The following is a 55,671-nucleotide window of genomic DNA, read 5'->3' on the forward strand; positions in this document are numbered from 1 at the left end:
GGGTCGCGGTCGAGCGCGTCGCCGAGGCGCGCACCAACCTGGGCGAGGCCGCCGACGTCGTGCCCGGCCTGGACGCGCACGTGACCGAGCACCCCTGGCGCGAGGAGGGCTGGCGGCTGCTCGCGCTGGCGCTGTACCGGTCGGGCCGGCAGGCCGACGCGCTGGCGGTGCTCCGCCGGGCCCGCGCCATGCTGGCCGGCGAGCTCGGCGTCGACCCAGGGCCGCGGCTCGCGGGACTCGAGGCGCAGGTGCTGCGGCATGACCCGGGCACGGGCGGCGCGCCCGGTTCCGACGACGTCTGGCGCGACACGACGTCGGCCTACGAGCGGGTGGTCGCCGTTGGCGCGCGCACCCGGCTGGAGTCCACCACCACGCTGCTGCGGACCCTGGCGATGACCGGCGGCGAGGGACTGGCCGCCGCCCGTGCGCAGCGCGTGGCTGCCGTCGGCGCCGCGGAGCAGCTCGGCGACCCGGACCTCACCGCGCGCGTGATCGGCGCGTTCGACGTGCCGGGTGCCTGGACCCGGTCCGACGATCCCGCCCTGGCCGCCCAGGTGGTCGCCGCCGCCGAGCGGACTCTCGCCGCGCTGCCCGACGACGCGCCCGACGCCGTCCGGGCCAAGCTCCTGGCGACGGTGGCCGTCGAGTCACGAGGCCTGGGCGGGGCCCGCGGACCGCAGGCCGCGCACGAGGCGGAGGCGCTCGGCCGGCGGTCCGGCGACCCGGCGGTCCTCGCGTTCGCGCTGGCCGGGCGGTACCTGACCCGGTTCGAGCACCCGGGCCTGGCACGGGAGCGAGACGCGATCGGCGCCGAGCTCGTGTCGCTCGCCGCGCGGCACGGGCTGGCGACGTTCGAGATCCTGGGGCACCTGGTGCGGGTGCAGGCCCTGTCCGCCCTCGGCCGGTGGTCCGAGGCGCAGCGGCACGCGGACAGCGCAGGGGCGCTCGGCCTGCGGCACGAGCGGCCGCTGGTGGGCGTGTTCACGGCATGGTTCGGGGCACTGCGGGCGGCCGCCTCGGGGATGCCGGCCGGGGACGAGCCGGCGATCGGCGCAGCGGGCTCCGAATCCACGGCGGACGACGACGCGGTCTCCGCCGCGGATGCCGAGCGCGGATACCGGGCGGCCGCCGCGACGCTCGACGGCGCGGGCATGCCCGGCCTCACCGAGGGCCTGCTGCCGCTGGCGATCCTCGCGCTCCGGGTCTGGCGCGGGCTCCCGGCGGACGGCGGGACGGCTGCGACCGACGCCGGTGCAGCACCCGACACCGGCCCCGCCGCGCCGGCCGACGTCGACCCGTCGTTCCCCGGGGAGGAGGCCGGGGCCGCACCGACGCTGGAGGACGCCGACTGGGGCCCCTACGAGCCCTGGGCCCACCCGCACCTGCTCCTGGCCCGCGCCGCTGGCGACGGCAGGGCGAGCGCCGCAGCAGTCACCGCGGCTGCCAAGGCAGTCCGTCGGATCCCGGACCCGCCGCCGGGCCTCCTGGCCGAGGTCCTCTGGATCCTCGCCGGCCGCGCCGCCGTCGCGGTGGGCGACCGGCGCATGGCCGAACGTGCCCGAGCGGCCCTGGCCCCGGCCGCCGACGAGATCGCGGCGGGCAGCGGCTTCCTGACGGCAGGCCCGGTTCAGGAGCACCTGAGTGCCCTGGAAACGTTCCTCGCCGGCTGACCGCGGACGAATCTACCGACCATCGGTCCCACTCCTCTTCGAGGCCTAAGTTTCTTCGCTTTCAGGCACGTCAAAGCGAAGAAACTTAGACCTCGAAGGGGAATCGGCCGACGGCGGAACGCGCCCCCGCGAGGCACCACCCGTGCCGCAGCGCTGACGAGGGTGCACCCGCCGGCGGTGCAGCTGCGCACCCTGCCTCAGGCCGGCCCTGCCTCAGGCCGGCCCTCGCTCACACCGGCGAGCGCCACGCGCCCTCCGGCAGGGGCGGCGGGCCCGTGGCCTCGTTGGGCGAGCACAGCGGCAGGCGGTCGCCGAAGTACCGCAGGATCACCGCGCCGATGACGCCGGCCAGCAGCGACCCGAGCAGGATGCCCACCTTGGCCTCGTTGATCAGCGCCTCGTCGTCGAACGCGAGCTCGCTGACGAAGAGTGCGATGGTGAAGCCGATGCCGCAGAGGAAGGCGCCCCCGGCGAGATGCCCGTACCGCACCTGGCCGGGCAGAGTGCCCAGCCCGCTCACCAGGGCAACCATCGCACCCGCGAAGACGCCGATCCCCTTGCCGAGCACCAGGCCCACCAGGACGCCGAGCGTGACGGGGCTCGACACGGCGGCGCTGATCGACTCGCCGGACAGCACCACACCTGCGTTCGCGAGCCCGAACACCGGCACCACGACGTACGAGCTCAGCGGGTGCAGCGCGTCGAGCAGCCGGTCGCTCGTCGGGACCGCCGACCGCGCGGCGCTGACCGCGAGCCGGGACCGGGCCGGGTCGAGCTCCTCCATCAGGGCGCGTCCGTAGACCCGGAAGTACCAGCGCGCCTCGTCGTCGTGCCCACGGCGCGCCGTCGGCACGGCGAGGCCCACCACCACGCCGGCAAGGGTGGGGTGCAGCCCCGACTCCAGGACGACGACCCACAGGACCGCGCCCACCAGCAGGTACGGCGCGATCTGCCAGATGCCGATCCAGCGCATCGCGAACAGGACGACGGCGAGCACCGCCGCCAGCACGAGCGCACCGACCATGAGCGCGTCGGAGTAGAAGATGCCGAGCAGGGCGATGGCGCCGATGTCGTCGAAGATCGCCAGGGTGAGCAGGAAGATGCGCAGCTGGTCGGGGCAGCGCGGCCCGACCAGGGCGAGCACCCCGATGACGAACGCCGTGTCCGTGGACATCGGCAGGCCCCAGCCGGCGGCGTCGGGCCCGGACGGGTTGATCAGCAGGTACATGCCGATCGGCACGGCGAGCCCGCCGATCGCCCCGAACAGCGGCACGGACGCGGCGCGAAAGCTGCGCAGCTCGCCGACCGTGAGCTCCCGGTTGACCTCGACGCCGACGACCAGGAAGAAGACGGCCATGAGGAAGTCGTTGACCCAGTGGTGCAGCGACAGGTGCAGCTCCCACGTACCGACCGTGAGGTTGACCGGCGTCTCCCACACGGCCTCGTACGAGCCTCCCGCCACGTTCGCCCACACGAGCGCGATCGCCGATGCCGCGAGCAGGAGCGTCGCTCCCCCGCCCTCGGTCGCGAAGTAGCTGCGCAGTCCCGGCGAGAGGCGGGGATACGGGATGACGACCCTGGGCCTGGGCCCTGGTCGGGTGGGTACTCCCGTAGGGATCCGGTCTGCCACGGGTCAAGGATAGAAGACGCCGCCGGTGTCAGCCGATCCCCCGCGTGGCCGCCAGCGTCCCCAGCAACGCCAGCCCTTCCGCGGACGGCGAACCGGCCGGCGCGTGGTAGACGACGAGCTGCTGCCCGGTGGAGCCCCGCACGTCGAACGCGTGCACCCGCAGCTCCAGGGAACCCACCTCGGGATGCCGGAACCGCTTCACGTCCAGCCGCTTGCCCCGGGCGTCGTTGCGCTCCCACATCGCCACGAAGTCCGGGCTCTTGACCCGCAGCTCGTCCACGACGCCCCGGATCCGGGGGTCCCCGGGCATGAGCCCGTCGGCCAGCCGGAGCCCGGCCACGGTGTTCTCCGCGACGAGGTGCCAGTCCGGGTAGAAGGTCCGTGCGCGGGGGTCGAGGAAGGTCGCACGGGTCAGGTTCCGCGAGAACGGGAACCCGGCGAAGAGCGCCTCGGCGAGCGGGTTGGTCGCGAGCACGGCCGAACACGAGCGCGGGGCTGCCGGTCCACGAGAGCATGAGCTCCAGGAGGGCGTCGTCCGCCTCCTCGACCGGCGCAGGCGGCACCGGCCGGGGGCTCAGGCCGGCGAGGCGGTAGAGGTGCTGCCGGCCGTCGTCGTCCAGCCGGAGCACCTCGCCCAGGGCATCGAGCACCTGCGGTGACGGGCTCGTCTCGCGCCCCTGCTCCAGGCGCACGTAGTAGTCCACGCTCACCCCGGTCAGCATGGCCACCTCCTCCCGGCGCAGTCCGGCCACCCGGCGCCGGCCGTGGACCGGCAGGCCGAGGGCCTCGGGCAGGAGCCGGTCGCGCCGGCCGCGCAGGTAGTCGCCGAGCGGGGAGGAGGTCATGCCCAGACGGTACGACGGCCGCCGGCGTCCATCCAGGGTGTGCCGCACCCAGGAGGACGGCGCCCTTCCGGCCCGACGCGCGGCGACCGAGCCTGGAGCCATGACGACACCGACAGACACCCCCAAGACCGTCCTCGTCACCGGCGCCAGCAGCGGTATCGGCGAGGCCACCGCCGTCCGCCTCGCGGCGGAGGGCCACGACGTCGTTCTCGGCGCCCGGCGCACGGACCGCCTCGACGCGGTCGCGGAGAAGATCCGGGCGGACGGCGGCCGGGCCACCGCCCTGCGCCTGGACGTGACCGACGCCGCGGCCGTGCGCGCGGCCGTCGACGCGATCGTCCAGGACCACGGCCGCATCGACGTCATCGTGAACAACGCCGGCGTCATGCCGCTGTCCCGGCTCGACGCGCTCCTGCTGGACGAGTGGGACCGCATGATCGACGTCAACGTGCGCGGGCTGCTGCACGGCATCGCCGCGGTGCTGCCGCACTTCCGGCGGCAGGGCGGCGGGCACGTCGTGACCGTCGCGTCGATCGGGGCGCACGAGGTGTACCCGACGTCGGCGGTGTACTCGGCCACGAAGTTCGCGGCCTGGGCGATCACCGAAGGCCTGCGCATGGAGTCCGACCCGAGCATCCGGGCCACCACGATCACGCCCGGGACGGTCGAGAGCGAGCTCGCCGAGCACATCTCCGACCCGGACGCGCAGACCTACATGAGGTCGTTCCGCCGCAACCTCATCCCGGCGGACGCGATCGCCCGGGCGATCTCGTTCGCCATGGCCCAGCCCGCGGACGTCGACGTGAACGAGATCATCGTGCGCCCGGCGGCCCAGCGCTAGGGCCCCGGTCAGGGGGCCGAGTGCATGCCCCGGTAGTTCGCGCGGAACAGCCGCTCGCCCGCCGCGCGCAGCAGCACGTTGCGCGCGGCCGGGGCCAGGCCGCGCGTCCGGTCGCGGCGGCGGGTCTGCTCCTGGACCCGCTCGACGCGCGGCCGCCGGCGCTCCTCGTACTCCCGCAGGGCGTCGGGGACCGAGGTGGTCCGGCTCAGGACGTCGGCGAGCACCAGGGCGTCCTCGACGACCATCGCCGCGCCCTGCGCCATGCTGGGCGTCGTGGCGTGGGCCGCGTCGCCGACCAGCAGCACCGGCCCCCGGCTCCACGCCGCGAGCGACACCTCCTCGATCGGTCCGCTGTGCGCCACGGTGGCCGCGGCGACCAGGTCGGGAACGGGCGTCGCGAACCGCGAGACGAGCCCTGCCAGCCCGGCGTCGGCGTCGGCGGCGCCCACGTCCGCGTAGTGGTAGACCAGGTCGGGGCCGATCGGGAAGGTCAGGAAGGAGGCACCACGGCCGAGCCTGACCGACCACACGGCCTCCGTGCCCCCGCGCGGGGCGAGCAGACGCCAGGCGTGCAGCCCCGACGGCCGGAGCCCGGCGTCCCCGAACACCAGCCGGCGCACCGTCGAGTGCGCGCCGTCGGCCCCGATCACGAGGTCGTAGCGTCCGGTGGCGCCGTCGTCGAAGGTGACGTCCACGCCCGGCCCGTCCGGGACCACGGTGAGCGGGCTGGTCCCCCACCGGATCTTGGCGTCCGGCACGCCGTCGAGCAGGGCCGCATGGAGCGCGGCGCGGTGGGTGGCGACCGTCGGTCCGATGCCCTGCCACAGGCTCTCCGTGCTCACCCGGTACAGCACCCGGCCGCGGTGGTCCGCGACTCGTTGCTCGCCGATCCGCACGGCCGAGTCCAGGACGGCGTCCTCCAGGCCGAGCAGCCGCAGCCCGCGGACGGCGTTGGCGGGCAGGAAGATGCCCGCCCCACCCGTCGCCGGGGCAGCGGCCCGCTCGACCACCTCGACGTCAGCGCCCGACCCGCGCAGGGCGCGGACGACGGCGAGGCCGGCGACGCCCGCGCCGACGACGAGGATCCGCCGGTCGGCGAGAGCCTGTCGGCGCGCGCTCACGCGGCGGCCCGCGGCGTGCCGAGCAGGGGCTCCAGCGTCGTGTCGAGCGTGGTCTCCAGGTAGGAGAGCCGCCCTGTGGCCCGCAGCATCACCACACCACCCTGGACGGCGGTGAGGATGCTCCGGGCGGTGTCACGCACGGGCAGGTCGGGCCGCACGGCCCCGTTCACGATCATGGCCTGGACGCCGGCCATCAGTGCTCCTTCCCAGCGGTCGTAGAGGCCGTTGACGATGTTGCGGGCCTCGGAGGAAGAGGTGCCCAGCTCGGAGGTCAGCGACCCCATGGGGCACCGCTCGCCGAGCTCGACGTAGTGCCGCAGGACGCCGCCACGCCACTCGCGCCAGCTCTCCGCCGTCGACAGGTCGTCGAGGTGAGGGCGCTGTGCCTCGATGACCTGTTCCGCCTCGTACCTCGTCACCGCGACCAGCAGCCCGGCGCGGCCGTCCGGGAAGTAGTGGAAGAGCTGGCTCTTGCTCGTCGACGTCGCCCGCAGCACCTGGTCGAGGTTGGTCTCCGCCGCGCCCTGCTCCCGCATCAGCAGCGCGGCACCCGAGACCAGCCGCTGCCGCGTGGCGGCACCCCGGGCCGTCGTCCGCATGGTCATGTCCTCAGGCTAGTGGGATGGGGAAAAGCTGGACGCCACGGTCCAACCGCGGGGGGCAGGACCGTGGCGTCCGTGCTCAGCGGAGCGGGCGGAACGTCGCGCGGATGTCCTCGATGACCGCCTCGGGGTTCTCCCACGGCGTGAAGTGCCCGCCGTGCTCGTGCGCGTTGAGGTAGGTCGGGTTGTACCAGGGCTTCTCGGCGGGGTCGTCGAGGAACGCCTGGACCCGCTGCGCGGTGCTCACCCCGGGCGGGTTCTCGTTGCCGAGGAACGTGAGCCCGGTGGGTGCCTCGATGATCGGGGTGCGGTCGTGCGACGGCGTCCACGGGTACCGGTTGGCGTTGACGTACGAACGGATCGAGCTGGTGATCGAGTTCGTGACCCACCAGATCGTCGCGTTCGTGATCAGGTGCTCCCGCGGGAACACGCTCTCGACGTCGCCGTTCGACTCGCTCCACTTGGTCCACCGGCGCAGGATCCAGGACAGCATCCCGACGGGCGAGTCGGCGAGCCCGTAGGCGAGGTTCTGGTTGTCGAGGATGTGCACCGCGACGTGCGACGCGTACCGGTCCTGGAAGGTGAGGATGCCGTCCCTGATCTCGTCGGACGCACCGGTCGGGACCATCGCGCCACCCGTCAGGTCCCACGGCCGCTCGCCCTGGAACAGGTCCAGGTGGATCGCGTGGCCGAGCCAGATGCCGTACAGGTCGTTGGCGTACTTGTGGCCGAGCTGGCTCGTGACCAGGGCGCCGTAGTCGGCGCCGGCCGCGGCGTACCTCTCGTGACCGAGGTGCTCGGTCATCAGCTTGTGCCAGAGCTCCGCCATCTTCCAGAAGTTCATGTCCGGGCGGCCCGCCGGCGTCGAGAACCCGAAGCCCGCCAGGGAGGGGACGATGACGTCGAACGCGTCGGCCGGGTCGCCGCCGTGCGCCGCCGGGTCGGTCAGCGGCCCGATCACCTTGGACCACTCGCGGTAGCTCCAGGGCCAGCCGTGGCTCATGACCAGCGGGATCGGCGCCGGCCCCACGCCGTCCTGCTTCACGAAGTGGATCGGCGTGCCGTCGACCGTGACGCGGTACTGGTTCGCCTCGTTCAGCGCGCGCTCGGCCGCCCGCCAGTCGTACTGGTCGATCCAGTAGGCGACGAGCTCCTTCATGTAGGCCTGGCTGGTGCCGTAGTAGCCGTCGTTCTCGTCGATGTCGGCGGGCCAGCGGGTGTTGCGCAGTCGGTCCTTGAGGTCATCGATCGTCTCCTGGGGGATCGAGACGGTGAACCGGTGCTGCTCGAGGTCGGTGTTCACGGTGGCGGTGTTCTCGGTGGCGGACACGGTGGCGCTCCTTCGGGGGTCGGGTACGGGCGAGCTCGTCATGCGAACTCCAGCCGGGTGCGGGTCTGGGTGCGGGTGGCGATGCGCCACTCGCCGCCGACCCTGCGGTAGGTGACGTGGTAGTGGCCCCAGCCGCGCATGGTGCGGAACGGCGGCAGGGTGTCCCCGGGGGCGGACTCGGGGATCGCGCCGTCACCGCGGAAGATGAGGTCGGACATCGCCCAGACCGCCGAGGCGGTGTCGGCGGACTCGACGTCGATCTCGTGCGTGAACAGCTGGTGCAGGGGCTGCACGTCGCCGGAGTTGTGGGCGTCGAGCTGCTCCGCGATGTCGGCGGGACCCTCCATGTGGACGATCTCGTTGCCGTCCACGTCGAGGGAGCGGAACCAGCCGTGGTCGGTGAACAGCCCGGCGAGGTCCTGCCAGCGCTTCTGGTCGGCGTACCGGGCATAGCGGGCCTCGACGCGGCGGATGTCCTCGATGGCGTTCAGGGTGTCCAGGTCTCTCATGGGTCTGCCCTTCCGCTGCCGGGTCAGAGGCCCAGGAGGCGCTTGGCCTCCAGGGGGTTGGTGTAGTCCCGCCAGGCGGCGATCTTCCCGTCGCGGATCTCGTAGACCGCGAGGTTCCTGATCGGCGCGAGCGACCCGCCCGCCAGGGCGAGGCCGTGCACCTGCTCGGCGATCACGACGTCGCCGTCGACGGCCTGGTGGAGGGTCTCGAACCGGACGTCGGCGAAGTTACGGAACACGCCCGCCCACATCGCGACGAGATCGGCCCGGCCGTGGACGACGGGGTCGCCGTAGTTCTCGAAGACGACGTCGTCGGCGAAGTAGGAGCCGAGCAGGGCGGCGTCCTGCTTCTCGAAGGTGTCGACGAACTCACGCACGAGGGCGTCGTTTCGTGCTTCCCGCTCCGTACCGGTGGTGATGCTGGTGCTGCTGGACATGGGGGCTTCTCTCCTTGACTGGACTGTGCGGTCCACTGTGCGCGCCATAAATTGGACCCACAAGTCCAAAACTTGCCACCCGCCGCCCCGTAGCCCTGTCCGAGACGTGTTCGAGGCCTGAGTTTCTTCGCTTTGACGTGAGTCAAAGCGAAGAAACTCAGGCCTCGAAGGGGAGAGGTCAACCAGCAGCCGTCACGGCCCCGTCGTCAGGTACGTCACCTGCCGACCGGAGTTCACCGTCTCCCCCGTGTTGTTGATGACTCGCCGGATGGTGCCCACGCCGCCGAGCGACACGGTGACCATGTTGTGGAACCGCACGCCCGACCGGACCGGCACCTCGAAGGCCCGCGCGTTCGCCACCGCCGGGTTGACGTTGAAGAACGCGTAGCTGCCGAGCCCCCAGGCCTGGTGGTCGGTCACGGCGTCGCCCACCTTGTACGCCGCCCAGCCCTCCGTGGAGCCGTTCATGTACGCGGCCTGGTTCGGCGGGTCGTACGGCATCTCGTTCTGGTAGAAGTACGTGCGCCCGCGCTCGCCGTTCCAGATGGTCTGGTACTGCTGGTAGTGCTCCACGAACAGGCCGTACATCGTCACGTCGTCGCCGTTGACGATCAGGCCGTTGCGGCCGGTGTTGACGGTCCAGCCCACCGTCCCGCCGTTGCCGTGGTCGGCACGCCAGATCCAGGCGTGGTCGCCGATCACGTCGTCGCTGTTGACCTCCATGCTCACCACGGCCTTGCCCGCGATCGAGCCGCCCACCCGGATGAACACGTCGGACAGCACCGTCGGGTTGGCCGCGTGGTCGGCGGACGAGCCGGCCGGACCCACCTGCAGCAGCACGTTCGAGCCACCGGTCCCGGCGTCGAACATGACGCCCGCCAGGCGCACGCCGTCGACGTCGGCCACGCGCATGGCGTCGATGCCGCCCTGCGGCACGAACGTCGCGAGGCCCAGCCCCAGCACCACGGTGTCGGCGCGGTTGACCTGGAGCGTCTGGTCGATCGGGTAGGTGCCGGGGGTGACCAGCAGGTTCTTGCCGGCGGCGAGGGCCGCGTTCATGCCGGCCGCGGAGTCCCCGGGGCGCACCACGTGGAAGTCGCCGATCGGCAGGGACCGGCCGGCGGGGTTGCCTCCGGCCCAGGTCGTGCCGACGGAGCCGGACCGCACGGCCGGGACGAACACCCGGTAGGAGCCGTTGTCGTCGACGTAGAGGTACGGCTTCTCCGCGACCTTCGGGGTCGCGGCGACGGTCGTGTAGGGCGGGTTCGGGAAGCTGTTCGACGGCGCCCCGGTGCTGCCGACGAACACCTGGTTCCAGTTGGACCCGGTCCAGCTGCCCATCGCGGAGTTGCGGGTCAGGAACTGCTGCTGCGTGCCGGAGTTGATCTGGCCGTCGACCTTCGAGTCGGCGATGAACCCGCCGGACGACCAGCCGCCGTCGGACAGGGCGAGGTTGCCGCGCAGGTGCATGCGCCGGTAGGGCGCCGCCTGGGACACGGACCACCGGTCGTTGCGGTCGGCTGGCGTGACGGACAGGCCCTCGGCGGAACGCCAGAAGTTCTGCGTGGCGTTCTGCGAGCCGTCGGGCCACCAGTCCGCCTCGACGTGCACGTGGCCGTTGATGTTCACGTCGTCGGGCACCAGGCCCAGTCCCGCGACCTGGGTGAAGAAGCCCACGTTCGCGTCGACGTCGTAGGAGCCCGGGTAGAACAGCATGGCGTGGCGCTGGGGGCCGAACTGGTTGGTCTCCTGCGCGTCGAAGACGCTGTTCAGCCTGGCCTGGATCGCGGCGTCGGACATGGAGGTGTCGAAGACCGCCACGTTCGGGCCGAGGTCGGGGTTGGCCGGGTCCGGGAGCACCGCGTCCGGGTCCGGCCCAGGCGCGGAGCCCCCGTTGTGCGTCCACTTCTGGTTGGCGGCGCCGGTGCAGGTCCAGAGCTGCACCTTGGTCCCGTTCGCCGTCGCCCCGCCGGTCACGTCCAGGCACTTGTTCGCGGCCTGGTTGACCAGGTCACCGGCCGCGGTCAGGGTCCAGCGCTGGCTCGCGAGCGAGGAGTAGCAGTCCCAGAGGTGGACGACGGCTCCGTTCGCCGTCGAGCCGTCGGCGACGTCGAGGCACTTGCCGAGCCCGCGCACGGAGCCGTCGTCGGCGAAGGTCCAGGTCTGGTTGGCGTTGTTCGCCGTGCAGTCCCAGATCTGGGGCCGGTTGCCGTTGGCGGTCGACCCCTCGGTCACGTCGAGGCACCGGCCGCTGGCCGACCCGACGATGGTGCCGGTCGAGGCGGCGGTCGCGCCGGGCGACGCGACCACCCCCAGCAGACCGGCGAGCAGGACGGCGCTGAGTGCGCCGACCACCTTCCGAACACGTGACATGGCAGCCTCCGGCAGGGTCTGGCGCCGCGTCGTCGCGGCGGCGCCTCACCCTACCGAGCCACTTACTAACCTGTCAGTAGGTAAAAACCCCTATCAGCGCCGCCGGGGCAGGGGCCTGGGCTCGGCCGGGTCCGCGCCGTCCGCGCCGGGCTCGCCCGCGGACGCCGACCCGGCCGGGGCCATCGCCGCGGCCAGCTCGCTCTCGTCCGCCGTCGCCCGGCAGTACACGCGCTTGCCGCTGCCCTTGCACAGGTCGTGCAGGCCGGCGGCGAAGGCGTGCAGATCCTCGGGCTCCGCCCGGCGGAAGCGCCGCGAGAGGGACCAGTGCTTGACGACGTCGTCCAGCGTGGTGGGTCGCACCATGCCGAACAACGTGACCAGGTGGTTGGACAGCCGGATGAGCAGCCGGGCGCCGTCCGGGCTCTCTGCCACGAGCTGGGCGCTGCGCAGGCCGTCGTCGCCCGTGGGGCCGCCGAGCAGCCGCTCCAGCTGGCCCAGCACGGAGGCGGGATCGACCACGTGGGATCCCACGGCTCCGTCGATCTCTCCGCCGTCGATCGTCAGGGCCGCCGTCTCGTCGTCGGGGGCCGCAAAATACTCGAACCTCATGCGCGCATCTTTCCGCATGTCAGGGGGTGCTCGGTGCCATTCTTCACGCGAACCGGTCCGGGTCCATGAAGCCGACGTCGCTGTAGGTCTCCTCCCCGACCGCGATCTGCGCCAGCAGCTCGCCCACACCCGCGACGTGCTTGAACCCGTGCCCGCTGTCCCCGCCCGCCATGACCAGGCGCGGGTCGCCGCCGGGGCGGCCGACGAGGAACTGCTCGTCCGGCGAGTTGGTGATCATGCACGGGATCGCCTTGACCGGGACCGGGTCCACCTGCGGGAACGCCGCCGCGACCGCCTCGGCCAGGCGGTCGACGTCGCGCCGCGGGTGGATGTACCGGTCCAGCTCGTCGGGGTCGGTGTCGTCGTGCCCGTGGTCGCTGAGCCCGATCTTGATGTGGAAGCCGTCGCCGCTCCCGTGGCCCCACAGGCCGCGTCCGTCGGCGAGCTCGTAGATGAACGACGGGAACGCGGCGAGGTCGAACGGCTGTGAGGCGCCCTCCTTCGGCGCGAACCAGTACAGCGGGGTCCGGCGGGGCCGCAGCGGCAGGCCGGGCAGCAGCTTGGCGTTCCAGGCCCCGGCGGTGACGACCGCCTGCGCGGCCTCGAAGACGGCGGTGGGCGTGGTCACGCGCACGCCACCGTCGACGAGCTCCACCGAGGTCACGCGCGTGCCCGGGTACACCTGGGCGCCCGCCTCGGCCGCGGCCCGGACCTGCGCGCGGACGTTGCGCTCGGGGAAGCACAGCCCGCCCTCGGGGTCGAGCACGGCGACGGTCTGCTCGTCCAGGCCGGCGTACTGCGGGTACCGGCGTACCAGCTCGTCGTGCGACAGGTGGTACACCTCGACGCCGGCCGCCTCGGCCGCCGCCGTCGTGCCCCGGACCGGCAGCGACGCCGGGCTCCCGACGCTCAGGCAGCCGGTCTGCTCCACGTAGCTCTCGCCGTAGCGCTCCCCCAGCCCGGTCCACAGGTCCAGCGACCTGCGGGCCACGGCGGCCAACCCGGGGTGCTCCATGCAGGCGACCCGGAACAGCCGGGTCGCACCGTGCGAGGACCCCAGGTTGTGCCCGATGTCGAAGCGGTCGATCCCGGCCACGGAGACCCCGCGCTCGGCGAGCCGCCAGAGCGCGGCGCTCCCGAACCCGCCCAGCCCGACGACGACGACATCAGTGGTGATGGTGCTCATCCGGCCACGCTAACCCCGCGGTCCCCGGCGCAGCGCCGGGGACCGGCCGCCGAGACGTCACGCGGGGCGGACCCGCAGCGAGTGCATCCCGCCGTCCACCGCGATCGTCGTGCCCGTGGTGGACGCCGCCTGCGGGCTCGCCAGGTACGCGACCGCCTCGGCGACCTCGTCCGCGGAGACCAGGCGACCGTGCGGCTGCCGTGCCTCCAGGGCCGCGCGCTCGGCCGCCGGGTCGTCCGCCCGCGCCAGGAGCCGCCCCACCCAGGGGGTGTCCACGGTGCCGGGGTTCACGGCGTTGACCCGGATGCCCTCGCGCACGTGGTCCGCGGCCATGGCCTGGGTCAGCGCGAGCACGGCGCCCTTGCTGGCGCTGTACAGCGCGCGCTGGGGCAGTCCGGCGGTCGCGGCGATCGAGCACGTGTTGACGATCGCGGCGGCGGGCGAGCGCCGCAGCAGCGGCAGCGCGGCCCGTGTGGTGCGCGCGATGCCGACCACGTTCAGGTCGAGCACCCGCAGCCACTCCTCGTCGGGGTTGTCGGCCACGGTGCCCTGCGCGCCGATGCCCGCGTTGTTGACCAGCACGTCGAGCCGGCCGAGCTCCTTCCCGACGGTGGCCGTCGCGGCCTCGACGGAGGCGGCGTCGGTCACGTCGACCGGCAGGGCGAGTTCGGCGTCGGCCGCGTCGGGGTCGACGTCGAACACCGCGACCCGGGCCCCGCCCGCGCGCAGCCGGCGCACGATCGCGGCGCCGATACCGGAGGACCCGCCCGTCACAACGGCGACGAGGCCGTCGAAGGCGGTCATGCGCGCACCTCCGGCTCCCACGCCACGTACTCCTGGCGCTGGCGGCCCAGGCCCTCGACCTCGACCTCGACGACGTCGCCCGGGCGCAGGTACGGGAACCGGCCCGACAGCGCGACGCCCTCGGGCGTGCCGGTCAGCAGCACGTCGCCGGGCTCCAGGGCCAGGTACTGGCTGAGGGTGTGCACCAGCACGTCGACGCCGAAGATCAGGTCGGCCGTGGACGAGTCCTGGCGCGGCTCGCCGTTGACGAAGGAGCGCAGCCGCAGCCCGGTACCGGCACCGTCCACCTCGTCGGGCGTGACGAGCCACGGGCCGAGCGGCGTGAAGCCGGGGGCGTTCTTGCCCTTGGACCACTGGCCGCCGGACTCCTCGATCTGCCACGCGCGCTCCGACAGGTCGTTGGCCACGGTGTACCCGGCGATCACGTCGCGTGCCTGCTCGGGCGAGTCGAGGTAGCTCGCGCGGCGGCCGATCACCACCGCGAGCTCCACCTCCCAGTCCGTCTTCCGGCTGCCTCGCGGGATGGTGACGACGTCGTCCGGCCCGGCCACGGTGTTCGGCGTCTTGAGGAAGATCACCGGGCGCTCCGGCGGGGCGGAGCCGGACTCCGCGGCGTGCGCCGCGTAGTTCATGCCCACGCAGACGACGGCCGACGGCCGCGCCACCGGGGCACCGAACCGCATGCCGTCCACGTCGACCTCGGCGAGCGTCCCGGCCGCCAGGGCCGCGCGGGTGCGCGCCACGCCGTCGGCGGCGAGGAAGGCGCCGTCGAGGTCCGCCGTGAGCGGGCTCAGGTCCCGCCAGCCGTCGCCGTCGTGCACCACGGGTCGCTCCTGGCCGGGGGTTCCGATCCGGGCGAACTTCATCCTTGCTCCTCTTCGTGCCGGGGTTCTTGGGTAGCGGAAGCGGGCAGGCCGTACACGCGACGCGCCGTGCCGTGCCAGATCGTTTCCTGCGCGGCCGGCGGCAGACCGGCCAGGAGACCCGACAGCGTCTCGACCCACGTGTCATAGCGGGCGGCCAGCAGGCTGACCGGCCAGTCGGAGCCGAACATGAGCCGGCCCGCCCCGAAGGCCGCGAGCGCGTGCTCGACGGCGGGGCGCAGGCCCTCGGCCGACCAGCCGGTCCAGGACGCCTCGGTGACCAGGCCGGACAACTTGGCCGTCACGTTCGGCGAGGCCGCGACGACGTCGATGGCCGCCGCCCAGTCGGCGAGGTCGCCGCCGGTGGTGGGGTCGTCGCCGGCGAGCGGCGGCTTGCCCAGGTGGTCCAGCACGAACGGCACCTCGGGCAGCTCGCGGACCAGCCGCGCGACGGCGGGGAGCTGGTCGTGCCGGGTCACCAGGTCGAGCGCGAGGCCCGTGGCGGCCACCGCCCGCATGCCCCGGCGCAGGTCGGCGCCGTCCAGGTAGGCGGGGTCGTGCTCCGCCTGGACCATCGACCGGACGCCCACCAGGTGGGCGCCGCCCGGCCCGGACCGCAGCCGGGCCAGGGCGTCGGCGACATCGGGGGCCGTCAGGTCCACCCAGCCCACCACGCCCTGGACCACCGGGGTGCGGGCCGCGAGGGCGAGCAGGTCCACGGTCTCGGCCTCGACCTGCACCGACTGGACCACGACGGTGCCCGTCACGCCCTGGCCGGCGAGCGCCTCGGCCAGGTCGTCCGGCGTGAAGTCGGCGTCGATGGCCGCCATGCTCACCGGGTCGATCCAGTCCTGCGGCGTCCGTGAGCGCACCCACAGGTGGTGGTGCGCGTCGATCCTCTGCGTCATGGCTCAGCCCAGGTCGGGTCGGACGGCCTCGGTGATGAGGCGGCGCCGCTCGACGTAGGCGGGCAGGATCGTCACCTCGTCGTCGTCGAACCACTCGAACGGCGCCGTCGAGGCGACCAGCGCGAAGTTGGCCCAGGGCTCGAAGGAGCCCGAGCGCACCACGACCTTGGCGCGTGGGGCCCACTGCTCGATGAGCGCCTCGTGCGTGGTGCCGTGGAAGGTGGCCCCTGAGCCGGTGAAGATGTCCTGCACCTCGCCGTACAGGCGCGGGTGGTGCGTCTTGAGCTCGCCGGCGAAGTGCGCCTCCTCGAAGAACGTGTTCTCCAGCAGCGCCCGCAGCACCGACCGCACGTCGAGCTGCCCGCGCGTCAGCGCGAGGTCCACCCGGTTGGCCCCGGCGGGGATGGGGAAGCCCGCGTCGGTGACCAGCACCACGTCGGTGTGCCCCAGCGTGGCCAGGCTCCCGGCCAGCTGCGGGTGCAGGATCCGTCCAGCTCTCATCGTCGCGCCTCCGTGCTCGTCGTCGTGCTCGTGGTGGTGCTCGTGGTCGTCCCGGTCGTGCGGTCGGCGGCGAGGAACGCGTCGACCGTGGCCCGGTCCTGGTAGGACGGGACGGTCTCCCAGTGCTCGCAGCACAGTGCGGCGACGGTACCGGCGAAGCCCGCGGCGGCGGGCAGGTCGTGGCCCTCGCCGAGGGCCACGGCCAGGGCCGCGTTGAAGCTGTCGCCCCCGCCGTTCGAGTCGACGACGTCCACGCGCACCGGCGGCACCTCGACGCTGCCGTCGGCGGTGACGACCAGCGCGCCGGCCTCGCCGAGCGTGATCACCACGGCGCGCGGGCCGAGGGCCAGCAGGCGCCGGCCCAGCTCGGCGGGCGGCGTGGCGTCGTCGGGCCCGAGGCCGAGGGTCGCCCTGGCCTCGTGCTCGTTCGGCGTCAGCACGTCCACGCAGGTCAGGTCGGTCCCGCGCAGGTCGACCGCGGGCGCGGGGTTCAGGATCGTGGTGACCCCGGCCGCCCGCGCCACGGTGAGCGCGTGCAGGGCGGTGGCCAGCGGTATCTCGAGCTGTGCGAGCGCGACGTGGGCGCCGCCCAGCGCCCCGGCCGCCGCGTCGACGTCGGCCGGGGAGAAGCTGTCGTTCGCCCCCGGGTCGACGACGATGACGTTGCGGCCCGCGGTGTCCTTGACGATGAAGCCGACGCCGGTCGACTCCCCCGGCGCGACGCGCAGCCCGACCGGGTCGACGCCCTCCTGCTCCAGGAGCTCGCGGAACTCCGTGCCGTAGACGTCGTCGCCGACGACGCCGAGGTAGGGCACCGTGGCGCCCAGCCGCGCCGCCTGGACGGCCATGTCGGAGCCTTTGCCACCGAACGTCCCGCGGAAGTCGCGGCCGATCAGGGTCTCGCCGGGCGCGGGGATGCGGTCCGCCGTCATCACCAGCGCCTTGGCGTAGCTGCCGACGACGGCGACCCGGGCCGGGCTCGCGGCACGCGCCGCGTCCCTGGCGTCAGTAGGCATCCGGGTCCCCCACGAGGCCGTCGACGATCGCCGGGCCCGAGCTGGTGCCGACCAGCTCGGCGCCGGCCTCGAACAGCGACCGCATCTTCTCGAGGGTGTTGACCTTGCCGGACACCTTGACCCGGCAGGGCGGCTCGATGTTCTCGGCGAGCAGGCGCACGTCGTGCTCGGTGGCCGCCAGGCCGCCCTTGCCCCAGCCCGAGGACTGCTTGACCCAGTCCACGCCGGCCTCGTAGGCGATCCGGGTGGCCCTCACCTTGAGCTCGTCGGTGTCGAGGAAGCCGAACTCCAGCATCGCCTTGACCTTGACGCCCTCGGCGTGGGCCACGGACACGATCTCGGTGACGTCGCGCGCGTACAGCTCCTCGTCGCCGCCGATCAGCAGCCCGGGGTGCGGCGGGAAGTCGAACTCGTCGACGCCCTCGGCGACCAGGGCGCGCAGGGCGGCCAGGCGCATCTTCAGGGTGTCGTTGGCCATCGGGAAGTTCAGGGTGGAGGCCACGCGCACGCCTGTGCCGGCCAGCACGTCCTTGGCGAGCGAGACCCAGTAGGGCGCGATCATCGCGGCATCGAACCCGTACTCGACGCAGGTCTCGACGTGCCTGACGAGGTCGGCCCGGGTCAGGTCCGGGTTGACGTTCGTGTACTGGATCGCCTGGGCGACCTGCTTGGAGTCGGTGAAGTCGACGGTCATTCGGGTCTCCTTGTGACGGGTGGTGCGCGGGTGCGCGGGGCGGGGCGGTCAGCCCTTGACGGCACCGGCCGAGAGGCCGCCCATGATGTGCCGCTGCATGAGCACGAAGATCAGCAGGATGGGCACCACGGCGAGCAGCAGGGTGGGGAAGACGATCTCGTAGTTGGTCGTGTACGTGGACACCGCGGCGTAGACGCCGGTGGTGATGGTCCGGAACTGCGAGCCGGGCCCGAGGATGAGCTGCGGGCTCACGAAGTCGTTCCAGGCGCTCAGCGCGTTGAGGATGAACGCGGTGGCCACGATGGGCCGCATGAGCGGGAACACGATGGTCCACAGGATGCGCTGGCGGCCCGCGCCGTCGATCGAGGCGGCCTCGTCCAGCGACCTCGGCAGCATCCGGATGTACCCGCTGAAGATGAACAGCGTGAACGGGATCATCGTGGACGACATGAACAGCACCAGGCCCGCGAGCGTGCCCATCAGCCCGAGGGCCTTGAGCACGAAGATGGCCGGGACCAGGATGATCTGCGCCGGCACGAACATGCCCGCGACGAAGAAGAACAGCAGGAACCGGAACAGCGGCGTGGGTGTGCGGGCGATCGTGTACGCGGCCGGGACGGACGCCCCGATCGCCACCACGTTGCAGGCCAGCACCAGGAACAGCGTGACGGCGTACCCCTCGACCACGGGGAAGCTCGTGTTCTGCCACGCGGCCGCGATGTGTTCGGTGGTCAGGGTGGCCAGGTCGAACCCGAGCGGGGACAGCAGGATCTCCTGCTGCGGCTTGAAGGCGTTGACCACCATGATGTACATCGGCACGAGCATGGCGATCGAGAGCACGGCGACGAGGCCGACGCGGAGCGCCGTGCGGATCGGTGTGGTGCGCGTCATCCGACGGCCTCCGCTCCTTCTTCGGCCCGCCTGCGGAGCGCGATGATCGTGAAAGACAGGATTCCGGCCACGACGACCAGCAGGACGGCCTGCGCGCACGCGAGGCCCACCTTGTTGTTGGCGAAGGAGACCGCGAGGATCTCGTACGCCCAGGTCTGCGTGGCGTCGCCGGGCCCGCCGTTGGTCAGGCCCAGCACCACGTCGTAGACCTTGAGCAGCGACAGGATCGACGTGACGATCGTGACCGTCACGGTCGGCGCGAGCGCCGGCCAGGTGACGTGCCGGAACACCTGGGGTCCGTTCGCGCCGTCGAGCCGCGCGGCCTCCTGGAGCTCCGGGGAGACGGCCTGCAGGCCCGCCAGGTACAGCACGAGCTGGACGCCGAACTGCGCCCACACGATCACGCCCACGAGGGTCACCAGTGCCCAGTCCGGGTCCGCCAGGAACGGCAGCGTGGACCGCCCGGCGTGCTCCAGCAGGTTGTTCACGGCGCCCTGCGGGCCCAGGATCGCCTGCCAGAGGAACCCCACGATGAGGGCGGACAGCACGTGGGGGTAGAACATCACGGCGCGCGCGAACGTGTTGAACGCCGTGGTGCGGCGCAGCAGCATCGCGATGCCGAGGGCGGCGCCGTTCACGAGGAAGGCGCCGACCACGGCGATCACGAGCGTCACCCACGCCGCCGGACGCAGGTCGCCGATCGGGTCGGCGATGATCCGCGCGTAGTTCTCCCAGCCCACCCAGGTGGGGGCCTGGCTCGGGATGCCGTTGTACTGCGTGAACGAGTAGTAGACGGCGTACCCGACCGGCACCACCGTCAGCCCGGTGTAGACGGCGGCGGCCGGCAGGGTCATCAGCCCGTTCGCGAGACCGCTGAGGAGTCCTCGCCGGGTGGTCGTGGTGCGAGCCATGTCAGCCGAGCTTCTCCGCCTCGTACCAGGCGGTCAGGTCACCGGCGACGTCGGCCGGGGAACGGCCCTGCCACAGGCCCTGGACGAGCTCGGTGAACTTGGGGTTGAACCCGGCCACCGGCAGCGCGTAGTCGCCGACGGTCTGGTTGCCGGGCACGACGTACGACGGCGCGGCGTCGGACAGCTCCTGCACCATGCCCGCGTACTCGTTGCTGCTGGCCTCCAGGCCCTCGCGGCTGAAGCTGTCCATCTCGGCCTGGGCGGCGATGGCTGCCTCGTCCGTGGTCAGGTACTCGACCAGCGCTGTGGCGCCGTCGGGGTTCGCCGTGCCCTTCCACACCATGTACGGGAAGGCCAGGGTGGCGCCCATCGGCCCGGGGGCGTCGGCGGCGTCGTCGACCGGCGGGGCGAACACGCCCACCTCGAAGTCGGGCGGGGAGGCCGCGAGCGTGGTGCTGAACCACGAGCCCATCGGGTAGATGCCCACGTCGCCCGCGATGAAGTTGGCCTCCTGCGTGCCGCTGTCGGTCGCCACGTCGTCCGCGGTCGTGTACCCCGCCTCGATCCAGTCGGCGACGTGCTCGAACACCGGCTGGAACTGGTCGCCGAGGGTGGACGAGCCGTCCGCCACGCTCTGCTGCCAGCCCGGCGTGGCGACGTTCTGCTGGGGGTGCCAGATCTCCTGGACCTGGACGCCGGTGGCCCAGTCGGAGGCGAAGGCGATAGGTGTCGCCACGTCCTTGGCGGCGAGGGCGGCGAGGGCGTCGTCGAGCTCGTCCCAGGTGGTCGGCGGCTCGGTGATGCCCGCCTCCGCGAAGAGGTCCGCGTTGTAGTACATCAGCGACTGCGCCTGCATGCCGACGCCGACGACGTTGATCGTGCCGTCCGTCGAGTACAGGTCGGCCATCGGGGTGCCGGAGGCCCAGTCGTACCCGGTCAGGTCGAGCACCTCGGGGGCCGTGTCGGGGCCCGGCACGATCGACTCGATGACGTCGGGGGCGGTACCGGCCGCGAGCAGCGAGGGGAAGGACTCGGCGACCGACTGGCCGCTGGGGCCCTCGATCTTGACGTCGATCCCGCTCTCGTCCTCGAACGGCTTGACGAGCTCCTCCCACTTGGCCTGCGTGAGGTTGTCCGTGATGTTCACGAGCATGCGCACGGAGCCGTCGCCGGCCGCGTCGCCGCTGCCGCCCTCGGAGCCGCAGGCCGCGAGCGCGAGGACCGGGGCCATGCCGAGCACCACGGCGCCGCGCGCGCGGCGCAGGAACGTAGTTGACATCTTTGTCTCCCTACCTTGGGGGGTCCGAGCCGTACCCGGTCTCGGGCTTGGCTAGTTGTAATACATACTACATGTGCAAAGTCGCGTGCAAGGGTGCACGTGACGGGTTCACGCGTCGCGCACGTGGCCCCGGTACGGCAGGTCGCCGAGCACCGACACGTCGGTCTCCCGGGTCGAGTCGTCGAGCCGGTAGATGCCGTCGTCCGCCACGAAGTAGTGCGGCACCTCGGCCAGCTCCAGCTCCTGCGGGAGCGGCTCCTTGTCGGTCCAGGCGAAGAACGAGCGCCCGAAGGTGTCCCGGTCCTTGCGCCCGAAGATGCTGAGGTCACCCGCGGTCTCGGGGCTGAGGATCGCCCAGTGCGCCCCGTCCTCGACCCAGTAGGCCCGGTCGGAGAGCAGCACGGACCGCCGGTCCGGGTCGGCGAACACCTCGGCCCAGAACGAGTCGCGCGTGCTCACGTGCCGCACCAGGAACATCAGGTCGTGGGCGTGCCACGCCGTGCTCGGCGCGACGTCCGCCTCGTTGTGCCAGCCCGTGGCCGACGCGAAGTAGCCGGCCGGCGTCTGGTAGTGGGCGTAGGTGGCCAGGCACGCGTCCACGAACCGACCGAGCTCGGGGTTGCTCACCTCCGCGAGGATCTCGTCGATCCCGTAGAGGCTCAGCCCCATGCCCGCGATCAGCATGGGCGTGGTGGTGCGCAGCACGGTGTCCTCGCGGACGTACCAGTACCGGTGGTAGCGGGTGCAGCCCCGCTCGTCCACCCACGCCGACCGCGCCACGTGCAGGCCCAGGCGGACCGCCTCGTCGAGCAGGTCGCGGCGGCCGAACCGCCTCGACCCGAGCACGAGCGGCACCATCATCAGCCCGTAGTACTCGGCCGGCTCCAGGATGCCGCCGCCCGCCCGGTCGGTGGGCTGCCGGTACGCACCGGAGCTCTCGTCGTCCGGCACGCCCGGCGCGGCGCTGAGCCGCACCAGGGCGTCGAGGTCCTCCTCGAGCTCGTCGGCGTACCGGTCGTCGCCGGACAGCTCCGTGTACCGGAGCTTGGCCCAGACCCGGGCGTACTCCTGGTTCACCGTGCCCTCGGGCGTCGGCCGGCCGCCGCCGTACACGCGGCACGCCTCCAGGTTGGCCGCCACGGCACGCAGGACCTCCGCGACCTCCGCGGGGTCCAGCAGATGCCCGGCGTGCCGCAGCCCTTCCAGCAACCCGATGCAGCCCGCCATGTTGTGGATGAGGCCCGCCGTGGCCGACTCCCCCACCTGGAAGCCGATGTGCCGGAACTGCCCGTCGTCCTGGACGGTGCGCGCCTGGAACAGCATCATCCTGCGCCACAGGTCGAGCCCTCGGCCGTCGGGGTGCCGGGCGAGCGCCTCGGCGAACGCTGCCGTGGCGGGCGCCGAGAACGCCTGGTGGCCGCTGGTGAAGTCGATGAACGTGGCCGGGTTGGTGCCCCACACGCTGTGGTTGTGGAAGCCCCGGATCTGGCCCTCCGCACCCACCCAGGTGCGCATCCAGCGGGCGAGGGCGGTCACCTTCGGTGCCGCCGCGGGCCCCGCGGCGTGGTGGGTGGTCATGACGTGCTCCGTCCTGTCGGTGATGAGAGGTGCGGCACCAGGTCGAGGCGGTCGAGCTCGTCCCAGAGCCCGGCCGGCACGTCGCGGGCGATCCGCTCGGCGGACGTCGTCACGTGCTCCGCGGTGCGCATGCCCATGACGACCGACGCCACGGCCGGGTGCCGCAGCGCGAACCGGGCCGCCAGGTCCGGGACGGTGACGCCGTACCGCTCGGCGGCGTCCGCGATGCGGTGCACCCGGGCCACGAGGTCGCCGGGGGCCTCCGCGTAGTCGAACCGAGCGCCCGGGCGCGGGCGCGGGTCGGCCAGCAGCCCCGAGTTGTAGACGGCGGCCGCGACCACGGACACGCCGCGCTCGACGGCGGCGGGCAGCAGGTCGGCCACGGCCACGTGGTCCACGAGGGTGAACCGCCCCGCGCACATGACGACGTCGACGTCGGTCTCGCGGACGAACCGGGCGAGCATCGCCGACTGGTTCATGCCCGCGCCGACCGCCGAGACCACGCCCTGGTCGCGCAGCTCCACGAGCGCGCGGACGCCGCCCGTGGACGCCTGCTCCCAGTGGTCGTCGGGGTCGTGCAGGTAGACGACGTCGACCCGGTCCAGCCCGAGCCGGTCCAGGCTGCCCTCGAGCGAGCGCAGCACGCCGTCGCGCGAGAAGTCCCACTCCCGCCGGTGCGCGGCCGGGACGGCGAACCCGCCGTCGTCCGTCAGGTGTGCGCGCTCCGGCGTCGGCACCAGGGCCCGTCCCACCTTGGTCGAGACGACGTACTCGTCGCGCGGGCGCTCGGCGAGCGCCGCGCCCAGCCGCCGCTCGGACAGGCCGAGGCCGTAGTGCGGCGCGGTGTCGAAGTACCGGACGCCGGCGGCCCAGGCGGCGTCCACGGCGGCGCGTGCCTCCTGGTCGCTGGTCTCGCGATAGAGGTTGCCGAGCTGCGCGGCGCCGAAGCCGAGCTCGGTCAGCCGCGTGCCGGTACGCAGGGTGTGCTCACGCATGGGCTGCGCCTCCCGGGTTCCGGGGCGCGAGGCGCTCGGGGTGGGCGAACGGCAGCCCGGCGGCGTACCGCTCGGCCTCGGCCGCCACGTGGTCGCCCATGCGGTGCAGCTCGCCCCCGGCCGACCCGGCGATGTGCGGCGTGAGCACCACGTTCGGCAGGTCCCACAGCTCGCTGTCGGCGGCCGGGGGCTCGGGCTCGGTCACGTCGAGCACGGCGTCGATCCGCCCGGTGCGCAGCTCGGCCAGGAGCGCGGCCTCGTCGACGACGGCACCGCGCGCGGTGTTGACCAGCGTCGCGCCGTCGGGCAGGAGAGCCAGGACGCGGGCGTCGATCTGGCCGACCGTCTCCGGCAGCACCGGCTGGTGCAGCGAGAGCACGTCGCTCCGCGCCGCGACCTCGTCCAGGGTGCCGTACCGGGCACCGAGCGCGGCCGCGCTCTCCGCGTCCAGCTCCGGGCTGTACACCATGACGTCGAGGTCGAACGGGCGCAGCAGCTCGATCACGCGACGCCCCACCTGGGAGGCGCCCACGATGCCGACCGTGCGGCGGTAGTTGCCGAGGTCCGCCCGCTCGTCGGCGCGGTCGGGCAGCCGCCGGCTCGCGCGGTAGGACCGCTCGGCGGCCCAGGCACGCTTGTTGGCCAGCAGGATCGCCGCGAGCGTGTACTCGGCCACGGGCACGGCGTTGACGGCGCGCGCGTTCGCGGCGACCAGGCCGCGGGCGGCGTGGGCCGCGGGGTCGTCGAGACAGGTGCTCGCCACACCCCCGGCGTAGACGACGGCGCGCAGCAGCGGGGCGTGCTCGACACCGATCCGGGGCGCGCCCCAGCCCGCGAGCAGCACCTCGGCGTCGGCGAGCAGCCGGCGCGCGGCGTCCGAACCGGTCTCGGTGACCACCTGCTCGACGTCGACGTCGAGCACCGCGGTGATCCGGGCGAGGGCGTCCGGCGTGAAGATCTGGCCCACGAGGGACGGCGGCCCGAAGGCGAGGACCGCGCGGGGGCGCTGGGTCATGGGGTGGTCATCCTCCTTGGCTGGACCGGGCGGTCAGGGGCGGTCACGACCGGCGCGGCGCGAGCCGCAGGCCGGCGTCGGCGGGGCGCACGTGCGGTCCGGCGGGGGCGGACCACGCCCCTGACTCCCGCTGCGCTGCGATGAGCACCTCGTCGACCTCGATGCCCAGCCCGGGCGACCTGCCGAGAAGTATCCCGCCGTCGGTGAACTCCTGGTCCACGGTGAGACCCACCGGGGCCTGGAGGTCCTGGACCTCGGTGACGAGGTGGTTCGGCACCGCCGCGGCCGCGTGCGCCACCGGGTTGGCGTCGTACGCCACCGGGCTCACGGGCAGGTCCTTGCCCAGGGCCAGCACGGACACCCGCAGGAAGTGGGTGATGCCCCAGACGCTGCCGGCCTGCACCACCGTCACGGCGTCCTGGTCGAGGAGCTGCCGGTACTGCTCCAGGCCGGTGAGGTTCTCGCCGGTTGCCACGGCGGCCTGCACGCCGGTCACGACCGCGCGGTGGCCCGGCACGTCCCAGCGCCGCACGGGCTCCTCGATCCAGGTCAGGTCCACCTGCTCCTCGACCTGGCGCGCGAGCCGGACCGCCTGGTGCCGGCCCCAGGACTCGTTCACGTCGTACATCATGGCGGGCTGGTCGCTGTTGACGCGCAGCACGTCGCGCACGGCGGCCAGCCGCTTGGCGTCGCGGTTCACGTCGAGGCCGCCCTTGACCTTGGCGCCCGTGTAGCCGCGCTCGGCCCACTGCTCGTAGAGGCCGACCAGCTCGTCGTCGCCGAGCCCGTACTCCAGGCCCGAGGCGTAGCCACGCACGAACCGGTCGTCGGCGCCGAGGGTCTGCCACAGCGGCTCGTCCGCCATCTTGGCCTTGAGGTCCCACAGGGCCATGTCGAGGGCGCCGATCGTGCCGAACGTGGCGCCGTTGTGCCCGGACTTGAAGACGAACGCGAGCATCCGGTCGTACAGCGCGGTGACGGCCCGTGGGTCCTGCCCGTCCAGGGCGGGGAACACCCGCGCGATGTCGCCGTGCGCACCGAGGCCGACGCCGGTCAGCCCGCCGTCGGTCTCGACCAGGACGATGGGCACCTCGGTCACGCCACCGGCCACCACGCCGTTCACATCGCCCACGGGACGACCCCAGCGGTGAATCGTCGTCAGGCTCCGGTACCCGGTGATTCGCATCGTGCTCCACATCGTCGTCGAGACAGCACGCTCGCGACGCTCCGCCAGCATGTCATTCATAACTTATGATACGAGTGACGATAGTACAACACTCGACTACCCTCGGTTCGATGAACTCGACGCCCGCGGCCGGTGCCGCAGTACCCCGCCCCCAGCGGCACCGTCCCCCGCTCGCCGCGGCTGTCGTCAAGAGCCTGGTCACGGCGATCGTCGTCGGCGACTACGCGCCCGGGTCGGCGCTGCCGCCGGCCGGCGTGCTGTGCGAGCAGTACGAGGTGAGCCGCACGGTGATCCGAGAGGCCACGACCACCCTGGCCGAGAAGGGGCTCGTCGCGACGCGCCAGGGCTGGGGCACCGTGGTGCTGGACCAGGACCAGTGGAGCCTCCTGGACCCCCTGGTGCTGGACGCACTGTTCCAGCGCGAGGACCGGCTGGTCTACCTCGACAACCTGGTCCAGGTCCGCGCCACGCTGGAGTGCGCCATGGCGGAGCGCGCCGCCGGCCTGCTGGACGCGTCGCAGCGCGCGGCGCTGACGGCCAAGGCCGAGGAGCTCGCCGGGCTGATGGACGACCCGACCGCCTACGCGGCGGCCGACGTCGAGTTCCACGAGCTGATCCACCGCGCCTCGCAGGACGCGTTCGGCCGGGCGATCGTCTCGAACATCCAGGGCAAGGCCCTGCACACGCCGCAGTACAGCGGGCACCCCACGCGCGAGGACCTCGAGCTGACGCACGAGCAGCACACCCACATCCTGACGGCGCTGCTCGCGGGCGACGCCGAGGCGGCGTCGGCCGCGATGCGCGACCACATCACGGGCAGCTGGGCCCGCCGCCGCCCCTCGGAGTGACCCGCCCGCCTCGTTGAGTGCTGGCTATTTGTGGTCCGGAACCGGTTCCGGACCACAAATAGCCAGCACTCAACGAAGTCGGGGCCGGTCAGGGGGTGGTGACCAGGCGGTTCCACTCCTCGACCCACGCCTGGCCGAACGCGTCCGCGACGGCCCCCGTGGTCGAGAACGTGAGGGTCTCCTCGTCCAGGCCCGCCTCGGCCAGGGAGGCCGGGCGGACGACGTTCGTGCCCACCTTGTCGCTCCACCGCGCCAGGCCGTAGGTCTCGGCCGGGGCCGAGAACGTGGCCGAGCCGGCCGCGTAGTCCCCGCCGCCGATCACGACCGAGTGGTCGATCTCGATCCGCGCCGGGGCGTACAGCGAGTCCGCGCTGTTCCAGACCGTGGCCCGGCTGCACCCGTTGGTGGCGTCGGTCGCGTAGTCCGCGGCCGTGCAGGCCACCCCGGTCGCGGCGACCCGCGGCACGTACCAGTCGGCGATCTCCGGGTACACGATCGGGGTGCCATCGGAGTAGGTGTGCTCGCCGTTCGTGTAGTGGTCGTGCCAGGTGGCCACGGTCTGCGGCGTCGCGCTGTACTTCTCGCCCGGCCGCACGTCGAGAAACGTGTCGAACCGGCTGTGCACCACCCACGCGTTGGACACCGGCAGGGACTTCTCGCCCTTCTGGTGGTACATCATGTCGTGGCCGGTGCGGTCGACGTCGACGAAGACGTTGTCGTTGGCCGTGTTGCTGTGCCCCGACTGGAAGAACACGCCGGAGTGCGCGCCCTGCACCACGTTGTGGTGGAACCGCATGCCCGAGGCTCCGTCGTCCATGTAGAACGCGTCGTTCGAGCCGCCGATCTTCTCGAAGTGGTTGTACGCCACCTCGTTGCCGAGGAAGGTGTAGTCACGGCCCGTGTAGACGACGCCCTGGTCGCCGGCGTTCTTCACCAGGTCGTAGAAGTGGTTGTGGTTCACCTTCATGTCGTTGCCCATGATCTGGACCGCCATGTGCGGGGCGTCGTGCACGTAGTTGTGCTCGAACGTGTTGCCGACGCCGTACAGGTACCCGGCGGGCGTGTACGTCGCGAGCTTCGAGAACCGCGCGATCTCGTTGTACCGCGCCACGTTGTCGCCGCGCTCCAGGGTGGCGCGGTCGCCGCCGCCGAGCAGCACGCCGCCCCCGCCCAGGTCGTGCAGGTACGAGTTCCGCACCACGTTGCCGTGCCCGCCCTGGAAGGTCTGGTAGTCGGGCATCGCCGTGATCGTGTCGGCGGGCCGCCCGATCCGGACGGCGTCCATGCTCACGTTCGAGATCTCGACGTCGTCGATCAGGGTGTCGACGGCGTCCAGGAGCTGCACGCCGCTCACGAGCGAACCGGTCATGCCGAGGCCCCGCAGGGTGACGCCGGTGGTGCCCTCCAGGTGGAAGAAGCTCTTGTCGAAGGCCATCAGCGAGATGTCCTTGCCCTCAACCGAGCCGCCCTCGGGCAGGTAGTACAGGACGTCGTGGCCGTCGTAGCGGTCGATGTAGTACTCGCCGGCCGCGTCCATCTCGGACAGCACGTTGACGACCTTGACCTTGGTCCACTCGTCCTGCGGGATGTACATCGACGGGTACTTGGCGTAGAGCCGGTCCTCGTTCCAGGACAGCAGCCGCACCATGTCGTTGGCGTAGTTGTTGCCCAGGTAGCCGGACAGCCACGCCTCGGTCTCGTACCGCGTGCTGTCGATGTCCTCGATCCACCGCGGGTCGAGCTGCACCGGCACGTCGGAGTACTCCGCGAGGCCGCGCCCGCCCAGGTCGTCCACCACGGGCTCCGCCTGCGGCGCCCAGCGCTGGTAGCGGTCGCCCTCGGCCGCGCGCCCGCCCACCGTGAAGATCGACGGCGTCATGGTGCGCATCTGCTCGGGCGTCCACGAGCCGCGCTCGTCCGGGTCGGCCAGCGTCTGCTTCTTGTCCTCGAACTGGCCGCGCGGCGTGGTCCCGCTGCGCTCCCAGGCGCTCTGGGCCCCGAACCGGCCCAGCAGGTCCACGTTCATCAGGTCCTGCGGCCCGACGGCGCCCCACTTGGCCCCGGTGCCCCACAGGTGGCACGCGGTGTCCCTGGTCTCGCAGGCGTTCCCGTTCGGGTACTCGGCGAGCGTCTGGGTGGCGCCGTCGACGACCAGCTCCGGGGCGAACGGCTGCTGCACCCAGTTGAAGCCGTTCTTGTACAGCGTGCCCGGGTCGATGCCCTGCGCGCCCAGGTCGTAGACCCAGACGCCGTCGCGCAGCTCCGGGCTGTCCAGCCGCGAGCTCGCCGCGTACTGCGGCTGGGCGAGCTCGTCCGCGCCCAGGTCGGTCAGCCGCTGCCAGCCGTCGGCGGGCAGCTCGTGCGTGCCCGTGATGGTCACCTGCTCGTCGCCGAAGGCGGCGTAGGTGACCCACGAGTTCTCGGGGCCGGAGAGGGCGACCGTGTCGTCGAGCACGTACTCGCCGCCTCGCACCCAGACCGTGCCCCGGTGCTGGGCCGAGGTGCGGCCCGCGAGCGCGTCGCGGGCCGCGGCGATCGTGCGGAACGGGGCGCCCCGGGTGCCCGGGTTCGCGTCGTCGCCGTCGGACGCCGAGACGTACACCACCAGCCGTCCGTGCCCGGGCGCCGCCGGCAGCGCCGACGCGGGAGCGCCCGCCCCGAGCGCCGCGCCCACCGTCAGTGCCAGGGTGACGGCCACGGCGCGCAGCCTCGTCACCGGATGGATCCTTCTCGTCATCGAGAGACTCCCTCGTCGTGTGTCGTGCTCCCCGTCGCCCGGACGGCAGCACCGACTCAGCGAGGGAACATGTATGACATGTGCACGCTAGAGGGAGTTCTCGGGTCCCCGCAAGGCTCAGCTCCGGCGGCGTGAGCCCCGAACCATCGCGACGCCCGCTGCCACGAGCACGCCGGCGGCCAGCGTCACCGAGCCGACGGTCGCACCCGTGGCGGCCAGGTCGCCCGGCTCCGCCGGGTCCGGGTCGGGACCGGCCGACGGGTCGGTGCCAGGGTTTGGGGACCGCGTGGCGTTGGTGAGCACGAAGTCGAGCCCGGTCACCTCGGCGTCGGCCACCTCGAAGGTGATGCGGCCCTCGCCGTCCACGACGTACCCCTCCCCGGGGTGCACGACGGCGGTGTAGGTGCCGGCGGGCAGCCGGGTACGCCAGGTGCCGTCGTCGTCCGCCTTCGTGGCGGCGACCGGCGTGCCGTCGGCGTCCGTGACCGTCACCCGGGTGCCGGGCACGGGTGCGCCCCCGGCGTGCCTGACCGTGCCGCCGGCCGGCTGCCCCCCGGGCTCTGCGGGCCCGTTGACCAGGGCGAAATCCTCCTGCAGCAGGTCCTCGCCGGCGCTGGTGATGGTGACGGACCGTTCGACGACCTCGGCCGTGTACCCCTCGGGCAGCGTGATCACGATCGTGTAGTCGCCCGGCGGCAGGTCGCCCACGAAGTACCCGCCGACGTCGTCGGTGACGAGGGTGACCGGGCCGTCCGGGCCGGTCACCGTGACGGTCGTGCCGGCCACGGGCTGCCCCGTGTCGTCGGCCACGGTGCCGCCGATCGCCCCGGGGTGCGACAGGCCGAAGTCGACGTCGGTCACGTCGTCCGCCCCGACCGTGACGTCCCGCGCGGCGGGACCGTCGGCCCGGTAGCCGTCGGGAACGGTGACGCTGACCGTGTGGTCGCCGGCGGGCACCTCGTCGAAGCGGTAGGTGCCGTCGGCACCGGTCGTGGTGCTGACGCTCCCGCCCGGCCCCTCGCGTGTGACGACGACGCCCGCGACGGGCTCGCCGCCCACGGTCACCGCGCCGGAGAGGGACGCGGGCGCCCGGACGACGAAGTCGTTGCCCGTGCTGGCCTCCTCCTGCCCGACCCGCACCGTGACGGGGTCCGGCGCCGAGCCGGCGGCGAAGCCCTCGGGCAGGTCGCTCAGCGAGAACGTGTACTCCTGCGGGCGGTCGTTCTCGGCGTCCCAGGCGACGTGGTCGATCAGGTACTCACCCGTCGAGCTGGTCACCGCGGTGAGCGCCACGCCGCCGCCGACCGGCGTGAGGGTGACGGTCGCGCCGCGCACGGGCTCGCCGTCGTCGGTCAGGACCGTGCCGCTGACGGCCACGGGCACGACGTCACGCGCCGCGAAGTCGACGCCGCTCGCATCGGCGTCGCCGAGGTCCACGCCCTCGACCGCGCGCTCGCCGTACGGGACGAGCCCGTACGGGTGGTCGTCGTCGGCCTCGGGCAGGGTGGTCAGCTCCACGCCGTACCCGTCCGCGGCCGTGTAACCGGGAAAGTCGTACTGGCCGCTCTCGTCCGAGGTGGTCGTGGCGACCTCGGCGCCGTCCGGGCCGAACAGCGTGAGGGTCGCGCCCGGCAGGACGCCCTGCGGGGCGCCCGCCTCGTCGACCAGGTTCACGGTCCCGGAGATGTCGCGCGCCAGGGAGGCGAACCACGTCTGGTAGACGGGAAACCCGCTGCGCTGGAAGAACTGGACGGTGAGCGACTTGATCGGGGTGGTGGGCTGGAACCAGCCGGCGGCGCCCGAGGTGTCGTTCGCGTCCGTGTTGCCGAGCAGCTCGCCGGTGGCCGGGTCCCAGGTCGGCACGTCCGCAGGGTCCCCCGTGCACGACGGCGACCCCGCACCCGAGCAGTAGTTGAAGCCACCCTGGAAGCCGAGCTCCGCACCTTCGAGCTCCCGGCCGTCCACGCCGAGCGCGGTCACCACGGCGCGGTCCGCGTCGATGTCGCCGAGCACGAACGCCCAGCCGCCGGGCGGCGTCGGGCGCTCGAAGGTGTAGGTGGTGGTCGACGGCGAAGAGGGCCGGTCGGCCTGCGGCCGCAGATTGAGGTACTGCTGGTCGCGGCTCGACCCGTAGACCTCACCGGGCGGAGTGCCGGCGGCGAGCCAGGAGGACGCTCCGGAGATCACACCGACGCCGCCGCGCGAGTCGGAGGTCACCGTCGCCTCCGGGAAGCCGTTCGCCGGGAGCCGCACGCTCGTGGACCAGTCCCCGGCTGAACCGGACAACGGGTCCCATTGCGCCCAGCCGGCGGTCGTGGCCGCCGACGCCGACATCACCGGAACGACTGCGCCAACCGCGACCAGAACCGCCGCCGCGAGTGCGCCCAAGCCCCCTGGGGTGCGCTTCACGCGAGACACGTTATGAGACAACCCGTCTCACCGCGCGACGAACGATGCGCGCGCATCGTGTTTGCGATCGACGGCGCGGCTGTGGCAGATTGACACCTGACGGTCCATGGAAACGTTTCCATGGAATGACGGACGACGAAGGACGGCAGAGTGGCCACGATCAAGGACGTCGCAGCGCTGGCCGGGGTGTCCCTCGGCACCGCGTCCCGCGTGCTGAGCGGCAGCAGCCAGACGTCTCCCGACTCCCGGGCCCGCGTCACGGCCGCGGCGAAGCAGCTCAACTACATCGCGAACGGCCCCGCGCGCTCGCTGCGCCGGTCTCGCACCGATGTGCTGGGCCTGCTGGTCTCCGACATCCGCAACCCGTTCTTCTCGGAGCTGGCGCACGCCGCCGAGCGCGAGGCGCAGCGCCGCGGCTACACGGTGCTGCTCGCCAACGCCGACGAGGACGCCGAACAGGAGGCCGCCTACCTGCGCACCTTCGCCTCCCAGCGGATCGACGGCCTGCTCATCGCCCCGCAGGGTTCCGACGTCGGGGCGCTGCGCGCCCTGCGCGACTCCGGGCTGCCGCTGGTCTTCGTGGACCGCGCGGTGGACGGCCTCGACGTGCCCACGATCGGCACCGACAACGAGGACGGCATCCGGCGCGCCCTGACCTGGCTCCACGAGAAGGGGCACCGGGAGGTCGCGTTCGTCGGCGGCCCGCCCGAGGTCTCGACCGGCCACGAGCGCCGGGCCGCGTTCCTGCGGTTCCGGGACGAGCTCGGGCTGTCGGCCGACCCGCGCCTGGTGGCGCACGGTGACTTCCGGGCGGAGAGCGGTGTGGAGGCGACGCGGGCGGTGCTGGCCTCGGGCGCGCGTCCGACGGCGGTGCTCAGCGCCGACGGCCTGATGACCCTGGGTGTCGCCCGCGCGCTGCGTGAGGAGGCCGCCTCGGAGCTCGGCGCGGTCGAGATCGTGTCGTTCGACGACCTCGACTGGTTCGACCTGGTGTCGCCGCCGATCTCCGCGGTGCGCAACGACGCCTCGGCGATCGGCCGGCTGGGCGTCGAAGCGCTGGTCGACGTGATCGAGGGCCGGCCGGGGGCGTCGCACCGGGTCACGACGTCGTTCGTGGACCGGTCCGCCGGCGGGGCTGCCGGGGCCGGGGCATGACGGGCCGGGTCACGGTCGTGGGGAGCGTCAACGCCGACACGTCGCTGCGTCTGGCGGCGCTGCCGAAGCCCGGCGAGACGGTCCTTGCCCGGGAGGCGGCGGGCTCGCTCGGCGGCAAGGGCGCCAACCAGGCGGTTGCCGCGGCCCGCGCGGGCGCGCGGGTGCGGATGGTCGGCGCGGTCGGCCGCGACGACGGCGCTCCCCTGGCGGGCGCGCTGGCCGCCGAGGACGTCGACACCGCCCTGCTCACCCGTTCGGAGCGGCCGAGCGGGCGCGCGCTGGTGCTGCTGGACGACGCCGGCGAGAACTCGATCATCGTGGTCCCGGGGGCGAACGCCGCCCTCGACGACGACGCCGTCCGCCGGGCCTGCGCGGACCTCTCCCCCGGTGACGTGCTGGTGCTCCAGCACGAGATCCCGGCCGCGACCTCGCGGCTGGCCGCCGCGACGGCGTCTGCGGCGGGGGCGGCCGTGATCTGGAACGCGGCGCCCGCGCCGGTCCGGGCCGCCGACCTGGTCGAGCACGTGGACCTGCTCGTGGTCAACGAGCACGAGCTGGGCGCGGTGGCCCGGCTGCTCGGCCTGGAGCCGGCCGGCGCGGAGGCCGACGTCGCCGCCGTCGCCGCGCGGCTGGGTACCGACGTCGTGTGCACGCTCGGCGCGGCCGGCGCGCTGGTGTACCGGTCGGGTGCGCACGTCCGGGTCGCCGCGCCCGTCGTGACGGCGGTCGACACGACCGCTGCGGGCGACACCTTCGTCGGCTACCTCGCGGCCTCCTGGCATCTGCCGCTGTCCGAGGCCGTGCGCCGGGCGGCTCAAGCCGGCGCCCTGGCCGTGACCCGCCACGGGGCCGCACCGTCGATCCCCACCCGTGCGGAGGTCGAGCACGGGCTCGCCGCCGCGGCCGCACCGACCCTGACCCCCGCCACCCCGAACGGAAGGAACCACCCATGAGAGTCGCACTCGGAGCCGACCACGCCGGCTTCCCCTTCAAGGACCTCGTCCGCGAGGCGATCGAGGGCCTCGGGCACACGGTCGTCGACTGCGGCACGGACAGCACCGACCCCGTCGACTTCCCCGACATCACGCAGGCCACCTGCGCGCCCGTGCTCGCGGGCGAGGCCGACCGCGCGGTCCTCGTCTGCGGCACCGGGGCCGGAGCCATCATGGCCGCCAACAAGATCCCGGGCATCCGCTGCGGGCTGGCCAACGAGCCCTACTCGGCCCACCAGGCGGTCGAGCACGACGACGCGAACGCGATCGCCCTCGGAGCCTGGCTCGCGCCACGCGCCTTCGTCCCCGAGATCGTGCGCGAGTTCCTCGCCGCCACCTTCGACGACGACGCCGACACGCGCCGCCGCGTCGCCAAGCTCAACGCGCTCGACGACCTCGCGCCGCCGGCCCCCTGAACCCCAGCACACACGCTCCACCACGATCAAAGGAGATCTCTCCATGTCAACGACGACACCCGCGCAGCGACGGTCGCCCCTCGGTTCCAAGGACCGGGTCAAGACCGCCGTCGCCGCCGCCGTCGGTACCAGCGTCGAGAACTACGACTTCGTCGCGTTCGGCACCGCCTCGGCGCTCTACTTCGGCGCCGTCTTCTTCCCCGAGAGCGACCCGCTCGTGGGCACGCTGCTCGCATTCGCGACCCTCGCGGTCGGGTTCGTGATGCGCCCGCTGGGCGGCGCCGTCGGCGGGTACCTCGCCGACCGGTTCGGCCGCAAGCCCGTGCTGGTGGGCGCCATGATCGTCATGGGCGGAGCCACCGTGCTGATCGGCCTGCTGCCCACCTACGCCCAGATCGGAGCCACGGCACCGGTGCTGCTGGTCATCATCCGGATGATCCAGGGCCTCGCCTTCGGCGCGGAGTGGGGCGGCGCCATCACCATGGCGTACGAGCACGCCCCGTGGCACCGCCGCGGTATGTTCGCGGCGATCCCCCAGTCGGGCAACCCGCTCGGCATCGCGCTGGCCAGCGGCATGTTCGCGCTCAGCGCCGGCCTGCCCGGCGACTGGAAGTGGCGCACGCCGTTCCTGCTCAGCGCGGTGCTGGTGATCGTGGCGCTGGTGGTGCGCTCGCGCCTGTCGGAGTCCCCCGAGTTCCAGGAGGCCGTGGCGACCGGCAAGACCGAGAAGAACCCGTTCCTGGCCACGCTGCGGAACGACTGGCGCAGCATCCTGCGCGTCATCGCGCTGCGAGTGGTCGAGTCCTTCGCGTACTACTCGACGGCGACCTACCTGCTCAACTACATCTCGGAGCGGAACCCCGAGCTGCGGCCCACCGCGCTCGGCGCGATCACGGCCGCGAGCATCACCGCCGTGGTGGTCACGTTCCTCGCCGGATCGCTGACCGACCGCGTCGGCCGGCGGCCGGTCTACATCGCCGGCTGCATCGCGGCCATCCTGTTCGCGTTCCCCATGTACCTGATGACGAACCAGGGCAACCCGGTGCTGGTGGTCGTGGTCTTCGTGATCGGCATCGGCCTGATCCACGCGGCGCTCACCGGCACCCAGGGGGCGCTCCTGACCGAGCAGTTCCAGACCGCCACCCGCACGTCGGGCGCGTCGCTCGGGTACCAGCTCGCGGCGGCCCTGGGCGGCTTCGCCCCGCTGATCGCGGCGGCCCTGGTCGGCGCGTTCGGCTGGCCCGGCGCGTCCGTCCTGTACCTGGGGGCCGCCGTCATCGGCCTGGTCGGCATCCTGGTGACCAAGGAGACCTGGCCTCGCGCCGAGCGCGAGCGCGTGACGGCCCTGGTCGAGGAGGCCCGACGCCGCTGACCGTCGTCGGGGCGCCACATCGGGGCGCCACATCTTGAGCTCGGCACTTGGCATTGAGATCGGTCCAGGGATGGACCGATCTCAATGCCAAGTGCCGAGTTTGCGAGGCAAACTGCCGGCCTCCCCGCGTCAGGCGCCGAACTCGCGGGCACGCAGCCGCGCCAGGTGGGCGTGCACGAGCGGCAGCACCGAGGCACCCTCGCCGCTCGCCGAGGCGACACGTTTCATGGAGCCCGCGCGCACGTCGCCGACCGCGAAGACGCCCGGCACCGTGGTCTCGAGGCTCGCCGGCGGCTGGCCGTCGACCCAGGCGTCGCGGGGCACGTCCCGGCCGGTCAGCACGAAGCCGCGCTCGTCGAGCGCCACGTCCTCGGGCAGCCAGGAGCAGTCGGGCTCGGCGCCGAGCAGGCAGAACAGGCCGTCGGCGGAGGTCTTGGCCGACTCGCCCGTGTCCAGGTCCTCCAGCCGCAGCCACTGCAGCCAGCCCTCGCCGCCGCCGTCGGCCACGACGGTGCGCGTGCGCACCTGGATGGTCGGTGTCGCCTCGATCTCGCGGACCAGGTAGTCCGACATGGTCTCGGCGAGGCTCGCGCGGCGCACCAGGATGGTCACCGCGCCCGCGAACTTGGCGAGATGCACGGCAGCCTGACCCGCGGAGTTTCCGCCCCCGACCACGTAGACGTCACGGTCCTGCATCTCGCGCGCCATCGAGGTGGCGGCGCCGTAGTAGACACCGGCGCCCACGAGGTCCTCGACGCCCGGCACACCGAGCCGCCGGTAGGTCACGCCCGTGGCGAGCACCACGGTCCGGGCGCAGAGCTGTGCGCCGCGGACGTGCACGTGCTGGTGCTCGGGCTCGTTCGGCGGGCCCGGCTCGATCCGGACCGTGGAACGCCCCGTGAAGAACCGCGCGCCGAACCGGCCGGCCTGGATGCGGGACCGCTGCGCGAGCCGCATGCCCGAGATCCCGCGGGGGAACCCGAGGTAGTTGCGGATCATCGAGCTCGACCCGGCCTGGCCCCCGATCGCGTCGCGCTCCAGCACCACCGTGGCCAGCCCCTCGGACGCCGCGTACACGGCCGTGGCCAGGCCCGCGGGCCCGGCACCCACGATGGCGACGTCCGCGATCACGCCCTCGGGAATCGAGTCGAACCCGCCGTAGATCGCCTCGGTCACGGCGGCCGGGGTCGCCGCGGACAGCGTCTGGCCCCGGAACGTGCTGACCACGGGCAGCTCGGCCCCCGGGCCGGCGGCCTCGAGGATCGCCTGCGCGTCGTCGTCGTCCGGCCCGAGGGAACGGTAGGGGAAGCCGAGGCGCTCCAGGAGGTCCCGGATCGCCGCGGCGTTCCGGTCACCCGGCCCAGCCACCAGGTCCGTCACCGTGACGACGGGGCGGCCCACCGACCAGCCCCACTCCGAGAGCAGCTCGATCAGCGCGGTGTGGAACTCCTCGTCGCGCGGCCCGCGCGGGAGGATGACGTACGTGTCCAGCTCGCGGCGCGTCATCGCCTCGCGCAGCTCGTCCAGGCTGTCGTTGAAGTACTCGAACGGGACGAGCGAGACCCGCCGGGAGGTCGCGACGACGGCCGGCAGCTGGTGCAGCAGCTCGATCGCCGTGCCGTCGGGCAGGTGGTGCTCGGCGGCGACCATCGCGACCTGCGCGCCCTCGCCGACGAGGTCCCGTGCCCGGTCGAGGCACGCGGCCACGCCACCGGTCAGCTCGATCCGGTAGTCGCGGTCATACCGGGCGCGGAACTCCTGCTCGACGACGTCGGCGTGCTCGCCGCCTGCCAGCAGGATGACTGGCCTGTCGTCCATGGCGCCCAGCGTAGACGGTGGGTCATCGTCGGTTTGCCGCAGCCGTCGACCGACTCCCGAGGTTCTGTTCAAGCCACGATGCTGCAACGTTTCAGCCTGGTTCCCGCGGGCGGGAGCTCGTGGCCTGAACAGAACCTCAGGAGCGGACGCCCCTCGCCGCGGGCGCCTCGCCGGAGTTCACCCGCTCGTGCCCCACCGAGGGCGCCGCCGTCAGCCGGCGTCGGCGCACGGGGTACTGGATCGGGTTGGCGACCGTCCACGCGGCTCCGGCGCAGACCAGCTCCTTGTACCGGGCCGCGAGGCGGCCGCCCGGGGCCGCGGGCCGGGCCTGGTCGTCGGCCGTGACGAACTGGATGATCGCGTCCCGGCGGCCCAGGCTGATGCACTGGTGCACGTAGGCCAGCGGCATGCGCGGCAGCCGGCCGCCGGTCAGGCGCGCCGCGATGGAGTCGGCGGCCTGCCAGGCCATCGGGATGCCGGAGGCGCACGACATGCGCAGCGGGTTTCCGAGGGGGCCGTCGGCCTGCGCGGCGTCGCCCACGGCGTAGACGTCCGGGTGGGAGACCGAGCGCATGGTCCCGTCGACGACGATGCGCCCGTGATCGGTCCGCTCCAGGGCGGTCGCGGCGGCGATCGGGTGCGCGGCGAACCCGGTGGTCCACACGGCGACGTCGGCCGCGAGGGTGGCTCCGCCGGCGGTGACGACGCCGCTGGCGGTGACCCGGGCGACGTCGGTGTGCTCGTGGACCGTGACGCCGAGCCGGTCGAGCACCTTCCGCAGGTGCCGCTGCCCGGCGTCCGACAGCCATGCACCCAGGTCGCCGCGGACGGCGAGGGCGACGTCCAGGTCGGGGCGGGCCTCCGCGATCTCGGTGACCGCTTCGATGCCGGTCAGCCCGCCGCCGACCACCACCACGCGGCCGCCGGGTTCGAGCGCGGCCAGGCGGTCACGCAGGCGTAGCGCGCCGCCACGGCCCGCGAGCTCGTGGGCGTGCTCGGCGACGCCGGGCACGCCGTGGTCGTCGGCCGAGCTGCCCAGGGCGTACACGAGCGTGTCGTAGGCCAGCTCGGCGCCGGGGGCGCCGTCCGCGCCCGCGAGGGCGACCGTCCGGCGGTCGACGTCGACGGCGGTCACGCGGGCGACCCGCAGGGTCACGCCGGTGCCCGCGAGCAGGTCGGTGAGCGGGCGGGCCCTCAGGTCCTGCCCCGCGGCGAGCTGGTGCAGCCGGACCCGCTCGACGAAGTCGGGCTCGGCGTTGACCAGGGTGAGCTCGACGTCGTCGCCGTGCAGCCGGCGGGCCAGCCGGCCCGCGGCGGAGGCCCCGGCGTACCCGGCTCCGAGAATGACGATGCGGTGCTTCATGATCCGTCAGCTCCTGTCGTTCGGGACGGTGGTGCCTCCTGAACGGGACAGCAGGGCGAACCCTGACAGATCTCGCCTGTGACGCCGGTCACAGGCTCCGGATCACCAGCCCTTGATCAGCGGCTCCCCGTGCTCCACGGCGGCCCATTGCCGCTCGGCCCGGCCGAGCTTGTCCGGGTTCACCTGGCTGAGGACGGCCGTGATCCCGGCCCCGGTCGCCTCCAGCGTCATGACGCCGACCAGCCGGTCACCGACCACGACGACCAGGGCCGGGAGGCCGTTGGCGGTCCAGGCGTAGAAGTCGGGGCTGCCGCCCAGGGCGGCCCGCTTCACCTCCGCAGGCCGGAACAGGCCGCGCAGGAACTTGGCCATGGCCTGGGCCCCGAGAACCGCCTTCGCGCGCGCCGGCACCTTGCCGCCGCCGTCGCCCACGCCCACGACGTCGGCGGTGAGCAGCCGGACCAGCGGTTCGAGCTGCCCGCTGGTGGCCGCCGCCAGGAACTCCTCGACGACGGGCCGGGCCGCCGCGACGTCGACCGCCGCGCGCGTCCGCTGCGCGGCCAGGTGCTGCTTGGCCCGGTGGAACACCTGCTGGCTGCCCGCCTCGGTGAGGTCCAGCATGTCGGCGATCTCCGCGTGCGAGAAGGAGAACGCCTCACGCAGCACGTAGACCGCCCGCTCGGTCGGCGTGAGCCGCTCCATGAGCACGAGCATCGCGGTGGACACGGAGTCCCGCTGCTCCGCCGTGTCGGCCGGGCCGAGCATCGAGTCGCCGCCCAGCACCGGTTCGGGCAGCCACTCGCCCACGTAGACCTCGCGGCGGGCCCGCGCGGACTTCAGCTGGGTGAGGCACAGGTTGGTCAGCACCCGGGTCAGCCAGGCCTCCGGCACGCGGATCTGGGCACGGTCGGCCGCCTCCCACCGCAGGAACGTCTCCTGGGCGGCGTCCTCGGCCTCCGACGCCGAGCCGAGCAGCCGGTACGCGATAGCCTCCAGGCGCCCGCGCAGGCCCTCGAAGAGCTCCACCTCGTCCTGCCGCAGCGGCTCACCAGGCGCACCAGTCATGGCGCGACCCTACTGCGCGAAGTCACCCGCGGGGGCAGCCCCGTGCGCGTGCCACGAGGCGGGTGGCGGCCCTACGCTGAACCCACCATCGAACCGTGTCCGGCACGGTCGCCGGGAGGAGAGTGCGCATGTCCTTCGTCACCCGTGGTTTCTCCGGTCGCAGACGTGAGGCGGACCCCCGCCTCCCGCCGGGCCAGACGCTGGTCCAGGACTGGCCGGTGCTCAGCGCCGGACCCACCCCGCAGGTCGACACGGCGGACTGGCAGTTCACCATCCGCGACGAGACGGGCGCCGACCACCGGTGGAGCTGGGACGGGCTGCTCGCGCTCGGGGTCGAGGACGTCACCGTCGACATCCACTGCGTGACCCACTGGTCCAAGCTCGACATGGCCTGGCGCGGCGTCAGCCTCGACAAGGTGTTCGAGAACGTGGAGTCGGAGCACGAGTACGTCATGGCGCACTCCTACGGCGGCTACACGACCAACGTGCCGCTGGAGGACCTGCTGGACGGCAAGGCCTGGATCGCCACCGAGGCCGAGGGCGAGCCGCTCGACCCCGAGCACGGCGGCCCGGCCCGGCTGCTCGTGCCGCACCTGTACTTCTGGAAGAGCGCCAAGTGGCTGCGGGGCCTGACGATGATGCCCGACAACGACCCGGGCTTCTGGGAGCAGTACGGCTACCACCTCTACGGCGACCCGTGGAAGGAGGAGCGGTACTGGTGAGCACGCAACCCGCGGACGTCGCGAGCCCGCCCCGGCCGCGCGTCTCCTGGCACACCGGGACCGTGGTCGAGACGCGCCGCGAGACGCCGTCCGCCGTCCGGATCACGGTGGACGTGCCGACGTGGCCCGAGAGCCCGGCGGGCGCGCACCTCGACGTGCGCCTCACCGCCCCGGACGGCTACCAGGCGAGCCGGTCCTACTCCGTCGCCTCGGCCATGCCGGCGGGCCAGGTGGTCCTCGCCGTCGACGAGGTGCCCGACGGCGAGGTCTCCCCGTTCCTGGTGCACGACCTGCGGCCCGGCGACCAGGTCGAGCTGCACGGCCCGCTGGGCGCGTTCTTCGTCTGGCGGCCCGGGCAGAGCACCCGCCCGGTGCAGCTCGTCGCGGGCGGCTCCGGCGTGGTGCCGCTGTACGCCATGGCCGCCGCGCACGGCGCCGCCGCCGACACGGTGCCCTTCCGGCTGCTGTACTCGGCCCGCACACCCGCCGATGTCTTCTTCGCCGACGAGCTCGCCGCGCTCGCCGGGCCTACGCTCGGTCTCGACCTGGTCTACACGCGGGCCGCGCCGGACGGCTGGCCGGACCCGGTCGGCCGGCTCACGCGGGAGACTCTCGCCGCGCGCACCGTCCCCGCGGAGCAGCGCCCGCACGTCTACGTCTGCGGCTCGACGGGCTTCGTCGAGACGGTCGCCCGCTGGCTGCAGGACCTGGGCCACGCCGCGGCGGACATCCACACCGAGCGCTTCGGAGGTCTCTAGATGACACACCACCTCGACGGCAACGTCCTCGCCGGTGCGCTCTCGGAGGTGTTCCGCTCCGACGTCACCGCCGCCCGCGGCCGGTGCGGCGGCTGCGGCCGCACCGCCCCCCTCGCCGAGGCCATGGTCTGGACCGACGCCCCCGGCCTGGTGGCCCGGTGCGCGGGCTGCGACCGGGTGCTCGCCACCGTCGTCGACACGGGCGACCGCGTGATCCTGAGCCTCGCGGGGCTGAGCGCCGTCGAGCTGCGGCGCTGAGCTCGGTCGGCTCCGGCCTTGACCTGTGCCACCCGGCGGCGGAGTGTGGAAGACGACGGCGGCGCCGTCCGGACGCTGCCCCGAACACACAGGGAGAGTCCGACATGTACGTACGCACTACCGAGGTCCAGGGTGATCCCGGGGGGATCGACGACGGGCTGCGGATCGTTCGCGAGGACGTGTTCCCGGCCGTCACCGCGATGGACGGCTGCGTCGGGATGTCCATGCTGGTCGACCGCGAGTCCGGCCGGTGCATCGCCACGACGGCGTGGCAGTCGATGGACGCGATGCAGGCGAGCGCCGACGCCGTCCTCCCGCTGCGCGAGCGGGCCGTCCAGGCGCTGGGCAGCACCGGGGGCGGCGACGTCAACCAGTGGGAGGCCGCCGTCGTGCACCGCGACCACGCCACGCCCGACGGCGCCTGTGCCCGCCTCACCTGGCTGAGCGGCGGTCAGGACATGGTCGACCGCTGTATCGACCTCTACCGCATGGTCATCCTGCCGCAGCTGCAGGAGATGGACGGGTTCTGCAGCGGCAGCCTGATGGTCGACCGCGAGCGGGGCCGGGCCGTCGGCACCACCGCGTTCGACAGCATGGAGGCCGTCGTGCGCGCGCGGGAGGCCACCGCACACATCCGCGAGCGCGTTGTCCGTGAGCTGGGTGCCACGGTCGACGGTCTCGAGGAGATGGAGATCGCGTTCGCGCACCTCCACGTGCCAGAGATGGCGTGACGCGGGACGGGAACCGCGACCGCCGCCGCCAGGCAGCGGCCGCGGCCCGGCGCCAGGGCCGGGTCCGGCGCCCGGCCGGTCACGGCTCCAGGCCGGTCAGCCCCTTGCCGGTGCGCAGGTCGAGCGGCACCGAGACCTGGTCGTGGGCGACCAGCCAGGTGCCGCCGTCCTTGCGGAGGCAGAACGTGGCGCGCACCCACATGCCGGCCGTCACGGTGCCGTCCGCGAGGGTGCCGCTGAGCCGGCCGAAGCCGTGCCCGAACGCGACGGTGTCGCCGACCGTGAGGTCCAGGTCGCGCAGCTCGTAGCGGACCTCGGCGAAGGCCGCGAACACCCGCGCCCAGTTCGCCAGCTTCGCCTCCACACCCACGTGCTGCAGCGGCGGCTCGACGTCGAAGGAGACGACGTCGGCCGCGTAGACCTGCCGCAGCCGGTCGAGGTCCTTGGCGTGGATCCCCTCGACGATCCCGTCGAGCCGGCCCCGGACGGCCGCCTCGTCGTCCAGTGTCTGCGTGCTCATCGCTGTCCGTCCTTCCGTCGGGTGGTTCCTCACCGGTGTGACGGACGGGGCGCTCGGAACGTGACGGTCGGCGCGGGTCGCCGCCGCCGGCCGGCTCCCGAGCGGGTGCGCGCCGGTCAGTCCACCAGGACGACGTCGCTGGCGTAAGCCGTCACCTCGGGCGGGGTCCAGTCCTCGTCCTCGTCGTCACCGGAGTCCTCGTCGCCGGAGTCCTCGTCCTCCTCCGGGGGCGCCTCGGTGACGCACTCGCCGTCGATCATCCACCCCAGCCCGCCGTCCAGGCAGAGGCCGCCGCTCAGGCGGATCCCCGCCGTCGCGCGCGCCTCCGAGCTGAGCCCGGTGCCCGGCACGACCTCGTGGTGCCGCACCTCGGCGGTCACCCGCAGGCGCGCGACGTCGACGTCGAGGCCGACCAGCTCGGCGCCGTTGCGCTCGGCGTACTGACGGGCTGCCTCGTACATCTCCTCCTCGGTGCCCGGGCCGAGCAGCGACTCCTCGAGCAGCTCCCAGAACGCCGAGCGCTCCCCGCCCAGGAGGTGCAGCGCGGGCAGGAGGCCCAGCCGGTCGTCCCACTCCTGGGCGGCGGCGAGCGCCGCGGCGTCGGCGGCGGTGCCCGCCTCGCGGCGGTCGTTCGTGGCCGAGCCGAACATCACGATCACCAGCACCGCTGCGCTGAGCATCCCGACGGCCACGGGGATCGTCATCACGTGCATGGAGCCGCGCTCACGGTCGTCGGTCCGTCGGGGCACGGTCACTCCTGGGGTGGATGGGTCACGAGGCCGGGTCGGTCACGGGCACGTCGGTGATGCGGAACCGCTCCGGGGCGTCCACGGTCACGGTGTCCTGTCCGGTGTCGGGCCAGTAGACGGTGATCGTGGCGCGCTGGCCCTGGTCCAGCGTCCCGACCTCCTCGTCGCCGAGCAGCCGGCGCAGCACGAAGCCGCCCGTGCGCTCCTCGGCCACGTAGTCGAAGGGCAGCACCCGCTCCCGCGCCCCGAGCAGCGACAGGTTGTGGGGCCCGGCCACCTCGGCCAGGGCGCCGAACTTGCGGTCGCCGAGCATCGTCAGGTGGGCCGGGAGGAACCAGGCCGGGTCGATCCCGGTGCCGTCGGTCCGCTCCGCGACGAGCGTGCCGACCAGGGCGCCGGGGCGCCGCTGGACCGACTCGACCTCGACCGTGTACTCGCCCTTGCCCGTCTCGATGGTCACGGCGGCGTCCCGGGCGGTCGGGGCGTCGGTCCCGGGCGCCTCGCTCTCGGCCGACGTGTCGACCACGAGGTGGCCCTGGAAGTGGATCTCGACGCGCCGGTTGGCGGCGCGGGCCTCGGCGCTCCGGCCCTCGGCGACCGGCTCGGACTCCCCGCGGCCCTCCTCGGTCACGGTGAAGTCGCCGCCCAGGTCGGCGCGCAGACGCTCGGCCACGGAGCGGGCGCGCCGCTCGGACAGGGCCTGGTTGTAGGCGTCGGTGTCGACGTCGTCGGTGTGCCCCACCACGTGCACGTCGCCGGCGTCGGCCTGCTCGACGATCGAGGCGGCGGCCCGCTCGACGACGCCCCGCGCGGACCGCGACAGCGTGTCCTCGTCGGAGTCGAACAGCACGTCGGAGGCCAGGGTGACCGTGACGTCGTCGTCCTCGGCGGAGGTCGCGGACTCGGCGTCGTAGCCCTGGGTGAAGGCGCGCAGCTCGGTGGTCGCCCCGGTCCCGGCGCCGCCGGTCTGCTCGAGTGCCGCGTCGAAGTCGTCGCCCGCGGCGACGACGGGCACGGTGACGGCGCCGTACCCGGGCAGCAGCACGTCCACCGACTCGCCGGCGGGGGCCGCGAAGACGGCGACGGCGGAGCCGGTCAGCGTGTCGTCGTCACCCCGCTCCTGGTCGAGCTCCGCCGCGGGGGTCCCGTCGGCTGCCTGGGCCACGGGGTGCACCAGCTGCGCCGCGGTGTCGACGAGGCGCACACCGCGGCCGTCGGTGACGGACTTGCCCAGCCCGCCCAGGCTCAGCGGGACGGTCCCGGAGCCCAGGGAGTCGTCGCCGGCCGGCTCCGCGGTGTACGCGTAGCGGAGCACCGCCAGGTCGCCGTCGGCCTCGACCGGGCGCAGGTCGAACCGCACGCGCGCCTCGTGCAGCTCCCGCTCCACGGAGACGACCTCGTCCGGAGGCGCGGTGGCGCCTCCGGACGAGGTCGGGGATGCGTCGGGTGGCGGCGTCACCGTGTCGGCCCGGTCGTCGGGGCCGGTCAGGCCGCAGCCTGCCAGCAGGCCGACGAGTCCGACGGTGAGCGCCGCGCGGTGGACCTGACGCATCCAGTACCTCCGTTGTGTGGGTGGAGCCTTACTCGCCGCCGCCCGCGCCCGCGATGTCGTTCACGGCGTCGGTGAGCTGCGTGACGATCGCGTCGCCGACGTCGCTCGCCGCGGCGATGACGATACCGACGACGGCCACGACCAGCAGGACCGCGCCGACGTACTCGACGGTGCCCTGGCCGCGCTCGTCGTCGCGGGCCCGGCGGGCCGCACGCTCGGCGACGGCCGCGAGCGCGATGCGGGCGGCGGTGGCCTTCTCGATCAGCTTGTTCATGGTGTCCTCCACGTTCGGTGTCCGGTGTCCGGTCGCGGGTTCAAGGACCGCGGCCACACCAGAGAACCTACGGAGCGGCGGCCCGCGGCCCCAGGGTGTGCGGGCCTGGTCGCGGGCCTGTTCTGCCTGGGCCCACGGCACTACCCGGCTCCGGGCCCCGCTGCAGCCAGCGCACGATCGCCTGGCTGCGCGTGGTCACACCGAGCTTCGCGAACAGGCTGTTCACGTGGTTCTTGACGGTCTTCTCGGAGATGAACAGCCGGGCCGCCACCTCGCCGTTGGCCAGGCCGTCGGCCACCAGGTCCATCACCTCGGCCTCGCGCCGGGACAGCAGGTCGCGCACCGCGGGCGCGCGGGGCGGTGCGGCGGACGGCGGGGCCACCCCGGAGACCACCTGGCTGCCGCTCCGGCAGAGCCGGACCGCGGCGACCATCGCCTCGGGCTCCAGCGCGCCGTGCACCAGGTACCCGGCGGCGCCCGCGGTGATGGCCTCGGCGACCGTCTCCGGGTCGTCCGTGTGGGTCAGCATGACCACGGTCGCCCCGGTGGTGAGCTGGGGCAGCAGCTCCAGCCCGCTCATCCGGGGCATCCGCACGTCCAGCAGCACGACGTCGACCTGGCCGGCCCGGACGTACGCGATCGCCTCGTAGGGGTCGCCCGTGTCGGCCACGGACGTCACGCCCGGGGTGCCGTCCAGGAGCGTCCGCAGGCCCATCCGGATGATGGGGTTGTCGTCCACCGCGAGTATGCGCATCAGGCTGCCTCCACCAGTGCTCGGGCCGGTTCCGCGGGCAGCGCCACCGTGACCACGGTGCCGCCCTCCGGACCGGCTTCCCAGGTCGCGTCGCCGCCGCAGAGCTGGGCCCGCTCGCGGACGCCACGCATGCCGTAGTGCCCGCCGTGCGAGCCGCCCGCGTCGAGCGCGGAGCCGCCGGGTGGTCCTGCGGCGCCCAGCCCGGCGCCGTCGTCGGACACCACCACCTGGACGGCGCCCTCCGCGGCGGCCACGGTGACCGTCACGCGGGAAGCGCCCGCGTGCTTGCGCACGTTCTCCAGCAGCTCGGTCACCACGGCCCGGACGTGCCGCGCGCGGCCCGGCCCGGTGACGGCGTCGACCTCGGGGTCGACGTCGGCGGCCGCGGGCGTGCCGGTGCGCTCGGACCAGCGCCCGACCGTCTCGGTGAGCAGCGCCGCGAGGCCGTCGGGGTCGTCGCGCAGCTCGCCGAGCGCGCGCCGGGTGTGCTCGTGCGCCGTGCGGACGGCTGCGCCCAGCTCGCGCGCGACGCCGACCGTGTCCGGCGCCGCGCCCTCGCGGTCGAGCCGGTCGGCCAGGCCGCGCGCGGCCAGGGCGAGGCCGGCGAGGTCGCCGGCCACGGTGTCGTGCAGGTCGCGGGCCAGGCTCAGCCGCTCGGCCAGGGCCGCCTGGTCGGCGCGGACGGCGGCCAGCTCCGCCGCCTGCACCGCCTGCCGCCGCAGCCGCCGGCCGAGGTGGGTCCCGGTCCAGGTCATGATGATCGTCAGGACCGCGCCCGCGGCGCCCGTGACCAGGCCGCGCCAGCCGCCGTCGTACGCGGTGAGCTGGTAGAGGCACAGCGGCGCCGCCATCACGACCGCGAGCCGGAGCCCGGCGAACAGGCCCCACAGGGCGGCGGTCGCCGCGGCGTAGACCGCCATGAGCGGCGAGCCCGCCAACGGCAGCAGCGCCACGACCGCCACGGCGGTGTCCCCCGCGAGCAGGATCCCGTTGCGGGCGTAGAACCGGCCCCGGGTGTCCCAGTTCAGCGCGGGCACGAACGAGAACGGCGCGGCGAGCACCACCAGAAACACGCCGAGCCAGCCCGCGCCGTCGAGCAGCGCGAGCACCAGGGCGAACGCCAGGACCACGAGCCGCACCTGGCACAGCAGGCGCACCGCCGGGCCGATGGCACGCTGGGTGAGCGCGTCCATGGCGTGCCTCGGGCTCAGCCGCTCAGAAAAGTTCACCGAGCACCCCCGCGTTCGCGACCAGCACGGCCGAGACGATGAGGATCAGCGCGCCGGGCAGGATCGTCATCGTCACCGCCAGGGACACCAGGGGTGCCGCCCGGGCCGCACGCTGGCGCACGGTCTCGGCGTGCTCGCGCCGCACGTCCGACGCGATGCCGGTGAGCGCGTCGGCCAGCGGCACGCCCAGCTCCTCGGCCTGCAACAACGCTGTCACGAAGGACCCGACGGCGGGCGACTTGCTGCGTTCGCGCAGCGCCACGAAGGTCTGCCGACGGGACGCACCGACGTTCATCTCCTCCAGCGCCGTACGCATCTCGGCCGCCAGCGCACCGCCGTGGAACTCGCACACCCGCTCCAGGGCCTGCCGGAAGCCGAGACCCGCCGTGACGGTCACGGCCAGCACGTCGAGGAAGTCGGGCAGCTCGGAATCGATCTGCCGCCGGCGCCGGCCCGCCTCGGTGTACAGCCAGATCCGCATCCAGGCGCACAGCACCAGGCCGATCGGCACACCCACCGTCCACAGGTCCTGGACCACGAACAGCAGCCCGAACAGGACGCCCAGCAGCACCAGGCCCGCCTCGCGCCGCACGAACATCGTCAGGGTCACGCCCTCGGGCCGGCCCGCCCGCCGGATGACCGTGTCGAGCCGCTGCAGGCGCTGCCGCCCGTACAGCCGCACGGCGAGCGGCAGCAGCGGCGCCCCGATCCGGTCCAGCACGGCCACGAACCCGCGCGGCCGCTCCTCGGCCTCGGGCGCGTACTCGGCCTCGACGTCCTCCAGGCCCGTGCTGGTCAGCAGCCGCAGCGCCACCATCCCCAGCACCGCCGCCAGTGCGGCACCCGCCGCGACGATCAGCCCCTCCACGTCACACCTCCACCCGCGACAGCCGCCGGACCACCAGGTAGCCGACGACGAACAGGCCGGTCGCGACCAGGAGCACCACCTGGCCCGCCAGGTTCGTGATCATCACGTCCACCACGCCGGGGCTGAACGCGTTCATCAGCGCCACCGCGCCGAACGCCAGGAAGATCACCGTGTACCCCGAGAACTGGGCGCCCATCGTGGACGTCACCACCTCGCGGCGCAGGCGGCGCCGCTCCTCCAGCGTCTGCCCGATACCACCCAGCGCCGTGACCAGCTCGCCGCCCGAGCGGCCCTGGATGGTCAGCGTCTGCACCAGCACCGACAGCTCCCGGGACGGCAGCCGCTCGCTCAGCCCGGACAGCGCATCCCGCATGGACCGGCCCACCGCCATCTCCGCGCTGACCTGCGCCACCTCGGACGCCGCCGGCTCGGACATCTCCTCGGCCGCCATCTCCAGCGAGCGGCGCACGGCCAGTCCCGCCGAGGCGCCGTTCGCCAGCAGCCGCGCCAGCTCCGGGAGCTGCGCCACGAACCGGTCCACGCGCTGCTTGCGCCGCCGGTCCAGCCAGCGCTGGGCGCCGATCGCGACCAGCAGCACCGCGAGCGCCGCCGTGGCCCAGCCGAACAGGGGCAGCACGGCCAGGCCCCCCAGGACGGCCCCGGCGCAGGCGGCCGTCAGGAACAGGGACGGTGACCAGGCGGGCAGGCCCGCGCCGGCGAGCAGCGCCACGAGGCGCTGGCCCCAGCGCCGGCGGGCCAGCCGCTCGTCGACGCGCGTGAACACGGAGACCCCGGCGAGCTGGTCGAGGTCCGCGGTCTCGACCATGCGCCGCTCGGTCTCGGCGTTGCTGACGAGCGTCGCCACGGTGGCGGCGGCCATCAGCAGGGTCACCAGCAGACCCGCTGCGATCAGCAGGACGGTCACGACGCACCTCCGGCGGCGACGGGCTCGCCGGGCCCGGCGGGAGCCGACGCGGTCAGCACCGTCTCGCCCGCCCGGTGCAGCCGTTCCAGCAGGTCGTCGGGCACGGGCTCGGGCACGAACCGGCCGGCCACCGTGCGGTCGGGGCCCAGCGGCTCGGCGACGAACCGCATCAGCGGCGTCAGCGCGTACTCCTCGCGCCGCCGGGAGGTCACGGCCTGCACCTCGAGCACTCGCCGGGAGCCGTCCTGCGCGCGCTCCAGGTGCACCACCAGGTCGATCGCCGAGTTGATCTGGTCCCGCAGGGTCGCCGAGGGCAGGTCGAGCTCACTCATCGAGGCCAGCGTCTCCAGGCGGCCCAGCGCGTCGCGCGCCGTGTTGGCGTGCACCGTGGCCACCGAGCCGTCGTGGCCGGTGTTCATCGCCTGGAGCATGTCGAGCGTCTCGCCGCCGCGCACCTCGCCGACGATGATCCGGTCGGGCCGCATGCGCAGGGCGTTGCGCACCAGGTCGCGGATGGCGACGGCGCCGCGCCCCTCGACGTTCGCCGGCCGGGACTCGAGCCGCACCACGTGCCCCTGCTGCAGGGAGAGCTCGGCGGCGTCCTCGATCGTGACGATGCGCTCGTGGTCCGGGATGAGGCCGGACAGCGCGTTGAGGAACGTCGTCTTGCCGGAGCCGGTGCCGCCCGAGACCACGATGTTGAGCCGCGCCCGGACACATGCGGCGAGCAGGCTCGCGGTCGTCACGTCCAGGGTGCCCCGGTCCACGAGCTCGCCCATCCGGTACGGCGTCGGGAACCGGCGGATGGTCAGCGTGGGCCCGTCCAGGGCCAGCGGCGGGATGATCACGTTGACGCGCTCCCCGCTGGGCAGGCGCGCGTCGACCATCGGCGAGGACTCGTCCACGCGGCGGTTCACCTGCGACACGATCCGGTCGATGGTCTGGTAGAGCTGCTCCGCCGACGCGAACCGGGCGGGCACGCGCTCGACCTTGCCGTAGCGCTCCACGAACACGTCGTCCGGGCCGTTGACCATGATCTCGGTGATGGACTCGTCCGCCAGGAGCGGCTCCAGCACGCCCAGGCCGAGCGCGTCGTCGGTGATCCGCTGCACCAGGGCGCCGCGCTCGCGCGCGGACAGCACGGGCCCGTCCACCGAGAGCAGCCGGGACAGCACCCGCTCCAGCCGCACCCGCCGCTGGGCGGGCGAGAGCCGGGCGAGCTCGTCGACGTCGATCTCCTCGAGCAGCCGCTCGCGGTACACCTTGGCGAGGTCGTTGTCCTCGTCGTGCCGCTCGTCGGCGGCCAGCCGGTCGCGCAGTGCCATGTCTTTCCTTCCCCCTCAGCCGTCCACCGGGAACGCGGCGGTGCGGGTCAGCGCGACGTCGACCACCTTCATGCCCGCCAGCCCGAGCGGCGCCGTGACCGTGACCCGCACGCGCGCCGTGCCGTCCTCGACGGCGACCTGGATGTCGCGGACGGTCAGCCCGTCCGGGACCGCACGCTCCGCCTCGGCGTGCGCGTTCCCGCCGAGGCTCAGGGCCCGGGCGCCGTTGCGGGCGGCCTCCTGCGCGATCGACGCCGTCTGCGCCACGGTGATCCCCTGGATCGCCAGCAGCGCCACCAGCACCATCGCGAACACGACGCCGACGAGCTCGACGGTCGCCTGCCCCCGTTCGCGCCGTGTGCCCGCGACCATCTCAGCCCTCCCGGTAGACGGCGGCCGACGACGACGCGGACAGGTCCACGCCCGGCAGGATCGTCGAGACGGTCACGCGCACGCTGACCTCCTGCGGCGACACCTCGATGTCGGAGTCGCCGACGGCGGCGCGGAACGAGCCCGGGAGCTGCTCGCGCACGTCGTCGCGCACCTGGTCGACGACGTCGTCCCGGGGCTGGCCCAGCGCGTCGTAGTACCCGAGCACACCGACCGTGCGGGCCCCCTCCTGGGCGGCGGCCCGCGCGGCGAGCAGGCCGGAGGCCCACCCGATGCCCTGCACGCACAGCAGCACGACCATGAGCACCATCAGGATGACCACCGGCAGCTCGGCGGTGGCCTGACCGGCCTCCGGGTCGGCGCCCCTGCGCCGCCCCCGCTGCTTGCCTGCCCGCCGGTCCGAGCCCGCGACCAGCGACTCGACCTCGGTGGGTCCGTCCGGCGTGCCCTCGCGCGCGGCGGCCGCCTGGGGGCGGATCGCCGCGACCCCGACCTCCGCCACGGCGGTGTGCACCGGCGTGGGCGTCTCCAGCAGCGTGGCCGTGTTGACCGCGCCCGCGAACGCGGTGCCGCCGTCGGGCACCGTGAACGCGATGGGGCGCTCCACGATGCGCTCCACCAGGGCGGGCGTCACCTCGTCGCGCGGGGTCCGCCGGTTGAGCACCAGCTCGACCGTCGCCGGGCGCCGGACCGCCAGCCGGTCCCACTGCGCCAGGCTGCGCCGCGCGGCGCGCAGGGACGGCAGGTCCGGGGTGGTCACCAGGAGCACGCGGTCCGCGAACTCCAGGGCCGTGGCCCGCGGCTCGTCCAGGTGGGCGCCGACGTCGATCACGGCCAGGCCGGACTCGAACCGCAGGGCGCTCACGATGGAGCGGACCGCCGCCGGGGTCATCGCCTCGGCCCGCTCACCCTCGGCCGGGGCGGGCAGCAGCCGCAGGCCGCCGGGCACCTCGTAGGTGGTCTCGCGCAGCATCCGCCCGGTGACCTCGCCCTCGACCGCGGCCAGGTCCACCACCGAGCGGCGGGTCCGCACCCCGGTGTAGGCGGTGAGGTCGCCGGCCCCGAGGTCGAGGTCCACCAGGAGGGTGTCGTTCGTGCGCCCGGCGCGCGCCAGGAGCAGGGACAGCACCGAGGTCCCGACGCCGCCCTTGGCCCCGGCGATCGCGACGACCTGCCCGCTGCGGCCGCCGTTGCGCTCGGCGGCGATCGAGGCCCGCGCCATCGCCGACCAGGACGCCACCGCCTCCAGCCGGGTCAGCACCTCCTCCAGGCCCGCGTTCCGGGCGATCACCGAGCGCGCGCCGACCTCCATCGCGGCCGCCATCGCCCGGCTCATCTCGGCGGGGCCGTGCGCGTCCACGACCATGACGATGCCGGTCAGCGGCGTGGCCAGGCCGACGCTGCGGGCCACGGCGTGCCCGTGCCCGTCGTCCGCGGCCTCGTCCACCACCACGATCTCGATGTCCGGCTGCCGGTCGAGCGCCGTGAGCACGCCCGCGCCGTCGGACACCGCGGCCGCGAGCTCGAAGCCGTCGGACTCCGCGAAGATGTGGCCGAGGTGGTCCCGGACCTCGTGCGCCGGCGTCGCGAGCAGCACCTTGGTGACCATGCTCAGCCCTCCGACTTCGGGATCGCGCCGTCGTACACGCGCTGCTGCTCGGGGAGCATGTCCTCGTCGCCCGCGCCGCGCAGGGCCAGGCGCATCTTCACGGAGAAGGACTCGACGTAGGCCAGGGTCAGCGCGTCCTCGGTGCTCAGCGCGAACGTCACCGGCAGCCCGCTGCGCATCTCCAGGCTGTCCGAGGCCTCGACCGTGCGCGGGATGCCGACCTCCAGGACCAGCACGTTGGACACCCAGACCCGCGAGACCGGCTTCTCGTCCTTGGCGCCCTCCATCGTGGCGATGATGTCCACGTGGTCGCCGGGCTCGACCTTGCCGGCTACGCCGGTCTCGGCGTCCACGATGATCGCGACCTCGCGGAACCCCGGCTGCACGCCCGGTCGCTCGATCAGCATCCCGGACTGCAGCAGCGAGCCCTTGTCGAACGAGGTGGCGGCCACGAGGCCGTCGGCGTCGTCCGCGCTGCGCACGGCCGTGTCCGGGACCCAGCGCTCCGGCACCCGGACGCGGTCCAGCATGTCCTCGTCGACGGGCTCCAGGGCGTCGACCGAACGGTTGAGCTGGAGCACCGTCACCATCGGCCCCACCTGGGAGCTCACGGTGCGCACGTAGTAGAGGACGCCGACGAACACGGCGACCGCCAGGATCGAGGTGACGACGAGGAAGAACACTCCCCGGCGCTGACGCGGGTTCAACTGATCACTCCCTGTGTCTCGGTCTGCGGGCCGGTCTGCGCGCCGGCCCTGGTCTCGACGCGGGCCCGACGCTCCGCGATGTCGCAGAAGATGCAGCTCTGGGCCACGGCCCGGCCGCACGTGTCGCAGGCACCCCAGAGGTAGGACCCGGCGAGCGCGCTCGCCACGGCCGTCTCCAGCGAGCCGGCGATGGTCGACACCTCCAGCCAGCGCGCGGCGGACCAGCCCGCCTCGGCGCCGGCCAGCTCGGTGTCAGGCTCCCGGGGCAGCAGGTCGCCGGCGTCGTCCGGCACGACGGGCCGCGCGGACCGGGCCGCGACCAGCAGCGCGCCGCCGTCGGGCACCCCGAGGCTGCCGCGGAAGCGGCGCACCGAGCCGGGCTTCGAGCCGCGCCCCGGGTCCACCACGAACGCCGTGCGCGGCAGGTAGCTGCCCGCGTGCTGGCGGAACGTCGGCGTCGGGCGGTGCAACGAGGCCACGCTGGAGAGCAGCACCCGCGTGCTGGTGCGCGAGAGCACCTCGTCGGCCACCACCCGGGCGGACGACGCCGTCAGGCCCGGCGAGGCGAGGCCCGCCAGCATGACCGCCCACGCGGTGACGGGGGCCTCGACGTGCAGCACGCCGAGCCGTTCGGGACCGAGCACCAGGCGGGCGGAGCGGGCCACCCGCCAGGCGGCGTCGTCACGGGTGGCCAGCACCACGTCGTCCGCGGAGAGCCGGGCGACGGCCTCCACGACGTCCCCCAGCGCGCGCTGCGCCCGGCCGACCCCCCGGTGCGTTCCCCCCGGACCGCCGATCGCAATGACCTGCACGGTGCCCCCTCACAATCGACACAAGCACCCGCTGACAACCACGGGTGCACCACGGACTGTACTGATTTTGCTCATATACGTATATATCTGGGACGGATGAATTTCACTTCTGAGCGTTTTCCCGTATGTGGACGCTCATATGAGCGCGATACGCTCCTGGTCGTGAACTCGAACCAGCTCCTGGTGGACGACCGGCCCGTGGCCGCCGTCGAGGTCGCCGACACCGCCCTGACCCGCGCCCGCGGCCTGCTGTTCCGCCGCGTGCTGCCCGAGGCCCTGCTGCTGCGGCCCTGCTCGTCGGTGCACGGCGCGTGGATGCGCGTGCCGCTCGACGTGGCCCTGCTCTCGACGGACGGCGAGGTGGTGCACGCCCAGGTGCTGCGCCCCTGGGCCGTGACCCGCCCCCGCCGGGGCGTGACCCAGGTGCTCGAGGCCCCCACCGGGAGCTTCGAGCGCTGGGGGCTGCGGGCGGGCAGCAGGCTGGCGTTCATCTCTGCTTGAACTTCACGATCTTGGTGTCGGGGTCGTAGTCGTAGCTGCCGCTGAAGCCCCAGTTGATCCAGCCGCCGTCGCCCTTGTTCTTGACGGTGCCGGAGTTGAGGGCGATGACGTCCATGCCGTCGACGGTGGCCAGATGCACGAACCCGAACAGGCTGCTGAAGGCGAAGTTCTCGAAGTCCTTGACGACCAGGATGTTCTTGTCGGGGAAGGCCTTGCCGTACTCGTCCAGCAGGGAGCGGACCCGCTCGGCGCGGTCGCCGGGCACGTCGCCGTCGTAGTCCGTGCCCGGGTATGTACCCTCGGTGAACTTCGGGGTCTCGTTGTCGACGTACTGCGCACCGACGTCGTGGCGGGAGTCGAGCTTGCTGGTGGGCGGGTCGGAGAAGTCGTCGCTGTAGTACTCCGGGGGCGCGACGAAGTCCTTGGCGCGGCACTGGGGTGCCGGGGTCATGGTCTGCTTGTCGCCGTTGACGTCGGTGACCTCGAACGAGGACTCCGACAGCGTCCGGTTCTCGTCGACCGTCGTCCACTCGACCTTGAACAGGTCCAGGCCCTGCCACTTGAGCCCGGCCCCGCCGCTGCCGGTGACCTTGTCGACGTCGTAGGTCAGCTCGCGCACGTTGGCGTAGTCCTCCGCCGCCTCGTACAGCGTGCCGCCGTCCTGGTCCGCACCGTCGATCTCGACGTCGCCCTTGATGAGGTTGCCCTCCCGGTCCCGCGGGAAGAGCTCGTCGATCGTCGGGCCGAGCACCTCGCGCAGCTCGGGATACTGGTTGAAGTCGATGATCATCTCGCGCTTGGAAAGCGTGCCCGACTCGCCCGTCGAGCTGTACCCGCCGGTCACCTTGAAGCCGTACGGCAGCACCACGTCGACGTCGACGCCCGCCTTGTAGAGCGTGCGCAACACCTGGTCGTCCATGGAGATGATCAGCCGGGACAGCTCGCCGTCCTTGTTCCACAGCACCGACGTGCTCGTGGTGCCGCGCCACTCGGCACCGACCTGCCCCTTGCCCTTGAC

General features: G+C 73.3%; 55 protein-coding genes and 1 pseudogene (2 of these 56 cut by a window edge). 13 read left to right on the forward strand and 43 right to left on the reverse strand.

Annotated features, from left to right (window positions below; genetic code table 11):
• On the forward strand, window positions 1-1,670 hold the 3' portion of the coding sequence (locus ACH47X_RS18530; protein ID WP_397405994.1) for an AfsR/SARP family transcriptional regulator. It extends 505 nt beyond the left edge of the window; only the last 1,670 of its 2,175 coding nucleotides appear in the window; its start codon lies off the left edge, out of view; it ends in the stop codon at window positions 1,668-1,670.
• A gap of 229 nt (window positions 1,671-1,899) precedes the next feature.
• Here the strand turns inward: ACH47X_RS18530 and nhaA are convergent, their stop codons facing one another.
• Together nhaA and ACH47X_RS18540 are read right to left on the reverse strand one after the other, a co-directional pair.
• Window positions 1,900-3,300 carry a Na+/H+ antiporter NhaA gene (nhaA, locus tag ACH47X_RS18535; protein ID WP_397405995.1) on the reverse strand — a complete coding sequence of 467 codons (1,401 nt, stop codon included), beginning with the start codon at window positions 3,298-3,300 and terminating at the stop codon, window positions 1,900-1,902.
• Between the two features lie 28 nt (window positions 3,301-3,328).
• Entirely contained in the window at window positions 3,329-3,775 is a 447-nt protein-coding gene (locus tag ACH47X_RS18540; protein WP_397405996.1) for an MmyB family transcriptional regulator, read from the reverse strand.
• Between ACH47X_RS18540 and ACH47X_RS18545 the strand changes: the two genes are divergently transcribed.
• Window positions 3,762-3,959, forward strand: coding sequence for a hypothetical protein (locus tag ACH47X_RS18545; protein ID WP_397405997.1), 198 nt, complete (start codon window positions 3,762-3,764; stop codon window positions 3,957-3,959). The two genes, ACH47X_RS18540 and ACH47X_RS18545, sit on opposite strands and share 14 nt — an antisense overlap.
• Here ACH47X_RS18545 and ACH47X_RS18550 read toward each other — a convergent pair.
• Window positions 3,954-4,247: pseudogene (locus ACH47X_RS18550) on the reverse strand (helix-turn-helix domain-containing protein); the annotation flags it as partial. The gene ACH47X_RS18545 and the pseudogene ACH47X_RS18550 overlap by 6 nt on opposite strands.
• Here ACH47X_RS18550 and ACH47X_RS18555 point away from each other — a divergent pair.
• Window positions 4,246-4,986, forward strand: coding sequence for an SDR family oxidoreductase (locus ACH47X_RS18555; RefSeq protein ID WP_397405998.1), 741 nt, complete (start codon window positions 4,246-4,248; stop codon window positions 4,984-4,986). The pseudogene ACH47X_RS18550 and the gene ACH47X_RS18555 overlap by 2 nt on opposite strands.
• A gap of 8 nt (window positions 4,987-4,994) precedes the next feature.
• Here the strand turns inward: ACH47X_RS18555 and ACH47X_RS18560 are convergent, their stop codons facing one another.
• The 21 genes from ACH47X_RS18560 to ACH47X_RS18660 all read right to left on the reverse strand — a co-directional run bounded on the left by ACH47X_RS18560 (window position 4,995) and on the right by ACH47X_RS18660 (window position 25,740).
• On the reverse strand, window positions 4,995-6,107 hold the full coding sequence (locus ACH47X_RS18560; RefSeq protein ID WP_397405999.1) for an FAD-dependent monooxygenase: 1,113 nt from the start codon (window positions 6,105-6,107) through the stop codon (window positions 4,995-4,997).
• Window positions 6,104-6,712, reverse strand: coding sequence for a TetR/AcrR family transcriptional regulator (locus ACH47X_RS18565; protein ID WP_397406000.1), 609 nt, complete (start codon window positions 6,710-6,712; stop codon window positions 6,104-6,106). The genes ACH47X_RS18560 and ACH47X_RS18565 overlap by 4 nt, the downstream gene beginning before the upstream one ends.
• A gap of 76 nt (window positions 6,713-6,788) precedes the next feature.
• Complete coding sequence (locus ACH47X_RS18570; RefSeq protein ID WP_397406001.1) at window positions 6,789-8,039, reverse strand: epoxide hydrolase family protein; 1,251 nt, start codon at window positions 8,037-8,039, stop codon at window positions 6,789-6,791.
• 38 nt (window positions 8,040-8,077) lie between these two features.
• The gene (locus ACH47X_RS18575; RefSeq protein ID WP_397406002.1) at window positions 8,078-8,548 is read right to left on the reverse strand and encodes a nuclear transport factor 2 family protein; all 471 of its coding nucleotides are present in this window, start codon (window positions 8,546-8,548) and stop codon (window positions 8,078-8,080) included.
• Window positions 8,549-8,571: 23 nt separating this feature from the next.
• Complete coding sequence (locus ACH47X_RS18580) at window positions 8,572-8,985, reverse strand: nuclear transport factor 2 family protein (RefSeq protein ID WP_397406003.1); 414 nt, start codon at window positions 8,983-8,985, stop codon at window positions 8,572-8,574.
• A gap of 192 nt (window positions 8,986-9,177) precedes the next feature.
• Window positions 9,178-11,358: an RICIN domain-containing protein gene (locus tag ACH47X_RS18585; protein ID WP_397406004.1), complete on the reverse strand. Its 2,181-nt coding sequence runs from the start codon at window positions 11,356-11,358 to the stop codon at window positions 9,178-9,180.
• Between the two features lie 93 nt (window positions 11,359-11,451).
• Entirely contained in the window at window positions 11,452-11,967 is a 516-nt protein-coding gene (locus tag ACH47X_RS18590; protein WP_397406005.1) for a hypothetical protein, read from the reverse strand.
• Window positions 11,968-12,010: 43 nt separating this feature from the next.
• The gene (gene solA, locus ACH47X_RS18595) at window positions 12,011-13,153 is read right to left on the reverse strand and encodes an N-methyl-L-tryptophan oxidase (protein WP_397406006.1); all 1,143 of its coding nucleotides are present in this window, start codon (window positions 13,151-13,153) and stop codon (window positions 12,011-12,013) included.
• A 57-nt stretch (window positions 13,154-13,210) separates the two neighbouring features.
• On the reverse strand, window positions 13,211-13,957 hold the full coding sequence (locus tag ACH47X_RS18600) for an SDR family NAD(P)-dependent oxidoreductase (protein WP_397406007.1): 747 nt from the start codon (window positions 13,955-13,957) through the stop codon (window positions 13,211-13,213).
• On the reverse strand, window positions 13,954-14,823 hold the full coding sequence (locus tag ACH47X_RS18605; protein WP_397406008.1) for a fumarylacetoacetate hydrolase family protein: 870 nt from the start codon (window positions 14,821-14,823) through the stop codon (window positions 13,954-13,956). Before ACH47X_RS18605 ends, ACH47X_RS18600 begins: the two co-directional genes overlap by 4 nt.
• A complete protein-coding gene (locus tag ACH47X_RS18610; RefSeq protein WP_397406009.1) occupies window positions 14,820-15,728 on the reverse strand; it encodes an amidohydrolase family protein in 909 nt (302 codons plus the stop codon). Before ACH47X_RS18610 ends, ACH47X_RS18605 begins: the two co-directional genes overlap by 4 nt.
• 3 nt (window positions 15,729-15,731) lie before the next feature.
• The gene (locus ACH47X_RS18615; protein ID WP_397406010.1) at window positions 15,732-16,229 is read right to left on the reverse strand and encodes an RbsD/FucU domain-containing protein; all 498 of its coding nucleotides are present in this window, start codon (window positions 16,227-16,229) and stop codon (window positions 15,732-15,734) included.
• On the reverse strand, window positions 16,226-17,245 hold the full coding sequence (locus ACH47X_RS18620) for a ribokinase (protein WP_397406011.1): 1,020 nt from the start codon (window positions 17,243-17,245) through the stop codon (window positions 16,226-16,228). Before ACH47X_RS18620 ends, ACH47X_RS18615 begins: the two co-directional genes overlap by 4 nt.
• Complete coding sequence (gene deoC / locus ACH47X_RS18625) at window positions 17,235-17,939, reverse strand: deoxyribose-phosphate aldolase (RefSeq protein WP_397406012.1); 705 nt, start codon at window positions 17,937-17,939, stop codon at window positions 17,235-17,237. Before deoC ends, ACH47X_RS18620 begins: the two co-directional genes overlap by 11 nt.
• Window positions 17,940-17,987: 48 nt before the next feature.
• Window positions 17,988-18,830, reverse strand: coding sequence for a carbohydrate ABC transporter permease (locus tag ACH47X_RS18630; protein WP_397406013.1), 843 nt, complete (start codon window positions 18,828-18,830; stop codon window positions 17,988-17,990).
• Window positions 18,827-19,741: a carbohydrate ABC transporter permease gene (locus ACH47X_RS18635; RefSeq protein WP_142033098.1), complete on the reverse strand. Its 915-nt coding sequence runs from the start codon at window positions 19,739-19,741 to the stop codon at window positions 18,827-18,829. The genes ACH47X_RS18630 and ACH47X_RS18635 overlap by 4 nt, the downstream gene beginning before the upstream one ends.
• A gap of 1 nt (window position 19,742) precedes the next feature.
• Window positions 19,743-21,020 (reverse strand): ABC transporter substrate-binding protein, encoded by a 1,278-nt coding sequence (locus ACH47X_RS18640; RefSeq protein WP_397406014.1) that lies wholly within the window; start codon window positions 21,018-21,020, stop codon window positions 19,743-19,745.
• Window positions 21,021-21,128: 108 nt separating this feature from the next.
• Window positions 21,129-22,598: a hypothetical protein gene (locus ACH47X_RS18645; protein ID WP_397406015.1), complete on the reverse strand. Its 1,470-nt coding sequence runs from the start codon at window positions 22,596-22,598 to the stop codon at window positions 21,129-21,131.
• Entirely contained in the window at window positions 22,595-23,593 is a 999-nt protein-coding gene (locus tag ACH47X_RS18650) for an aldo/keto reductase (protein ID WP_397406016.1), read from the reverse strand. Before ACH47X_RS18650 ends, ACH47X_RS18645 begins: the two co-directional genes overlap by 4 nt.
• Window positions 23,586-24,608, reverse strand: coding sequence for a hydroxyacid dehydrogenase (locus ACH47X_RS18655; RefSeq protein ID WP_397406017.1), 1,023 nt, complete (start codon window positions 24,606-24,608; stop codon window positions 23,586-23,588). Before ACH47X_RS18655 ends, ACH47X_RS18650 begins: the two co-directional genes overlap by 8 nt.
• A gap of 43 nt (window positions 24,609-24,651) precedes the next feature.
• Window positions 24,652-25,740, reverse strand: coding sequence for an enolase C-terminal domain-like protein (locus ACH47X_RS18660; protein ID WP_397406018.1), 1,089 nt, complete (start codon window positions 25,738-25,740; stop codon window positions 24,652-24,654).
• A 164-nt stretch (window positions 25,741-25,904) separates the two neighbouring features.
• Between ACH47X_RS18660 and ACH47X_RS18665 the strand changes: the two genes are divergently transcribed.
• Complete coding sequence (locus ACH47X_RS18665) at window positions 25,905-26,642, forward strand: FadR/GntR family transcriptional regulator (protein ID WP_397406019.1); 738 nt, start codon at window positions 25,905-25,907, stop codon at window positions 26,640-26,642.
• Between the two features lie 88 nt (window positions 26,643-26,730).
• Here the strand turns inward: ACH47X_RS18665 and ACH47X_RS18670 are convergent, their stop codons facing one another.
• Both ACH47X_RS18670 and ACH47X_RS18675 read right to left on the reverse strand, forming a co-directional pair.
• Window positions 26,731-29,358 (reverse strand): right-handed parallel beta-helix repeat-containing protein, encoded by a 2,628-nt coding sequence (locus ACH47X_RS18670; protein WP_397406020.1) that lies wholly within the window; start codon window positions 29,356-29,358, stop codon window positions 26,731-26,733.
• 138 nt (window positions 29,359-29,496) lie between these two features.
• Window positions 29,497-31,788, reverse strand: coding sequence for a collagen binding domain-containing protein (locus tag ACH47X_RS18675; RefSeq protein WP_397406021.1), 2,292 nt, complete (start codon window positions 31,786-31,788; stop codon window positions 29,497-29,499).
• 150 nt (window positions 31,789-31,938) lie between these two features.
• On the opposite strand from ACH47X_RS18675, the gene ACH47X_RS18680 reads away from it, so the two are divergent.
• From ACH47X_RS18680 to ACH47X_RS18695, 4 genes are read left to right on the forward strand one after another with little or no spacing between them, the layout of a single operon-like run.
• Window positions 31,939-32,943 carry a LacI family DNA-binding transcriptional regulator gene (locus ACH47X_RS18680; protein ID WP_397406022.1) on the forward strand — a complete coding sequence of 335 codons (1,005 nt, stop codon included), beginning with the start codon at window positions 31,939-31,941 and terminating at the stop codon, window positions 32,941-32,943.
• Window positions 32,940-33,896, forward strand: coding sequence for a ribokinase (locus ACH47X_RS18685; protein ID WP_397406023.1), 957 nt, complete (start codon window positions 32,940-32,942; stop codon window positions 33,894-33,896). The genes ACH47X_RS18680 and ACH47X_RS18685 overlap by 4 nt, the downstream gene beginning before the upstream one ends.
• Complete coding sequence (locus tag ACH47X_RS18690) at window positions 33,893-34,351, forward strand: RpiB/LacA/LacB family sugar-phosphate isomerase (protein ID WP_397406024.1); 459 nt, start codon at window positions 33,893-33,895, stop codon at window positions 34,349-34,351. The genes ACH47X_RS18685 and ACH47X_RS18690 overlap by 4 nt, the downstream gene beginning before the upstream one ends.
• Before the next feature lie 43 nt (window positions 34,352-34,394).
• A complete protein-coding gene (locus ACH47X_RS18695; protein WP_397406025.1) occupies window positions 34,395-35,723 on the forward strand; it encodes an MFS transporter in 1,329 nt (442 codons plus the stop codon).
• A 129-nt stretch (window positions 35,724-35,852) separates the two neighbouring features.
• Here the strand turns inward: ACH47X_RS18695 and ACH47X_RS18700 are convergent, their stop codons facing one another.
• The 3 genes from ACH47X_RS18700 to sigJ all read right to left on the reverse strand — a co-directional run bounded on the left by ACH47X_RS18700 (window position 35,853) and on the right by sigJ (window position 39,969).
• Window positions 35,853-37,541: an FAD-dependent oxidoreductase gene (locus tag ACH47X_RS18700; RefSeq protein WP_397406026.1), complete on the reverse strand. Its 1,689-nt coding sequence runs from the start codon at window positions 37,539-37,541 to the stop codon at window positions 35,853-35,855.
• 136 nt (window positions 37,542-37,677) lie between these two features.
• On the reverse strand, window positions 37,678-38,904 hold the full coding sequence (locus ACH47X_RS18705) for an NAD(P)/FAD-dependent oxidoreductase (RefSeq protein ID WP_397406027.1): 1,227 nt from the start codon (window positions 38,902-38,904) through the stop codon (window positions 37,678-37,680).
• Between the two features lie 102 nt (window positions 38,905-39,006).
• On the reverse strand, window positions 39,007-39,969 hold the full coding sequence (gene sigJ / locus ACH47X_RS18710; protein WP_397406028.1) for an RNA polymerase sigma factor SigJ: 963 nt from the start codon (window positions 39,967-39,969) through the stop codon (window positions 39,007-39,009).
• Window positions 39,970-40,097: 128 nt separating this feature from the next.
• Here sigJ and ACH47X_RS18715 point away from each other — a divergent pair, with 128 nt between their 5' ends.
• The 4 genes from ACH47X_RS18715 (at window position 40,098) to ACH47X_RS18730 (ending at window position 42,438) form a co-directional block, all read left to right on the forward strand.
• Window positions 40,098-40,691: a molybdopterin-dependent oxidoreductase gene (locus ACH47X_RS18715; RefSeq protein ID WP_397406029.1), complete on the forward strand. Its 594-nt coding sequence runs from the start codon at window positions 40,098-40,100 to the stop codon at window positions 40,689-40,691.
• Window positions 40,688-41,449, forward strand: a complete 762-nt coding sequence (locus tag ACH47X_RS18720; RefSeq protein WP_397406030.1) for an FAD-binding oxidoreductase — start codon at window positions 40,688-40,690, stop codon at window positions 41,447-41,449. The genes ACH47X_RS18715 and ACH47X_RS18720 overlap by 4 nt, the downstream gene beginning before the upstream one ends.
• Window positions 41,450-41,707 carry a DUF6510 family protein gene (locus ACH47X_RS18725; RefSeq protein ID WP_397406031.1) on the forward strand — a complete coding sequence of 86 codons (258 nt, stop codon included), beginning with the start codon at window positions 41,450-41,452 and terminating at the stop codon, window positions 41,705-41,707. It abuts the gene before it with no gap.
• A gap of 104 nt (window positions 41,708-41,811) precedes the next feature.
• Window positions 41,812-42,438, forward strand: coding sequence for an antibiotic biosynthesis monooxygenase (locus tag ACH47X_RS18730; protein ID WP_397406032.1), 627 nt, complete (start codon window positions 41,812-41,814; stop codon window positions 42,436-42,438).
• A 79-nt stretch (window positions 42,439-42,517) separates the two neighbouring features.
• Here the strand turns inward: ACH47X_RS18730 and ACH47X_RS18735 are convergent, their stop codons facing one another.
• From ACH47X_RS18735 to ACH47X_RS18795, 13 genes are all read right to left on the reverse strand, one after another.
• The gene (locus tag ACH47X_RS18735) at window positions 42,518-42,958 is read right to left on the reverse strand and encodes a YybH family protein (protein ID WP_397406033.1); all 441 of its coding nucleotides are present in this window, start codon (window positions 42,956-42,958) and stop codon (window positions 42,518-42,520) included.
• Between the two features lie 116 nt (window positions 42,959-43,074).
• Window positions 43,075-43,707, reverse strand: coding sequence for a pilus assembly protein TadG-related protein (locus ACH47X_RS18740; protein WP_397406034.1), 633 nt, complete (start codon window positions 43,705-43,707; stop codon window positions 43,075-43,077).
• A gap of 22 nt (window positions 43,708-43,729) precedes the next feature.
• Window positions 43,730-45,259 carry an OmpA family protein gene (locus ACH47X_RS18745; RefSeq protein ID WP_397406035.1) on the reverse strand — a complete coding sequence of 510 codons (1,530 nt, stop codon included), beginning with the start codon at window positions 45,257-45,259 and terminating at the stop codon, window positions 43,730-43,732.
• 28 nt (window positions 45,260-45,287) lie between these two features.
• Window positions 45,288-45,533, reverse strand: a complete 246-nt coding sequence (locus ACH47X_RS18750; RefSeq protein WP_198012522.1) for a hypothetical protein — start codon at window positions 45,531-45,533, stop codon at window positions 45,288-45,290.
• Between the two features lie 67 nt (window positions 45,534-45,600).
• Window positions 45,601-46,287, reverse strand: a complete 687-nt coding sequence (locus ACH47X_RS18755; RefSeq protein WP_397406036.1) for a response regulator transcription factor — start codon at window positions 46,285-46,287, stop codon at window positions 45,601-45,603.
• Complete coding sequence (locus ACH47X_RS18760) at window positions 46,287-47,480, reverse strand: sensor histidine kinase (protein ID WP_397406037.1); 1,194 nt, start codon at window positions 47,478-47,480, stop codon at window positions 46,287-46,289. The genes ACH47X_RS18755 and ACH47X_RS18760 overlap by 1 nt, the downstream gene beginning before the upstream one ends.
• A 22-nt stretch (window positions 47,481-47,502) precedes the next feature.
• The gene (locus tag ACH47X_RS18765) at window positions 47,503-48,384 is read right to left on the reverse strand and encodes a type II secretion system F family protein (RefSeq protein ID WP_397406038.1); all 882 of its coding nucleotides are present in this window, start codon (window positions 48,382-48,384) and stop codon (window positions 47,503-47,505) included.
• Between the two features lies 1 nt (window position 48,385).
• Window positions 48,386-49,309: a type II secretion system F family protein gene (locus ACH47X_RS18770; protein ID WP_397406039.1), complete on the reverse strand. Its 924-nt coding sequence runs from the start codon at window positions 49,307-49,309 to the stop codon at window positions 48,386-48,388.
• Entirely contained in the window at window positions 49,306-50,634 is a 1,329-nt protein-coding gene (locus ACH47X_RS18775; protein ID WP_397406040.1) for a CpaF family protein, read from the reverse strand. Before ACH47X_RS18775 ends, ACH47X_RS18770 begins: the two co-directional genes overlap by 4 nt.
• A 15-nt stretch (window positions 50,635-50,649) precedes the next feature.
• Window positions 50,650-51,006 (reverse strand): TadE/TadG family type IV pilus assembly protein, encoded by a 357-nt coding sequence (locus ACH47X_RS18780; RefSeq protein ID WP_397406041.1) that lies wholly within the window; start codon window positions 51,004-51,006, stop codon window positions 50,650-50,652.
• A 1-nt stretch (window position 51,007) separates the two neighbouring features.
• Window positions 51,008-52,633, reverse strand: coding sequence for a hypothetical protein (locus ACH47X_RS18785; protein ID WP_397406042.1), 1,626 nt, complete (start codon window positions 52,631-52,633; stop codon window positions 51,008-51,010).
• Window positions 52,634-52,635: 2 nt separating this feature from the next.
• Complete coding sequence (gene cpaB, locus ACH47X_RS18790) at window positions 52,636-53,340, reverse strand: Flp pilus assembly protein CpaB (protein ID WP_397406043.1); 705 nt, start codon at window positions 53,338-53,340, stop codon at window positions 52,636-52,638.
• Entirely contained in the window at window positions 53,337-54,152 is an 816-nt protein-coding gene (locus ACH47X_RS18795) for a hypothetical protein (RefSeq protein WP_397406044.1), read from the reverse strand. Before ACH47X_RS18795 ends, cpaB begins: the two co-directional genes overlap by 4 nt.
• Before the next feature lie 162 nt (window positions 54,153-54,314).
• On the opposite strand from ACH47X_RS18795, the gene ACH47X_RS18800 reads away from it, so the two are divergent.
• A complete protein-coding gene (locus ACH47X_RS18800) occupies window positions 54,315-54,653 on the forward strand; it encodes a DUF192 domain-containing protein (protein ID WP_397406045.1) in 339 nt (112 codons plus the stop codon).
• Here the strand turns inward: ACH47X_RS18800 and ACH47X_RS18805 are convergent.
• Window positions 54,640-55,671, reverse strand: the 3' end of a protein-coding gene (locus tag ACH47X_RS18805; protein WP_397406046.1) for a hypothetical protein. It continues 1,341 nt past the right edge of the window; the window shows 1,032 of its 2,373 coding nt (coding positions 1,342-2,373); its start codon lies off the right edge, out of view — the gene reads right to left on this strand; it ends in the stop codon at window positions 54,640-54,642. The two genes, ACH47X_RS18800 and ACH47X_RS18805, sit on opposite strands and share 14 nt — an antisense overlap.

The sequence above is a fragment of the Promicromonospora kroppenstedtii genome (assembly GCF_044389675.1).
GTDB classification, from domain to species: Bacteria; Actinomycetota; Actinomycetes; order Actinomycetales; family Cellulomonadaceae; genus Promicromonospora; species Promicromonospora kroppenstedtii.

Bases quoted from the DNA above. Each gene is read 5' to 3' on its own strand.
- ACH47X_RS18555 (WP_397405998.1), top strand. From the start codon at position 4,246: ATGACGACACCGACAGACACCCCCAAGACCGTCCTCGTCACCGGCGCC.
- ACH47X_RS18565 (WP_397406000.1), bottom strand. From the start codon at position 6,712: ATGACCATGCGGACGACGGCCCGGGGTGCCGCCACGCGGCAGCGGCTG.
- ACH47X_RS18575 (WP_397406002.1), bottom strand. From the start codon at position 8,548: ATGAGAGACCTGGACACCCTGAACGCCATCGAGGACATCCGCCGCGTC.
- ACH47X_RS18580 (WP_397406003.1), bottom strand. From the start codon at position 8,985: ATGTCCAGCAGCACCAGCATCACCACCGGTACGGAGCGGGAAGCACGA.
- ACH47X_RS18585 (WP_397406004.1), bottom strand. From the start codon at position 11,358: ATGTCACGTGTTCGGAAGGTGGTCGGCGCACTCAGCGCCGTCCTGCTC.
- ACH47X_RS18590 (WP_397406005.1), bottom strand. From the start codon at position 11,967: ATGAGGTTCGAGTATTTTGCGGCCCCCGACGACGAGACGGCGGCCCTG.
- solA (WP_397406006.1), bottom strand. From the start codon at position 13,153: ATGAGCACCATCACCACTGATGTCGTCGTCGTCGGGCTGGGCGGGTTC.
- ACH47X_RS18600 (WP_397406007.1), bottom strand. From the start codon at position 13,957: ATGACCGCCTTCGACGGCCTCGTCGCCGTTGTGACGGGCGGGTCCTCC.
- ACH47X_RS18605 (WP_397406008.1), bottom strand. From the start codon at position 14,823: ATGAAGTTCGCCCGGATCGGAACCCCCGGCCAGGAGCGACCCGTGGTG.
- ACH47X_RS18610 (WP_397406009.1), bottom strand. From the start codon at position 15,728: ATGACGCAGAGGATCGACGCGCACCACCACCTGTGGGTGCGCTCACGG.
- ACH47X_RS18615 (WP_397406010.1), bottom strand. From the start codon at position 16,229: ATGAGAGCTGGACGGATCCTGCACCCGCAGCTGGCCGGGAGCCTGGCC.
- ACH47X_RS18620 (WP_397406011.1), bottom strand. From the start codon at position 17,245: ATGCCTACTGACGCCAGGGACGCGGCGCGTGCCGCGAGCCCGGCCCGG.
- deoC (WP_397406012.1), bottom strand. From the start codon at position 17,939: ATGACCGTCGACTTCACCGACTCCAAGCAGGTCGCCCAGGCGATCCAG.
- ACH47X_RS18630 (WP_397406013.1), bottom strand. From the start codon at position 18,830: ATGACGCGCACCACACCGATCCGCACGGCGCTCCGCGTCGGCCTCGTC.
- ACH47X_RS18635 (WP_142033098.1), bottom strand. From the start codon at position 19,741: ATGGCTCGCACCACGACCACCCGGCGAGGACTCCTCAGCGGTCTCGCG.
- ACH47X_RS18640 (WP_397406014.1), bottom strand. From the start codon at position 21,020: ATGTCAACTACGTTCCTGCGCCGCGCGCGCGGCGCCGTGGTGCTCGGC.
- ACH47X_RS18645 (WP_397406015.1), bottom strand. From the start codon at position 22,598: ATGACCACCCACCACGCCGCGGGGCCCGCGGCGGCACCGAAGGTGACC.
- ACH47X_RS18650 (WP_397406016.1), bottom strand. From the start codon at position 23,593: ATGCGTGAGCACACCCTGCGTACCGGCACGCGGCTGACCGAGCTCGGC.
- ACH47X_RS18655 (WP_397406017.1), bottom strand. From the start codon at position 24,608: ATGACCCAGCGCCCCCGCGCGGTCCTCGCCTTCGGGCCGCCGTCCCTC.
- ACH47X_RS18665 (WP_397406019.1), top strand. From the start codon at position 25,905: ATGAACTCGACGCCCGCGGCCGGTGCCGCAGTACCCCGCCCCCAGCGG.
- ACH47X_RS18685 (WP_397406023.1), top strand. From the start codon at position 32,940: ATGACGGGCCGGGTCACGGTCGTGGGGAGCGTCAACGCCGACACGTCG.
- ACH47X_RS18690 (WP_397406024.1), top strand. From the start codon at position 33,893: ATGAGAGTCGCACTCGGAGCCGACCACGCCGGCTTCCCCTTCAAGGAC.
- ACH47X_RS18695 (WP_397406025.1), top strand. From the start codon at position 34,395: ATGTCAACGACGACACCCGCGCAGCGACGGTCGCCCCTCGGTTCCAAG.
- ACH47X_RS18700 (WP_397406026.1), bottom strand. From the start codon at position 37,541: ATGGACGACAGGCCAGTCATCCTGCTGGCAGGCGGCGAGCACGCCGAC.
- ACH47X_RS18705 (WP_397406027.1), bottom strand. From the start codon at position 38,904: ATGAAGCACCGCATCGTCATTCTCGGAGCCGGGTACGCCGGGGCCTCC.
- sigJ (WP_397406028.1), bottom strand. From the start codon at position 39,969: ATGACTGGTGCGCCTGGTGAGCCGCTGCGGCAGGACGAGGTGGAGCTC.
- ACH47X_RS18715 (WP_397406029.1), top strand. From the start codon at position 40,098: ATGTCCTTCGTCACCCGTGGTTTCTCCGGTCGCAGACGTGAGGCGGAC.
- ACH47X_RS18725 (WP_397406031.1), top strand. From the start codon at position 41,450: ATGACACACCACCTCGACGGCAACGTCCTCGCCGGTGCGCTCTCGGAG.
- ACH47X_RS18730 (WP_397406032.1), top strand. From the start codon at position 41,812: ATGTACGTACGCACTACCGAGGTCCAGGGTGATCCCGGGGGGATCGAC.
- ACH47X_RS18735 (WP_397406033.1), bottom strand. From the start codon at position 42,958: ATGAGCACGCAGACACTGGACGACGAGGCGGCCGTCCGGGGCCGGCTC.
- ACH47X_RS18745 (WP_397406035.1), bottom strand. From the start codon at position 45,259: ATGCGTCAGGTCCACCGCGCGGCGCTCACCGTCGGACTCGTCGGCCTG.
- ACH47X_RS18750 (WP_198012522.1), bottom strand. From the start codon at position 45,533: ATGAACAAGCTGATCGAGAAGGCCACCGCCGCCCGCATCGCGCTCGCG.
- ACH47X_RS18755 (WP_397406036.1), bottom strand. From the start codon at position 46,287: ATGCGCATACTCGCGGTGGACGACAACCCCATCATCCGGATGGGCCTG.
- ACH47X_RS18760 (WP_397406037.1), bottom strand. From the start codon at position 47,480: ATGGACGCGCTCACCCAGCGTGCCATCGGCCCGGCGGTGCGCCTGCTG.
- ACH47X_RS18775 (WP_397406040.1), bottom strand. From the start codon at position 50,634: ATGGCACTGCGCGACCGGCTGGCCGCCGACGAGCGGCACGACGAGGAC.
- ACH47X_RS18780 (WP_397406041.1), bottom strand. From the start codon at position 51,006: ATGGTCGCGGGCACACGGCGCGAACGGGGGCAGGCGACCGTCGAGCTC.
- ACH47X_RS18785 (WP_397406042.1), bottom strand. From the start codon at position 52,633: ATGGTCACCAAGGTGCTGCTCGCGACGCCGGCGCACGAGGTCCGGGAC.